Below are 57,671 nucleotides of genomic sequence, written 5' to 3' on the forward strand. Positions count from 1 at the left end.
CCTTGCCGCCCTCGACATATTCAGGCTTCAGAATGTGAATGTTCGAGCCGCCGAACACGACTGCGCGCTTGCCGTCGGGGCCAGTGGGAATCAGGCCGTAGCGCATGTTGTCGATGACGGTCTGCGCCTTATCCTTGTCGGCGCCCGTCGCCTTCTTCTGCAGGTCGAGCATGACGTCGTAGTCGGACGGATGCGAGATCATCATGCCGAGCTGGCCGGCGAGGAACAGGGGCTGGTTATCGGCCTGCTGGTTGGTGAGTGCCGAAACCGGAACCGACTTGTCGCGAACATACATGTCGTACGAGGCTTGCAGCGCGGCCTTGCTCTGCGGGCTATCGAGCTTGACCTGCTCATAGGTCGGGTTCGCGGTGGCTTCGTCGAAGACGCCGCCGCCATAGGCCCACAGCTGCGGCATGAAACGGTACGGCGTATTGCCGGCATTCTTGCGAGCCACGAGGCCGTAACCGGCAATGCCGAGCTTGTCGTGGATCTGCTTGGAATACTTGACGACGTCGTCCCAGGTTGCCGGAGCCTTGTCCGGATCGAGGCCCGCACGCTTGAAGATGTCGGCGTTCCAGATGAACGCCATCGTCTCGTTGTTGGTTGGAATGCCGTAGGTCACCCCCTCCCAGGTCACGGCCTTCATGGCGCCGGGCCAGAAATCCTCGGTGGAATACCCCACATCCTCGGGTTTGAGCGGCTGCAGATAGCCTTTTGAGGCGAACTCGGTACCACCCAGGATTTGCAGGCGGACCGCCATCGGCGCGGCATTGCCCAGGAGCGCCGTGCGGAACTTGTCAAGAAGGTCGTTATAGGTGAGGGCTTGTTCCTCGAGCTGGATGTTCGGATAGGTCTTGCGGAAGGTCTCGAAGAAATCTTTGTAGTACTGGCGCAAAAGGTCGGGGTCGCCCTCGAACACGCCCTGATACCAGAAAGTCAGTCGCCCCTTGTAGTCGAGGGGGGTGACCTTGGCGCAATCGGCCGCCGTGTCAAAATCCTGTGTGCCCGCAATGGAGCGCACATATTCCGGCGACCACTTGCTGAGGTCGACCGGCGGCGCTCCCAGCGCCGAAGTGGACATCAGCGATGCCATCAAAGCAGTGGCGACAGTGCCGCGCAGGACCGCACTGCCGAGTGTAATCCTCGTCATAGGTATCCTCCCTGTTCTGCATGCCGCCCTGCGCCGAGGCAAAGCGGTCTAGCTCGTTCGACCGCGGGACGCCTTTCTGTTCTATGTATCCCTTCGATCATTTTGTACGTTTTCAGATCGTGGATTGCCTGTCAACGCGTTGAATCGTACATTGTTTGCGGAAACCGTGTGTGATATCGGGCAGGGTATGTATTGATTAGGGGAGCCGGCCTTGGCCGAAATGAGCGATTTCAAAGCGATGCCACCTGTGGGCACTGATCCAATCGGGGCATCCAGCGAGGGCGCCTCGCTTTATGAACTCATCAGGGAAGACATCATTGAGGGACGGCTCGCCGCCAATGAACGGCTTGTGGTTACCGATCTCGCCCGGCGTCACGGCACCTCGACCAACCCCGTGCGCGAGGCCCTGCAACTCTTGCGCGGGGAGGGTTTTGTCACCTTTCTCCCCAACCGCGGCGCGCGCGTCCGACCCATAGACCAGGATTTTGTCCGGGATATCTATGAAATCGGTGTTCTGATTGAGCCGGCCCTGACGCGATGGTTTGTGAATATGGCCACCGGCGAGGACATCGCCGAACTCGAACGTCTCCAAGGCCTGATTGAAGAGAACAACTTCGCCGACACCTTCAGGCACAGTGAGCTTGATACCGCTTTCCACACCGTGATGTACCAGCGGCACTATAACCGCCATGCCGCCGAACTTTGGTGGAAGCATCGCGAAGTGCTACGAGCCGTCAGCCGGCGTTTCAATTTCACGCTCGCGCGGCGTGCCGCGATCATTCGCGAGCACCGCGAACTCATCGCGCACGTAAAAGCGGGAGAAGCCGACAAGGCGGCCGAACTCGTTTCCCGCCATGTCGAGGGTTCCGGCCGGCATATTCTCGAACAGATGCGTGCGCGGAACGCCGCTCGGGCCGGATAGGAACGAAGGTCCAGTCTCGAACATCGTTAGCCTGACCATTTCAGATAAAGGAATTGAGATGAAAATCACGAGCATTCGGCCATGGCTGATCAAGTCCGATGCTTCTTATTGGGGAGAGTTCCTGTTCGTCGAAGTGACGACCAACGAGGGGGTGAGTGGCTGGGGAGAGATCACCACCACTACAAAGCTCGCCAACCGCGCTCTCTGCACGATCCTGCGGCAGATCGGTGTCGCCGTGACAGGCGAGGATCCAGCGCGTATCGAGCATCTCTGGCACAAGATTTTTCGCAGCTTCACCTACATGGGCAGCCGCGGCGCCGCCGTCGAATGCGTGAGCGCCATCGATATAGCCCTCTGGGATATCCGGGGCAAAGTCCTCGGTAAGCCGATTTACGAGCTGCTGGGCGGACCAGTACGCGATGAAATCGCGCTCTACACCCATCCCAACCAGGCCAAATTCACCAGCAAGGAGGCTGTGGTCCGCGAAATTCTAGACATCGTCGAGTCCGGACACACCGCGCTCAAGTTCGATCCGTACCCCCACCAGGGCCGCAGCGCCGATGGCCTCCCCCGCGAACAGCGGGACGGCTACCTCGATGGCAGCATGACCCGCAAGGACGAGCGCGAAGCCGCCGAGCTCACGGCCCTGATCCGCGAAACGGCGGGGCCCGATGTAGACATTCTCATCGATGCGCATGGCCGCTTCGACGTTCCCACCGCCATTCGCCTCTGTCGGAGCCTCGAGGAAGCCGGCCAGATCGATTGGTTTGAGGAGCCCTGCCCGCCCGAGAGCCTCAACGCCCTCAAGCAGGTGCGTGAAAAGGTCAGTGCCGCCATCTCGTGGGGCGAGCGCGGCCACACGAAGTGGGATTTCGTGCCGGTACTCGAGAACAGGCTCGCTGACTACATCATGCCGGACGTCACCTGGACTGGGGGCATTACCGAACTCAAGAAGATTTCTGCCCTATGCGAAGCCTACTACGTCCCGGTCTCGCCACATGACGCCGCGGGACCGATCAACGTGGTTGCGGGAGCGCAGGTGATGATGACCGTTCCTAACTTCTACAAGCTCGAAACGTCGGAGTGGAACCTGGGCAAATACGATCACCTCATCGACAGACCACTCGACAATTCGAACGGCAGCCTCAAGCTGACGTCGAAGCCTGGTCTCGGCATTGAGATGGACCGTGACTACCTGCAGGCCCACGAGATTGAGCTGGGCTAGCAACGCGCTATGCCGGCCCGGCGTGCGGGCGACAAGCCCCATCCACCAGAACGAGGATAAGTCATGGCAAAGACGGGTGGCGCCGACGAGGCGCTCAATCGGGTGAACGCGAACTCTAAGCCATCCCAGCTTCGCATCACCGACATGCGGGTAGCCGAAATCATCGGCGCGCCGTTCACCTCAACCCTGCTCAAGATTTACACCAACCAGGGCATCGTCGGCCTTGGCGAGGTGCGCGACGGCGCCAGCGCCACCTACGCGCTGATGCTGAAGAGCCGGCTGCTTGGCGAGAACCCCTGCAACATCGACCGCCTGTTCCGCCGGATCAAACAGTTCGGCGGACACGGCCGGCAAGGCGGCGGCGTCTCGGCGATCGAAATCGCGTTGTGGGATCTCGCCGGCAAGGCCTATGGCGTGCCCATCTACCAGATGCTCGGCGGCAGGTTTCGGGACAAGGTGCGCCTCTATTGCGATACCGACGCTACCGTGCCGAGCGGCACCGAGACCGGCAAGCGCCTCAAGCAGCGCATGGCGCTCGGCTTCACGTTCCTCAAGATGGATCTGGGCCTGATGCAGATCGCGGATGTACCCGGTGCGGTCGTGTCTCCTGCCGGCTCACTTGAAGGGTACCGCGTCCAGCCCGGCCGCGGCCCGGTCAAGACTCTTGAAGAGCGGCGCGCCCGCAACGCCGCCTACGATTTGCACAACGTCCCCCACCCGTTTACCGGCCTCCATTTTTCCGACAAGGGCCTCGACCTGCTTGAGCAGTACATTGCCGAGGTTCGCGACGTTATCGGCATGGATATTCCGCTCGCCATCGACCACGTCGGCCACATCTCGCTGCAGAACGGTATTCGCCTCGCCAGGCGGATTGAAAAATACGTGCCAGCCTGGCTCGAGGATGTGATCCCATGGCAGTACACCGAGCAGTACCGACAACTGCAGGACGCCACCACGGTGCCGATCTGCACCGGCGAGGACATCTACCTCAAGGAGGGCTTCGAACCTTTGCTCAAGAGCGGCGGCCTATCCGTTATCCACCCAGACCTGCTCACCAGCGGGGGCATTCTCGAGACCAAGAAGATCGGCGACATGGCGCAGGACCACGGCGTCGCTATGGCGATCCATATGGCAGAAAGTCCAATCGCCGCAATGGCAGCGGCACATGTCGCGACCGCGACCGAAAACTTCATGGCGCTCGAATACCACTCTGCCGATGTCGACTGGTGGGACGATATCGTCAACGGCGTTGCCAAGCCGCTCGTGAAAGACGGCTTTATCACTGTTCCTGACAAGCCGGGCCTGGGGATTGACGACGTCGTCGACGAGGTGATTTCGCAGCATCTGCAGCCGGGTGTCAGCGGCATCTGGCAGGCCACGGATCACTGGGACTACGAGTATTCCTGGGATCGCACCTGGAGCTGAGGCGAAAGACCCGAAGATGAAGATCACCGATCTCCGCTGTGCCGTCATCGGTAAACATCCCATCGTTCGTGTCGTCACCGACGAGGGCCTCTATGGCCTGGGCGAGGTCGAGTACACCAAGCCCTACCTCAAGCCCTGGGTCCTGCATTTTCGCGAGGCGCTGATCGGCGAGGACCCGACCGACGTCGAGCGCGTGATGCTGAAGATCCGCCAACGCGGCTCTTTCAAGCCCTATGGCGCGGCAGTAAGCGCTATCGAGCATGCGCTGTGGGACATTGCCGGCAAGGCCGCAGGCGTGCCGGCCTACAAACTGCTCGGCGGCAAGGTGCGCGACAAGGTGCGCGTCTACAACGGCTCGATCCGCCAGAAGCGCACAGGCGACCGGCCGGAGGATTACGCCGCTGACGTCAAATGGATGATGGAGCAGCCGCAGAACTTCTTCATGATCAAGCAAGGAATCTCGTTCCATTCCAACATGAAGGACACCATTGAGGGCTTCCATTACGGCGTGACGCAGAAGAAGGCCGGCTATCACGGTGCCATGGATCAAGGCGTGATCAGCGAGCGCGGTTTCAATCGCATGCTCGACTGCGTGATCGCGATGAAGGAAGTGCTGGGCGACAAGGTCAGCCTGGCGCTCGACTGCGGCCCCGGCTGGATGCTGCCCGATGCAATTAAGTTTGCTCGCGCGGTCGAGAAGTACAATTTGATGTGGCTCGAGGATATGCTGACTGGCGACTATGTGCCGTGGGTCAATCCGCAGGCCTATCGGGAGCTGACCACCTCCAGCTCGACGCCAATCCATACCGGCGAGCAGATCTACCTGCGCCATAATTTCAAGGAGCTGATCGAAACGCAGGCGGTCCGTATCATCGGTCCGGACCCGGCCGATATAGGTGGCATCGCCGAGCTGAAATGGGTAGCCGAGCACGCCCATATGCACTCGATCCTGATGGCGCCGCACGGCACGGCGAACGGCCTGCTCGGTCTCGGCGCGTTGATCAATGTCTGCGCCACCTTGCCCGCCAACTACATCGCCTTCGAATACCCGAGCGCCTCCGACCCCTGGTGGGAGGACCTCGTAATCGGCCTGCCGTCGCAGGTCGTGAAGGACAGCATGGTGGACCTGCTGGAAGCGCCGGGGCTGGGCCTCGATATCGACGCCGAAGCAGCCAGGAGGTATCTCAGGGAAGAGGATGCGGGCTTCTTCAATTGAACCATCCTTCTTGCTCCACCCTGCGCCACGTGGACCTCTTCACGCAAATTGGCATCCGGAATGACCGTTTCGGGCCGGTAGCGGACTGACAGCTTCGGGTCTCGAATCTTCAAGAGCGGACCTTCAGGTCGGCGCGAGCATCGTCGTGATCTGACCCGGAGCTGCCATTTGCCCCTCCTCAACGCGCGCCCTCTCTCACTGGCACCTGACGTTGCTATGGGCATAACGGCAAGGACGACTTAGCCTCCTGTTTGCGGTATAATGCTGACCAAACTTCCACCGCCTAGGGAGAAGGGCGTGGATATCGCGGCATGGCTGGCAAGCCTCGGACTGGGGGAATACGCCCCGGCCTTCCGCGACAATGACATCGATTTCGAGCTGCTGCCTAAGCTCACCACCGAGGACTTGACGGCCCTGGGCATTAGGTCCGTGGGGCATCGGCGCAAGCTGCTCAGCGCCATTTCGGCGCTCGCGGAGAATTCCTCCGCTCAGCCAGGGTCGACCCTGTCCACTCGTGAGGTGTTTGCGCAAGACGCCACCGACGACGACGTTGCAGCGCCACGAGCAGAGCGGCGGCAGCTCACCGTCATGTTCGTCGACCTCGTCGGCTCGACCGCGCTGTCGCAGCGACTCGATCCTGAGGACATGCGCGAGGTGATCCTCAGCTACCAGCAGGCCGTGTCGCGCGAGATCGCGCGCTACGAGGGACGGGTCGCCAAGCTCATGGGCGACGGCGTGCTCGCCTATTTCGGCTGGCCGCGGGCGCATGAGGACGACGCCGAGCGCGCCGTGCGCGCGGGTCTCGCGGCCGCGGCCGCGACCGGCCGACTGGGCGGCCCCGGCGGAGTGCCGCTCGCCGCGCGTGTCGGCATCGCCACCGGGCTGGTGATCGTCGGTGACCTGGTCGGCGAAGGCGCGGCGCAAGAGGACGCCGTGGTCGGCGACACGCCCAATCTTGCAGCCCGGCTGCAAGGCGTCGCCGAGCCGGATTCTATAGTGGTCGCGGAGGCTACGCAAAGGTTGGTCGCCGGACTGTTCACAGCGACCGATCTTGGTGAACGGGAGCTCAAAGGCTTCACCGCTCCAGTACGGTGCTGGCGCATCGTCGGCGAGACGGCGGCCGAGAGCCGCTTCGAAGCCCGGCACGCCGTGCTGACGCCTTTGGTCGGCCGGCACGAAGAGCTCGCCTTCCTAGCCGAACGGTGGCATCGCGCAACATCGGGACAAGGCCAGGTTCTCCTACTCACCGGCGAGGCTGGCATCGGCAAGTCTCGCTTGTTGGCCGCACTTGCCGCGCAGGTCGCCGCAGGGCCGCGTTCGGTACTGCGCTATTTCTGCTCGGCCCACTACACCAACAGCGCACTCCATCCGCTGATCTCGCATTTGGAAAGGGCGGCGGGCTTCGTGGGCGACGACAACGCCGACACGCGGTTCGACAAGCTCACGACGCTGCTTACCGGGATCGGCGCGGAGGCTGGCGAGGCCCTACCATTGCTGGCAACGCTGCTCTCGATCGATGCAAGCGGGCGTTATCGTCCGCCGAAGTTGCCGGCGCCGGCGCTCAGGGCGCGCACGCTCGCAGCCTTGACGCGGCTGGTCGAGGCGTCGGCGACGAACGCTCCAGTGCTCGTACTCGTCGAGGACGCCCATTGGATCGACCCCACGACGGCCGAATGGCTGGAAGCGCTCGTTGAGCGGCTCTCGGACCTGCCGGTCCTGCTGGTGGTCACGGCGCGGCCGGAATTCGAGCCGCGCTGGAGGGCGCTGTCGTGTGTCGACACGCTGCAACTGGGGCGGCTCGAACCATGCGATGGCACGGCGATCATGGAGCGGGTGGCGGGCGGCAAGAAGCTGCCGCGCCACATCGCGGACCGCATCCTTGCTAACACGGAGGGGGTGCCGCTGTTCGTCGAGGAGCTGACGAAGACCGTGCTCGATTCCGACCTATTGGTCGAGGCGGGCGATCGCTATTTGGCGATCGGGCCGCTGCCGGCGATCGCGATCCCGTCGACATTGCAGGACTCGCTGATGGCAAGACTCGACCGGCTGTCACCGGTGAAGGAGACGGCGCAGATCGCCGCCTGCATCGGCCGCGTTTTCCGGCACCGGCTGCTCGCCGCAGTGAGTGGCGCCGGCCGAGGCCGGCTCGACGATGCGCTCAGCCAGTTGGAACAGGCGGAGCTGCTGTTCCGCAGCGGCGCGGCGCCGGAGGCGACCTACACATTCAAGCACGCGCTGGTCTGCGACACGGCTTACCAGAGCCTGTTGAGAAGCCGGCGCCAGCAGATCCATGCGAAGATTGCCTCCGCGCTGGAAGCTGAGTTTGCCGACGTCGCCGAGACCGAACCTGAGACCGTGGCGCAGCACTATACGATCGCCGGACTGGTGGCTGAGGCCGCGTCGTGGTGGCTGAAAGCCGGGCAGCGGGCGATGACAAAATCTGCCAACCGCGAAGCCGCGGCGCACTTCGGCAAAGGACTCGAGCTCGTTGTGACTTTGCCCGCTTCCGAGGCCCGTCTCAGACAGGAGCTGTCACTCTGGACGGCAATGGGCTCGGCGCTCATCTCCACCAAGGGTTGGGGCGATCCCGAGGTCCTGCACTCTTTCTCGAAGGCACGGGAACTTGCCGAAAGGCTTGGCGATAAGACACAGCTGTTCGCCGCGGTCCGGGGCGAGAGCGCCTGCCGCACCATTTCGGGTCACCTGCGCGCCGCAAATGCGCTCGCCAACCAGTGCCTCACGCTCGGCATGGAACTCGCGCATGCTTCAGGCGATTCCGGCTACATGCTGGAAGCGCACCACCAGCTCTGGGGTGTCAACTTTTATCTCGGCAACTACAAGACCAGCGGGGTGCACGCCAGCCAGGGTATGGCCATCTACGACTACGAGAAGCATCGCCACCTAGCCTGGGGCTATACCGGGCATGATCCAGGCGTTTGCTGCCGGTCGTTCTCCGCACAGATGCTCTGCATTTGCGGCAAGCCGGATAGGGCGGTTCAGCAGTCAAGAGAAGCAGTCGCCCTCGCCGAGCGCGATTCGCACCCTGTTAGCCTGGCCCAAGCGCAGATGGCGCTCAGCGTCGTCCATCTCATGCGACGGGAGCCGCATGACGGGCGACTCTGGGCCGAAAAGGCGATCGCCGTATGCACCGAGTTCGCCATGCCCCTGCTGCTTGGGCAGGCTCGCGTGTTCTTCGGCTGGGCGCTCGGTGGTTTGGGGCAGTTGGACGAGGGCATTCGCCAGATGCGCGACGGGATCGCGGCGATCGCCGCGACCGGCGCCGACATGGGGATGGCTTACTACCTTTGCGCGCTCGCCCGCGCTTGCGGCGAGCGGGGCGAGGCAAGCGAAGGGCTTGCGCTGCTGGAGCAAGCGTTCGACACGCTCGCCAAGTCTGGCTCCAGCTACCAGCTGCCCGAACTGTTGAGCGCCAAAGGAGAGCTCCTATCGCGCCTGGACCAAGGCGACGATGCTATCGAAGGCTCGTTCCGGCAGTCGCTGGCCGCCGCCCGCGACCAAGGTGCGAGACTGGCCGAACTGAGGGCCGCGCTTCAGCTTGCCCGACTTTGGTCCGATCGCGGACACGAGAGCGAGGCGCGAGACCTGCTCGCACCCACATATGCGGCGTTCAACGAGGGTTTCGGCACTCCCGATCTGGTTGAGGCAAAGAGCCTGCTGCAGAAGTTTTCACATCATCCGGCGGCGCAGCCATAGGCAGCAACACCCAGGGAGGACAACCATGCTCAAACAAACGTGCTTTGGCCTGCTGGCCGGCGTAGTGCTAACGCTGGCCGGCACACCGGCTTCTGCCACCGAGCTCACGATCTTCTGGGCAGAATGGGATCCTGCCAATTATCTGCAAGAACTCGTTACCGAATATGAGAGGCAGACGGGCGTCAAGGTAACAGTCGAAACAACGGTTTGGCCTGGCTTTCAGACCAAAGCCTTCGCCGAATTCAATGCCAGGGGCGATGCGTATGATATGGTCGTTGGCGATTCGCAGTGGCTCGGCGCAGGCTCGACTGGCGGCCACTATGTCGACCTCTCCGACTTCTTCGCGAAGCACGATATCGCCGAGTTAATGGCTCCGGCCACGGTGAAGTTTTACTCCGAGTATCCTCGCGACAGCGGCAGATACTGGGCGGTCCCGCTCGAGGGCGACGCTATCGGTTGGGCCTATCGCAAAGACTGGTTCGAGGATCCGAAGGAAATGGCCGACTTCCGAGCGAAGTACGGCTACGATCTCGCCGTGCCGAACACGTTCAAAGAGATGCGCGACATCGCTGAGTTCTTCTACCGGCCTGACAAGAAGAGATATGGCATCGCGATTTACACCGACAACTCATACGATGGGTTGATCGGGGGCTTCGAAAGCGTGCTTTTCTCGTATGGCGGCGAGCTTGGCGACTATGCAACCTACGAGGTCGACGGTTTTATCAATTCCGACAGGGCCGTGGCCGCGCTCGAATTCTATCGGGAGCTGTACAAATTCACGCCTCCGGGCTGGGCCAACGCCAATTTCGGAGAGGAGAATCTGGCGATCACCGAAAGCCTGACCGCGATGAGCATGAACTATTTCGCGTTCTTCCCATCGCTTACCAACGAGGCTAGCAATCGGAATGCCACCAACACCGGCTTCTTCGCCAACCCGGCCGGACCGCAAGGCGATCAGTTCGCCCCCCTCGGGGGGCAGGGCATCTCGATCATCTCTTATTCGCAAAAGCAAGACGAAGCCCTCAAATTCCTCGAGTGGTTCATCAAGGATGAAACCCAGAAGAGGTGGGCGGAGCTCGGCGGCTACACCTGCAGTGCGGCTGTGCTGAAGTCGGATGCATTTCAGAACGCCACGCCGTACAACAGGGCCTTCTATGAGACCATGTTCAAGGTGAAGGACTTCTGGGCGGTCCCGGAGTACGCCGAATTACTGCAGCAGTTTAACCAGCGAGTCTATCCGTACGTGACGGGCGACCAAGGCACGGCCAGGGAGACGCTTGATGCCCTCGCCGCGGACTGGAACGCGACTTTCAAGAAGCACGGGCGCCAGTAGTCAGTGTGGTTATGGATGGGACGCATCGCGTTTCACACCGAACATCGTAGAGATGCCGAACGCCTGCTTTGCGAAGCAGAGCGGACCTTCTCGAGACGGCCGCATAACTTCGGCTTCTGGCGCGACGACGACCTCCAGCGTGGTCGCCCGCCATATCTACTTTCAGGAAGTAGCAAGGCTGATCTCTACGTCCGACATGCGGCGCATTGCGGACTTGGTGTTAGTTCCGGAGATCGGGTCAGCTATCTTCACTCTCCGCGCGCCATCTGTCACCGTGGCGTATCCGCTTGGCTGGATGCCGTGGGAGCTAGCGCTTCGTTGTCCGGGCAGTAAATGAGGGGCAGCTCTATGAACTATGACGATATCGACCTTAATCTGTTGCGAGTTTTCGATGTAATGATGCGTGAAAGAAGCGTAACGCGCGCAGCTGTCGAATTAGGCAGAACACAATCGGCCGTAAGCCACTCCTTATCAAAGCTTCGATATCTTTTGCAGGACGAATTGTTCACGAGAGACGGGGGAGAGATGCGGCCAACGGCTCGGGCAGTGGAGTTGCTGTCAGATATTTCTGCTGCCCTGGCAACGATTCGCGCCTCGATCGACCGGCATCAGGTGTTCAATCCAGCAACGACGCGACGCAACTTCCGCGTTGGACTTACTGATTATCACGCCATGATTTTCATCCCTGGGCTCATTCGAGAGTTTTCGAGGCAAGCACCCGGTGCCACGCTGAATGTCATTCCCGCAAATGGGCCGGAAATCGGTTCATCGGTCTATTTGAGGCAAGTTGACTGTGCACTGACAGGAGCGGCTATACGCGACGATCCGAATCTCTTGAAGGTCGAACTTGGCCAGGATCGGCTATTTTGCGCGGTGTGGAGTGGAAGCAAGATCGCCAGGAACGCCATGACGCTGGAAACTTATTTGGCCAGTTCTCACCTTCAGATTTCTGCAGATGGTCTAGCAGAAGGGCTCGCGGACGCCGCCCTCAACCAGCTTGGTCTACGGCGCAACGTCGTTGCTACCATCTCGAACTATCTAGTGCTTCCTTGGGCTTTGCGTGGCACTGAACTGATTACCCATTGCGGCGATGCCATTCTACAAATGCTGGATGAGAGAAGTGAGGTGAGCCTGGTCCCGCCGCCCCTTCCCATATCGAATGTCAATGCGTGGCTCATTGTTCATCGTCAGATGGCGAATGACCCGGGTACCAAGTGGCTCCGGGAAGTAATCGTCGGCATTTACGACGAGTCGCAGGCCAAGAAGCGCCAAAGACCCATCTTCGACCATCGGAATGCCGGATCAGCCGAAGACTAGCTGGTGAATGCGTTGTCGCCCATGGCGCACAACGGATCATGAATGGGATTCATTTTACTAATGAGAACATTCAATTTGACGAATAGTTCAGCTTAGGAGCACATTTGAGGACAACAAAAACAGGGGAATGCCGAAATGAGATCAATTCTTAAGGGTTTGATTGCCGTTGCCATGGCGTGTACTGCTTCCTCGGCGTGGTCCGCGACCATCGACAATGTCAAGAAAAATGGAATGCTAACGTGTGGCACAAATTCAGCCACCGCTGGCTTCAGCCTTCCAGACAATGAAGGCAAATGGACCGGATTTGTGGTCGATTATTGCCGCGCTGTGGCGGCCGCCGTGCTTGGCGACGCGCAAAAAGTCAAGTTCATCCCGTTGACGCCAAAAGATCGCTTTACCGCCTTGCAGTCGGGAGAGATCGACATCCTGGCGCACAACGCAACCTGGACATCGTCCCGCGACACGTCACTGGGCATACTGTTTGCTGGCACATACTTCTATGACGGCCAGGGGTTTATGGTGCGCCAGGCGGACAACGTGACGTCAGCGAAGGGACTCGATGGTGCCTCGATTTGCGTCACCCAAGGCACTACAACCGAGTTGAACCTTGCCGATTATTTTCGCTCGCAATCGATCAAATACACCACCGTTGGTTTCGCCGACGAGGAAGCTGTCGTGAAGGCATATGAGGAGGGACGTTGCGACGTCTTGTCCGCGGACACTTCCACCTTGAACGCGTCGCGATTGCGCATGGCGAAGCCGGGCGACAGCGTCGTGCTTCCCGAGTTGATCTCTAAGGAGCCGCTTGGCCCGGCGGTTCGGCAGGGTGACGATCAGTGGTTCAATGTGGCGAAGTGGACACTCTACGTCATGGTTGCGGCGGAAGAATTGGGGGTTACCTCGAAGAATATCGATGCAATGAAATCCTCGGACAATCCTAACATCCGTCGTCTGCTTGGAGTGGAAGGCGGCATCGGAAAAGACATCGGGCTCGGCGACAACTGGCCGGTTGAGGTGATCAAGCAGGTCGGCAACTACGGGGAAGTGTTTGATCGGAATGTCGGCAAGGACTCGCCGCTGAAAATGGAGCGTGGCATGAATGCGCTCTGGAACAAAGGCGGCATTCAGTACGCTCCGCCAATTCGCTAGATGCAGCATGGTCGCATGGCGCTGGCGCACTGATCGCGAGCGCCGTTGCGCTCATCCCACTAGGAACAGGGCCATGTCCGATTTGTCGCTGCCCGCGCAGTCGCGTAGGAGCCTATCTTTGCACGATAAAAAAGTGCGAGGCATTTTTTACCAGGTCTTGCTCGCTGGTAGCTTGTTGGCCTTGGCCTTAGGCATTGGCATCCAGACCGCATCGAATATGCGGGCGCGGGGGATTCCGCTCTCATTCGATTTTTGGAACGAGTCTGCTGGCTTTGACATCAATCAGACGCTGATACCGTACGATACGCTTTCCACCTACGGTCAGGCCTTCTGGGTGGGCGTGGTCAACACCCTTTACGTGAGCTTTCTCGCAATCCTGTTGGCGACCTTGCTTGGCTTTGTCGTCGGGATTGCCCGCCTATCACAGAACTGGATCGTCTCGAAGGTCGCAACCTCGTATGTCGAGGTTGTACGCAACGTCCCGTTATTGCTGCAGTTGCTCTTCTGGTACAACGCCGTCCTCAAGCCGTTGCCCCCACCGAAATCGTCGATCGCAATCCCCGGCGGCATTTACCTCAACAATCGCGGTCTCATCATTCCGGAGATCCAGTTGCATCCGGGGGCGGGGCTGGTGGGCCTGGCATTCGCGGCGGCTGTTTTCTGCTCTATTGCATTCTGGTTCTATGCGAAGCGTGTCCAGAGAGGTACTGGCAAGCAACTGCCGGTTTTTTTGGTCAGCCTCGCGGCGCTAGCAGGGTTTCCGCTGGTCATGTTTCTGGCGGCCGGCGAGCCGGTGTCGTTCATAACGCCGCACCTGCGTGGTTTCAATTTTCAAGGTGGGCACCAGCTCTATCCAGAGTTCGCCGCTCTTCTGATCGGTCTGTCGGTCTATACCGGATCTTACATCGCCGAGATTGTCCGAAGTGGAATCCAGGCAGTGCCAAAAGGCCAGACCGAGGCTGCGTATGCGCTCGGGCTTGCGCCGGGCAAGACACTTCGCCTGGTCATCGTTCCGCAGGCACTCCGTATCATCATACCGCCTCTAACAAGCCAGTACCTCAATTTGACCAAGAACTCGTCGCTCGCGGTGTTCATCGGATATCCCGACCTCGTTCAAATCTTTGCAGGGACGGTGCTCAACCAGACCGGGGCGGCGGTCCAAGTGATGGCGATCACGCTGTCCGTCTATCTCGCAATTTCCATTGTCACGTCGATGGCCATGAATGCCTTCAACCAACATTCTGCGATCGTCGAGAGGTGATGCATGAGCGATCAGTCTTTGCATACGCCAGTTGTAAACGTCGCGCTTATACCAGCGACGGCACCTCCGGCTGACGTGCGGCCGGGTCCAGTTACCTGGATCAAAGGGAATTTGTTCTCGACGCCTCTTTCAGGTGTGTTGACGATTTGCTTTGTCCTCCTTGCGGGCTGGCTGCTGCATCAGTTTCTGAGCTTTGCAATCTTCTACGCGGTCTGGAGCGGCGGCAGGGAGGCTTGCCGTGCGAACCCCGAAGGCGCTTGCTGGCCCTTCATCGCGGAGAAGTTCGACTATCTGCGATATGGCGCGTACCCGGTTTCCGAGCGATGGCGGGTGAATCTCACGCAGGCCGTTGGCGCCATGCTCATCGTTTGGCTCCTGTGGACGAAGGCTCCGCAGCGCAAAGTGGCGGCAGTTTTGTTTTTCATCGTCTACCCGGTTGCCGCGTTCGTTCTCTTGCGTGGCGCCGCATGGCTTAATTTGCCCGTCATCGATACGACTCTCTGGGGTGGTCTCCTGATCACTCTCCTCATGTCGATCGTTGGCATCGTTTTCTCGCTTCCGATCGGTGTCGTTCTGGCACTCGGACGCAGGTCGGAGCTCCCTATCATCAAGGCGGTTTGCGTCACATTCATCGAGGTCGTTCGGGGGGTGCCGTTTATCACGGTGCTGTTTATGGCTAACTTCATGATGCCGCTGTTCGTGCCGGACTACTTGACGCCTGATCGTCTCCTGCGCCCCCTCATCGCAATAGCGTTGTTCTCGTCAGCTTATATGGCCGAGGTTGTGCGGGCCGGTCTTCAGGCGATCCCGAAGGGTCAATACGAGGCGGCTGAGGCGCTTGGGATCAGCTACTTCAACATGATGCGCTTGATAGTCCTCCCCCAGGCGTTGACCATCGTCATACCGAGCATCGTCTCCACCTTCATCGGTCTGTTCAAAGACACGACTCTGGTCGCGATCGTCGGCATCGCAGACTTCTTGAAGGCCGTCGAAACGGCGCGCGTCGATCCGAACTGGGCAGGGCCGACGATCTCCTCAACCGGCTACCTCTTTGCGGGACTGGTCTACTGGGGTTTTTGCTTCGGCATGTCCCGCTACTCGCAGGCGATGGAGCGCCAGCTGGCGCGCGGCCACAAACGTTAGGAACCGACAATGATGCCAGTAATCCCCGATCGGAGAGGGCGCCGCAGTTTCTGACGCAAATCCTGAAATAACGACGGCCGCAGAAGCAAAGCGGCCGCAGCCGTTGCAACCATTTTCCAAGGTGTTTTAGCAAATGGCATGTGCAGACACGCCTAAATCGACGATTGCGCAAAGACATGTCGCGCGAGTGGACTTCGACCAAATCCACGACCGCCAGCAATTCGGATCCGTCAAATGGGCCAATCAGTGGGATGAGTTCTCCCCCCGGGTCGAGGGCGAAGACCTGCTGTCCCTATGGACAGCGGATATGGATTTTCGTGCCCCGGAAGCTGTGATCGCGCGGCTGCGCGAAGCGGCGGACCATGGCATTTATGGTTACACCCGTCGCGACCCGCGCCACTACGAGATCGTGCAATCGTGGTTCGCGCGCCGACACAACTGGTCGCCGGTGCTGGAAACCCTGCTTCCTGCGCCAGCAATCATGCCGTCAGTAGCTGCAATACTCCGGACCTTCACGAAGCCCGGTGACGGCGTCATTGTGCAGTCGCCCGTGTACTCACCCTATTTCGAAGTGATTCAGGGAAATGGGCGAGTCCTGCTTACGAATCGGCTGAGACTTCAAAACAACGAATATGAGCTTGACCTTGAGGATTTCGAGAGACTGGCCGCCAGCGGCGCCAAGGCATTTCTACTCTGCAATCCTCACAATCCTGCCGGAAGGGCCTGGACGCAGGAAGAATTGGGGGCGCTGAACGATATTTGCGAGCGCTATGGGATTTTGGTTATATCCGACGACATTCACTGCGACATAAGGTTGTCAGATCGACCCCACATCGTCTTCTCCTGCATCTCAGACGATGCGGCGGAGAAGTCGTTCATCTGCACGGCTCCGACGAAGACCTTCAACCTAGCCGGGGTTCCTTCGGCAACGATTTCGGTAGCGAACAAAAAGCGTCGCAACGAGCTCCTTGTCGCAATGCAGGCGTCGTTCATGGTGAATGCGAACTTTTTCGGTCGCCTGGCATTGGAGGTCGCTTACAGCACGGGCGCACCATGGCTCGACCAACTCACGAGCTACATCGCCAGCAACATTGATCTCGTTTGCGAATTCGCTACTGAACACCTTCCCGGCATTACCCCTATAAGGCCCGACGCATCGTTTCTGGTGTGGTTGGATGCCCGCGCGCTCGATCTCAAAGTGGGCGGAATCCAGAAGTTCTTTGTCAATCGTGCCGGGGTTAATTTGTACGACGGCCGCGTATATGGGCCCGGTGGCGAAGGGTTCATTCGCCTCAACGTCGGCTGTCCGCGCTCGCTGTTACTTCAGGGGCTGGAACGCATGTCTGCGGCGCTGACAATAAGCTCTTGAACCGGGCGGCAGCCCGTGGGGATAGCAGGTTCTTGCTCGGGATCAGGTGCAACCCGTTTGCCGCGCCTCATGCGCCACCGTAGCGTCCGCTTTTGGCGCCATGACCTCGACCAGCGGTCGCCCGCGATGTCAGCTTTCAGGAAACTGCAAAGCTGCTCTATACAACCGAGATTGGTCAATACTTCCGGTTGCTGAACGGGAACATTGCGCCAGCAGCTGCCTCACCCGAGAGCTATAAATAGTCGCGGACAAACGTGCCCGCGCTGTGAAGAGCGCGCCAACCGGCACTCAATCCTGCATTCCAAACCGGCCAGGCGTGAATCATATGCGGCCAAATTTCGAGACGTACCTTGACGTCAGCCGCGCCAGCGGCTGCCGCGAGCCGAGTTGCGTCCGACAACAGCGTCTCGGCCGAACCGACTTGTATCAGCATTGGGGGAAATCCGCTCAGATCGGCGAACAACGGCGAGATCCGGGGATCGCGCCGGCCAACGACATGGGAGGCATAGGCGGTCGCCAGTTCCTCCAAATACGCCCGGTGGATGATAGGGTCGATCGCGTCCTTAGTTGATAGTGTCGCGCCGGACATCGAAAGGTCCGTCCAGGGCGAAACCAGCCAAAGACATCGCGGCAACCGCTCCCCTGCCGCGCACAATATACTGACCAAGCACAGGGTGAGGTTGCCGCCCGCACTGTCTCCGCCAACCACGATGCGATCCGGCGCGATCCCTTGCCGGCTCAGAAAGCGCCATGCGGTGAGTGCGTCTTCATGTTGCGCAGGGAAAGGATGTTCCGGTGCGCGTCGATAGTCGATCGCGAGGGTGCGCATTCCCATTGCTCGACCTGCCTCGGTCACCATTCGACGATGACTTTTGAGAGAGCCGGAGCAGTAGCCACCACCGTGGAAAAAGAGCAGAACCTTATCCCTGTCACTCTCAGGCGCTAGGGACCACTCGCCCTCGAGGCCATCGAAAACCACATCCTCGCATAGGATGTCGTCCGCAATCGGCCACACCGAACCAACCTCATCGATCCGTGCCCGGCGTTCGTCCCAGCCCACCGGTCGTGGCTTTGACGTCAACAAGCTGCGGATGGCGTTGATCTCCGTCAGATCGAGGTGTTCATCCACATCGCTCATTTTGCTTTCCTACCCCATCAAGCATAGAAAACCGGCGGACCGCAGCAGCCACATGTCATCCATAAAGCGCAATGCCAGCGCTGGGAGTTTTTCGTTGCAATTGCGGCATGGCGAATACACGGACGACAGGTCGCCCATAAACCCGCTCGTCATCTTTTAGCACTGACCCACCCCCCGCACATGGTCGAATATTCCATCTGCTGTTTGGCCGCTCTACGACCCCTTATCGGACCAAGATCATCCTAGTTACTGGCGCCTGCAGCGGGCTCGGGCGCAACACCGCACTCAGCATCGGACGCTGCGGCGGTGACGTGTTCTCACCTACCATAGCCGGAGCGAGGACGCTTGGGCCGTCGTCGCGGGGACAGGCAACGGGTTGCAGGGCGGAGCGTCTGCTCCTTAGAGCGGACCTGCTGTCTCGGCCAGCGCATCTGCCTGGTGAACATCTGCCTCCGATGATGCATCGAGACCAGGCGCACGGATCAAGCCGACGAATTCTCATTGAGCGGAACGGATAGGGCGCAAGCTTGCGTTGCATGGCGAGGACCCGCGGAGCGTCAGTCCGTTATGCGAATGGCACCGGGTGGAAAGATATCATAGCTCGATGTTCCGGGGCTGATCCGTAGTCCATCCAATGGGCGCGTTGGGTCAGAAATCAGTACACTTGATCGACCGTTTTGGGCAGAGCCTTGCCGCTGCAAAGGCAGGGCAGAGAAGAGTCAAGATAACGCATTGAGGTTCGGGCGCGGCTGGGAATAGCCGAGGCTCCAGTCACCTCAGGACGTCGAGAAGCGCCTTGGCCTCTTGGACGTCTGGTGTCTCAAAGCCCTCGCTGAACCAGGCATGCACGGGCGCGAGCAGATCGCTGGCCTCGGCGTGCTTGCCCTGATGGCGCCAGAGGCGAGCAAGATCGGTGGCAGCACGTAATTCCCAGGACTTCGCGGATTGACGCCGGGCGATTTGGATCGCGCGCTGGAACGCTGCGATCGCCTCGTCTGGTCTGCCGCCGTCGGGAAGAACTGCGACAAGCTGGCCTCGCAATCGATGCAGTTCAGCGTCCGGCCAACACTGCCCCGTCCGTTCGTCCGCCGCCAGAGCCTCGTCCAATGCGCCGAGCCCCCGTCGCACGTCCCCTGAGAGTGCGCAAGCCTCGCCAAGCAGGCCTAGAAAGAAGGGGCGCATCCACTCCGCGCCACTGCTCGTCCACTGCGCGAGCCCACTCTGGATCGCTGCAACGCCGGCTTCTGCCTGGCCTTGGCGGGCAATGGCCCAGCCTTTGACCACCGTCGCACCTGCGGTCCACAGATCAAATTTCTGCTCCCGGGCCAACTCCAGTAATGCTTCCGAGTGTTCCGCGGCTGATCCCGCGGTGCGGCCATAAGCACTCGCCATCGCGCTGTACATCAGCGCAAATCCCAGCGTGTTCTTGTGGCCAACACGGTGCGCCAAGCTCAGTGCGTCGGCTTGCCGGCCAGCTGCCTGATCGGGATAGCCAAGTAGCCACAGCACCCAATTGAGGTGCGATAGCGCTGCAACTCCGAGATCCTGGCCAAAAGTAAAAGCAGTCGAGCCCTGCCGCTCTCGATCGTAAAGCTCGACGGCTTGCTCGCGGTGCTCGCGGGCGACAAGCAATTCGCCCATCATCTCGTTGGTTGCACCGCAAACCCGGTGCGCGACGCACAATCGCTCGGGATCGCGGTGCTGCTCGGCTAATGCTAGAGTCTGTTCGGCCAGCGCGTTTTGCTCGCGTAAAGCCATCCGGACGTATTGGACAGCCCAGTACTCATACAGCACGGGAAATTGTTGCTGGATGTCGCCAACGGCCTCAACCAAGTCCCGGGCACGGGCGAAAGCCGCGGCGGTCTCCGGCGCAGCGTAGCCGTAGCGGGCGATGCATGCTTGGCCGAGCATCGTCTGGAGATGCAGCTCGCGCTCTGCTTGAGCGCCGCTTTCGGGCAAGCTTCGCACGAGGTCGATGCTCTTGGTGAGATGGCCTATGGCCTCCGCAGCGGCCGAGCGCCGGAACGCGTGCTCGCCTGCCAGCTGCCAATATTCCGCGGCACGCTCTGCCAAACCCGCTTGGGTGAAGTGATGGGCGAGCAGTTCGGGTTGGGTCTCGACCGCCTCCGACCACCGCTCTTCCAGCACTGTAGCAATGCTGGCATGCAGCTTCCGTTGTGTGCTACGCAAGAGGCTCGCGTAGGCGGCGTCTTGAACGAGTAAGTGGCTTCGGGCGGCGTGCCGCGGCGGAACGCGAGACCGCAACTTAAGAGTTCGTCCAATCGTTGCGCCAATGCCACGTCGGGAAGTCCCGCCACCGCGGCCAGCAGCTCATGGCCGAACTCTCGGCCGATTACCGCACCGGTCTGCGCAACCTGTTTTGCGACTGGCAGCCGATCCAGCCGCGCCATAAGGGAGCCCTGTAAGGTGCTGGGCACTGGAAGCGCAGAGTCAAGGACACCGCGCTGGCTGGCCCGCTCGAGCACGGCCTTGGTCAATTCTTCGATGAAAAGAGGCACACCGTCGGTCTCCGCCACAATGCGCTCCAGCATCCCGATCGGCAGCGTCTGGCCGAAGACCACCTGGCTTGCGAGCATCGCTGCCTGGCGATCGCTGAGACGGCTCAGCGCAATCAAGATCACGCCGGATTGGCCGACCCAAGGCGCTTGAAACTCTGGCCGGAAAGAGATTACCACCAGCGCCGGCAGCGAGGCTAAGCGCATGATCAACTTGTCAAGCAACTCAAGCGAGCTTGGGTCGGCCCAATGGGCGTCCTCGAACAGCATCAGCAGGGGGGACCGGCGGGCCCTTTCGTCGAGAATCTGCTGCAAGGCTCTGAACGTCTGTTCCTTCTTGCGCTCCGGGCTGAGCGCTAGTGGTGGATACCGCTCTCCACCTGGCACGCCGAGCATCTCGGCAATGAGCGTCAGCTCTTCGGCGGTGGCGCCGAGGGGGAGTAGCAGGGCTTCCAGCTTGTCGAGCCGTACGTCCGCCGGCTCGCCGCGCACAAAGCCTGCCTCATTCCTCCACCGTGCGATGATAGGCTGCAGTGCGCTGTCGTGGTGGTGCGGCGAGCAGAAGTACTTAAGTTTTAGATGCGCCTCCCCGGCCACGCGCTCCTCAAGCGCAGCGATCAGGCGGGACTTGCCGATGCCGGGCTCACCGGAGATGAGCACCACCTGCCCTTCGCCGTCCTTTGCGTGCCGCCAGCGACGCAGCAGCAGGTCGAGTTCGTCATCGCGCCCGACCAGCGGCGCGAGGGAGGCGGTGTGCATTGCCTCGAAGCGGCTCTGAACCGCAGCCTCGCCCAGCACTTGCCAGGCGCCCACGCGGCCAGACAGGCCCTTTAGATTGAGCGCGCCAAGTTCGCGGCACTCGAACAATCCGCCGATGCGCCGCCGTGTTTCTGCGTCAATCACTGCACAGCCGGGAGTAGCGCGCGATTGTAGTCGCGCGGCGATGTTTGGAGTCTCACCTATCACCGTCTGCTCTTGTGCAGCGCCGGCGCCCAGCAAGTCGCCCACTACGGCGAGGCCGGTGGCTATGCCGATGCGCGCGGCCAACCGTTCACCGGCTGGCGCGGCCTGGCCGACCGCCTGTAGCGCAGCCAAGGCGGCACGCACGGCACGCTCGGCATCAGTCTCGTCACCATGTGGCCAGCCGAAATAGACCAGTACCCCGTCACCCATGTACTTCTCGACGAAGCCGCCCAGGCGGCCAACAGCCTCCGCCACGCAGCGGTGGTAGCTCCCGATGACCTCACGCATGTCCTCTGGGTCGAGGCGGCTGGCGAGCGCCGTCGAGCGACGAGGTCGACGAACATCACAGTGAGCTGCCGCCGCTCAGCCTCGGGAAACGGCAGGGCGGTCCCGGAGAAGGCCGTGGGTGCCACCGCGGGAGGGCTGGGCGCCTGAACTAAGCCAGCACGCAGGGCCGCGATGGCGGCGAGCAGCTTACGGCGGTGACCGATTGAGGTGATGCCGAGCCCGCTCAGATCGTCGGCTGTGAGGTCGGCGACGACCTCTGCATCGATGTCGTTCTCGCGGAACGCTTGTTCGTACTGTCCCAGGCCGAGATCACGCAGCCATGCGCTGATGTCCATGGGCTCCCCCGGCTTCGTCGTTTCGGATCGCCAGGTTCTTCAGCCTACCGCAAAACGGCAGGGAATGCGCGCGGAAACCTCACGAGCCGACTGCGGCGAAGGGCAGCTTCTGGGCGTTATCCGGCGTGATCCCCGCCGCTCATCATCATCAATGTTTCTTGGCAGGAACTCCGCACTCGCCCATGCCGCCGCGTCCAGTGGGGCGATCGCGGCACCGTCCGCAGAGCCTGGCGGACGCCCTATTCCATTGCCGACCACTGTCAAAAAAGCCTGTTAACCAAATTTTTTACCCGCCGATGCTTATTCGCGAGACTGAAGGGTGAGGTGATCATGTGTGATTCAAACATAACCCCGTTTCCGCTGCATCGGCGGCGAAAATTGGTTCAAGGTATCGCCCGGGTCCTGGAATCGAAGAACGGGGAGGACGCGAATGCCTTCTGGCGCAGCACCGCCAAGACAATTCTCATTCAACTGTCCGAATCAGGAATTGCACCGGGGCTGGCCAAACAGGAAGTTGGAACGCTTCTTCACGCTGTCTTAGGCGATATAGCCACCCGCAGTGCTGCGAAACTTGCAGAATAGAATCGGCTCAGGACGAGGGATTGCCGCGTGGAGACAGGATGCGCAGCATTCAAAGAATGCGATGGTGAAATTCTGGCTGAGGGAACGGAGCTGGCTTCCAACCTTCTCCATTCCCGCTGACCAGATAGGCAGCATCTCACCCGCGGCATGGCCAAGACGTCTTCGCCGACCGAAGCCGATAAGCCTAGCCCGCCTTCCGAAACGGCTGAGAGCGGCGAGAAAGGATGAGATCGAGTTCGGCTTCGTCCTCGATGCCGGCCTGGAACAATGATATTAGCTCAGATGCTGCGCCATGGGCCATGGTCGATGCCATGCTGCACTGGTTGGCTGTGCAATGCCGGATAAATACCCGTTGCAGCATTTCGAGGTCATTAGGGTAAATGGCGATGTCTGCTGGGTGACGCATAGGCATGCGGTATTCCTCGGAGAGCCAACGCCCTCATTCAGAAGCTCAGGGGTGGCTGCTGACTACCTTCTATCGCACCCCACGGCGTAGCCGTCATTTAACAATGATATACCGGTCGGGGTTGTACCGGCCACGGCTACTAGCCTCGGAAGGGCCGCCGTCACTCGGGCGAGGACGTTCGCCATCCGTCGAGTCTGCAGGTCCGGGTGAGCGGTTTTCCGGCGCTGCTGCGCTAACCATGGCGCGAGTCTATGCGCATAGCGCACATTCGCGAAGCAGGCGCGGCAGACGGACTTTGCGGTTGGAGATGCTCAGTTCAGCCTCGACGGCATCGGGCAGCGGCAATCTGAATGCACGATGATGCGCGTTCATGCAACCACCGCCATGCCTTCGCGTTTAGCCACCTTCAATCCTGGCGAGCGATAGAAATGACGGCGTTTATTCCGATTACAATTTACCTGAATCACAAGCCGGTGGTGGTCGCGTCGATAGCCGACGCTAAGACAGCGCTTCAGCAACCGTGGCCAGTCATGGGCAAGCCATCCCGACTTGAAGCAATCCGAATTGTTGATGAATGCCTGGCCGGACACTGCAGCCAACACGCTGCGATCGCTGCCTTCCAGACGGCCGCAACTGAACAGGGGCTTCTTAAGCGAAAGCCTCCGAGCATAGGCCTGAAGAAATTTGACCGCGTTGCCGAAGACCTGATGTGAGGTCATGCCGCCCTCGCCATCTTGAACAGCTGACATGCCTCGCCCGCCATCCCCTGTGCCGACCGCTTGCGCGGCGTCCAGGCTCGGTAACACTCGGGCCAAGCGTCGCCTTGCCCTCAAGGTCCACCTTATCATCCTGAACTTTAACGCGGATAGCCTGACGCTCCGTTTCGGCATCCCGCTTCAGCGCTGCCTCGTGTGTTTCTTGATGCAGGATACCGAGGGACGCGCCTTTCACCCACCACCTGCTGCAGTCCTGACCGGCCGCGCTATGCACTCAAGCGAAACCGTGTGACGTCGATGGCCGCGGCCATCAGCGTCTGCGTGTAGGTAGCTTGCGGATTGCTGAAGATCGCCTCGGTGGCCCTTCCTCAACGATCTTACCCTGCTTCATGACGATGATGTAGTCTGCCATGGCGCGCACGACAGCGAGGTCGTGGCTTATGAACAGATACGACAGTTCATGGTCGGCCAAGCTTGCGCAGCAGCTCGACGATCTGCTTCTGGACGGAGCGGTCGAGTGCCGAGGTCGGCTCGTCGAGAACGACCACCTTGGGCTTGAGAATCGTCGCCCGCGCGATGGCGATGCGTTGGCGCTGGCCGCCGGAGAATTCGTGCGGGAAGCGATTGCGCGCATTCGGATCGAGCCCGACCTCGCGCAAGGCCTCGACCGCGCGCAGATCGCGTTGCCTGCCCGACAGGGTCGGCTCATGCACCAGAAGTCCTTCGGTAATGACCTGGCCGACGGTCATGCGCGGCGACAGCGAACCGAACGGGTCCTGGAAGACCAGCTGCAATTCGCGCCGCAGCGGCCGCATGGCCTGACGATCGGAGGCGGAAATACTGCCGGGTGGAGTAGCGACGGTCGCTGATACGGGGCCGCCTTCCATCGCGCTGATGGGAGAAGCAGATAGAGCTGCAGCGCCTTCCAGCGCAATCGGCGGTTTTGTCAGAAAGATATCCCTCACAATCAAGGCGTGCGCCGCAACCCAGTTGTGAGCACGCTGCTCAATTGACCTGTCGGGTTGGCGATGGCGAAGGCACAGTCAAGTGGTTCGATCCGCCAAAGGCGGCGTAGGACCAAAATGACGACCGCACGGCTCCTCATACATATCAGGAAACGGCGTTCACGCCCGACTGCAGTTTGCGCCAGGCCATGGGGGGCATATCGAATGCCCGTCTGAAGGCCCGATTGAACGCGGCTTCCGATTCGTAGCCGATCTCAAAAGCGATACGGGCGATGGATTCATGGGAGCCCTTCAATCGCTGGGCGGCGACCTGCATTCGCCAATTCGCCAGATAGCGCATTGGCGGCTCGCCTATGAGGCTCGTGAATCTCTCGGCAAACGCGGAGCGCGATAATCCGATTTCCTGCGCAAGCTCCTCCGTGGTCCAGCGGTGCGTCATACGGCTGTGGAGAAGTGCAAGCGCCCGCCCCACCGCGGGATCGCGAAAGCCGGCGAGCCATCCGTTCGCCTCTGGTGGCAGCGACCTTACGTAACGGCGCACTGCCTCAACGAACAGCAGTTCGGCAAGCTTGGCAAGCACGGCCGGCGACTCGATGCGGCCTTCCGCCAACTGATGCGCGGCAAAGCGGAACGAGCTTTCGATCCAGCTGTCAGAAGCGCCCTCCTCCACGCCAATTTTGAGCATCCTCGGCAAGATACCGCAGATCGCCGTGTTGGGCGTATTCGTGCCGAGGTAACCGCACAGGATTTGCGTGCGCTCGCCACCGCCTCCGTAGACGATGCGCGCCATTCCCCCTGCTCCTGCAGGCTGGATCAGCAAATGGGCGTTGACCGGCCTGAGATTGGCCGCACTGCCGAGAACATGCCCGTCGTTGCGCGGCATCAGAATGATCTCGCCGGCCTGGACCAAAACTGGCGCATGCCCATCCGTCTGCAGGACGAGGCGACCGGCAGTCACGTAATGATAGGCAATCAGCTGGACCGGGGGCGGCATGAAAGGGCTGCAGTCTTCGGGCGCGACCTGCGAGGTCACGCACCAGGGTGCGGTGAACTCGGCCTCCAGAAAGACAGCCCCCGTAAGCTCCATCGTCCTGCAGATATCCAGCAGCGTATCCATGACCACCTCGTGTTCCGGCGGATCGGGCAAGAGAACCGGCGTCCCCGCCATTCTAAAAGGACGCGAGCTGCATCATAACTCATCGCAACAGGACCGTAATCAATATCCGCGCGAAGAGCTCGTGACGGATCCCGCGCGCCGAATGCGTCAGCGGTTAGGGATGCTGTCGCCCATCAGAGGACACATAGATGACCGACTTCAGACATCGTCTGCCGCAGCTCAGTGGCGACACCTTTTTGACCGATGCCGGGATCGAGACGACGCTGATGTTCCTGGAGGGTTTCGACCTCCCCTATTTTGCTGCCTTTCACCTCCTCCAAAGCGAGGGAGGGACTGAAGCCCTGCGCAACTATTATCGCCGGCACGCGGCCATCGCGAAAGAAAATGGCACCGGCTTCATCCTGGAAAGCGCCACCTGGCGGGCGAGCCCCGACTGGGGTGACAAGCTCGGTTATTCCGCGCAGGCGCTCGACGAGGCAAACCGAAAGGCCATCACTCTTCTGCGCGAGTTGAAGGCGGCGTTTGAAACCGAGCGCTCGCCGATGGTGATCAGCGGCTGCATCGGTCCCCGCGGCGACGGCTACGATCCCGGCAAGGTGATGAGCCCGGAGGAGGCCAACGCCTACCACGCTCGGCAGATCGGCGTCTTTGCGGAATCCGGCGTTGATCTGGTCACCGCCATCACCATGACCAGTACCAACGAAGCGATCGGCGTGACCCGCGCCGCGCAGGCCGCCGGGCTGCCCGTTGTCATCTCCTTTACAGTTGAGACGGACGGGCGTCTGCCGACCGGGGAAAGGCTTGGGAACGCCATCGAAACCGTTGACCGCGCGACCGCCAACGGGCCGGTGTACTTCATGATCAACTGCGCCCATCCGACCCACTTCGAGAGTGTGCTCGAAGGCGGCTGGGCGGAACGGCTGCACGGCATCAGGGCGAACGCATCGAAATGCAGTCATGCCGAACTCGACCAGGCCACGGAACTCGATGACGGGAACCCAATCGAGCTTGGCCTCCAATATCGCAACCTCCGCAGTCGTTTCCGCCATCAACGTGCTGGGCGGCTGCTGCGGCACCGATCACCGACACATTGAACAGATCTGCATCCACTGCCTGGAAGCAGGTTGAGAAGGATCACACAGGGCGAGATCGCCCTCAAGGAGGACATCATGAGCGACAATCTGAGATCATACACCATCACACTCGACAACGGCCTTTCGTTGCCATGCGTTGAGCACGGCAATCCCGCCGCGACGCCGCTGCTGCTCTTGCACGGCTATACGGACAGTTGGCGTTCGTTTGAGCCTGTGCTGTCGAAGTTCCCGGCTTCCGTCCGCGCGATCGCGTTCACACAAAGGGGGCACGGCGAAGCGGGGAAATCCGCTGAAGGCTACGCCCCCAGAGATTTCGCTTCAGATGCCGTGGCGCTGCTTGACAAATTGGGCATTGGCCGCGCGGTTATCGCCGGCCACTCGATGGGCAGTTTCGTCGCGCAGCGGATTGCGATTGATCATGCCGACCGCGTTGCGGGGCTCGTCCTCGAGGGTTCGTTTCCGGCGACGATGGGCAATGCTAGCGTGGATGAGCTCTGGCGGGAGGTTGAGCATTTTACAGATCCCGTCGAAAGGGATTTCGCCCTGGCTTTTCAAAGCAGCACGCTCGCGCAACCGATCCCGAGCGCGCTTCTTGAAACCTTCGTCGACGAAAGCCTCAAGACGCCAGCTCGCGTATGGAAGAACGCATTGAGGGGGATGATGGTCGCCGACCATACGGCGGAGCTTACACTCATCCGGGCGCCAACGCTGGTCATGTGGGGCGCGGCCGATGCATTCTTCCCGCGCTCGGATCAGGACGTGCTCCTCGCACGGATTCCAGGCGCCCAGCTGTCGCTCTACGACCGGGCCGGCCACTCGATCCATTGGGAGGAGCCGCTTCGCTTCGCTTCGGATATCGCTGCGTTCGTCGAGGCCAGGACTACGTCCCGACAAGCCGCCTAGGCGCTGACAAGCGCAGCCAACAGGCTCCCGCTGCAGCCGCGGGCACCGGTATTTCTTTCACCAATCATCCTTGCGCGGACGCGCCATCGCTCCAGCGACGGGGAAGCTATGACCGAAAGGAAAAGACCATGCAGTCCAACAGGAAAATCTCATTATGTGCCTTGGCCAGTTCTTTGATGCTTGCCAGCTCGATGCTTGCCGTGACCGCATCGGCGCACGAGCAGACCAAGACTGAGTTGTACAAGCCTGGCGTCAGCTATGCCGCAGGCAGCGGGAATACGAGCGAAGGCGAACGACCACCGCTCTACCAAGGGCTAGGCGACCTCACCATGCCGATCACCACAAAGAGCAGGGAGGCACGGGCCTATTTCGACCAAGGCCTGCGGCTCACCTGGGGCTTCAATCACGCGGAGGCGCGGCGCTCCTTTCAGGAGGCCCAGCGGCTCGATCCGGAATGCGCGATGTGCTTCTGGGGCGAAGCCTTCGTGCTCGGGCCGAATATCAACGATGCCATGCACGAAGAGGCCAAGGCCCCTGCCCGTGAAGCGATCCAGCGGGCCGAAGCGCTGAAGGCCGGCGTTGGCGGCAAGGAACGGGCGCTGATCGAGGCACTGGCCAAACGTTACGGCGCCAACCCCACGGCGAGCCGGCCGCCGCTCGACCGGGCTTGGGCGGAAGCCATGGGCAACTTGGCCAAGGCCTATCCGGACGATGCCAACATTCTCGCGTTTTATGCCGATGGGCTGATGAACCTGCAGCCATGGGACTATTGGGAGGCTGACGGGCTGACGCCCAAAGGACGGGGAGGTGAGATCGTGGCCGCGCTGGAGCGTGCGCTCGAAATCGATCCGAAGCATCCTGCAGCGGCGCATCTCTACATCCATGCCGTCGAGGCCTCTGCCGATCCGTCGCGCGCGCAAGCCGTGGCCGATCGCTTGCGGGGCTCCATGCCCGCGGCAGGTCATCTCGTACACATGCCCGCCCATATTTATGCGCGGGTCGGTCGCCACGCCGACTCGATTGCTGTCAACCGCGATGCCATCGCGGCGGACGAAGCCTTCTTGGCACAGTCGGGTGAAGCGGCGAGTGCACTCTATCGCTTCGGCTATTACCCACACAACGTCCACTATCTGCTGGTTTCGGCCCAAATGGCGGGCGTGCGGGACGACGTTATCGGCTCAGCGGAGAAGCTCGCCACGATTACCTCGGACGACGTCTCGCAGAAACTGGCATGGGTACAGGCAATCAAGGCCGCGCCCTTCAGCGCGCATGCCCAGTTCAGCGATCCGAATACGATTCTGGCACTTCCCAACCCAGGTGACCGCTTCCCCTTCGTCAAAGGCTACTGGCATTATGCGCGCGGTGTGGCTCTCGCCTTCAAGGGCGATCTCGAAGCGGCTTCGTCCGAAGCAGAAGCGATCGAGCAGATCACCGACAAAGCCGATATGAGCGGCCTTGAAGAGCAGTACCTCCCTGCAAAGGACGTGCTCGGGATCGCCAAGTTTGTCGTCGAAGCCCGCATCGCACAAGCCAGGCGCGACTATGTCGAAGCGGAGCGTCACCTGAACGAAGCGATCCGCCTGCAGGACGGGATCTCGTATATGGAGCCGTCCTACTGGTATTATCCGGTGCGACAGACACTCGGTGCCGTGCTCCTCCAGCAGGGTCGCGCAGAAGAGGCGATCGCCGCCTTCGAAAAGGCACTTCAGGAGACGCCGCGCAACGGTTGGGCGTTGTGGGGCCTGCTAAATGCGCAGACAGCAGCAAACCGAGTTACCGCCGACACGAGGGCGGCATTTGCCCGAGCTTGGCTCGGCGATGAGAGGCTGCTTTCTCTCGGCCGGCTCTAGCAGCCGGAACACGTTGCAAACGCAAGCGCAGCGCCATCGCGGAGGGGTCCTTCGCTTTCACGATGGCCGCTTTCACGATGGCGCGGCCCAATCCAGCCGCGCCCATCCGAAACGGCGTTCTCCAACCTTTGCATAACAGAGAGAAGCGCAGTGAATGAGTTTCATCGGAGCCCTGAGCAGGCAGATACGCTTTCCACCATTCACGCGCTATCGGATCGACATTTGAGGGATATCGACCTGAGTAGATCGGGGACCACGTTCGCGGTCTCGGAGGCAACCGACAGCCAAGCGCCTGCGAGCCAGCCGCCGGCAAGCCTCCGTTGGTGGACAAAAGTCGGCAGCGGCGCGCGCAAACTCGCGATGCTGTTCTGTTGGCGGTAACGCTCACGGTTCTGATCGCATTGGCCGCCATGGCGTATTCGGCTAACGTTCCCATAGTTGACATGCGTCTGAAGCTCCATGGATCGACCAGTCGCTGCGACCCGGCCGCGCTATGCGCTCAAGCGAAACCGTGTGACGTCGATGGCCGCGGCCATCAACGTCTGCGTGTAGGTAGCCTGCGGATTGCTGAAGATTGCCTCGGTCGGCCCTTCCTCAACGATCTTACCCTGCTTCATGACGATGATGTAGTCGGCCATGGCGCGCACGACAGCGAGGTCGTGGCTTATGAACAGATACGACAGTTCATGGTCGGCCTGCAGCTTGCGCAGCAGTTCGACGATCTGCTTCTGGACGGAGCGGTCGAGTGCCGAGGTCGGCTCGTCGAGGACGACCACCTTGGGCTTGAGGATCATCGCCCGCGCGATGGCGATGCGTTGGCGCTGGCCGCCGGAGAATTCGTGCGGGTAGCGATTGCGCGCATTTGGATCAAGCCCGACCTCGCGCAAGGCCTCGACTGCGCGCAGATCGCGTTGCCTGCCCGACAGGGTCGGCTCATGCACCAGAAGTCCTTCGGTAATGACCTGGCCGACGGTCATGCGCGGCGACAGCGAACCGAACGGGTCCTGGAAGACCAGCTGCAACTCACGCCGCAGCGGCCGCATGGCCCGGCGGTCGGCGGCGGAAATATCGCGATCGCCAAAGCGGATGAGGCCATCACTTGGCAGGAGCCGCAGCAAGGCTCGGCCGAGCGTCGATTTTCCCGAACCAGATTCGCCGACGATGCCGATGGTCTGATTTCGTTTCAGCCGGATCGAAATGTGATCGACTGCGCGCAGGATCAGCGGCTCTCCAGCAAGAAACCCGCCGCCGATCTTGAAGGTCACTTCGACATTCCTGCCTTCGAGCAGGACCGGCGCATTTGGCGGTGGCGGCGCTTTGGTTCCGGTCGGCTCGGCGGCCAGCAGCATCTTGGTATAGGCATGCTGCGGATTGACGAAGATCGCTTCCGCCTCGCCCTCCTCGACGACTTCGCCGTAGCGCATGACATAGACGCGGTCGGCAAAGCGCCGGACAATACCGAGGTCGTGGGTGATGAAGACGATCGCCATGCCGAGCTTGCGCTGCAGTTCGGCGAGAAGCATGAGGATCTGCGCCTGGATCGTCACGTCGAGCGCCGTCGTCGGTTCGTCTGCTATCAGTATGTCGGGATCGTTGGCCAGCGCCATGGCGATCATGACCCGCTGACGCTGGCCACCCGACAATTCGTGCGGATAGGATTTCATCCGCCGCTCGGGATCGGGAATATGAACCAGCCGCAAGAGCTTGAGCGCCTCTTCGCGTGCTTGCGCCGCGCCAAGTCCGCGATGCCGGCGGATCGGTTCGATCAACTGATTGCCGATCGAATAGAGCGGATCGAGCGAGGTCATCGGCTCCTGGAAGATCATGCTGATCTTGCGGCCGCGGATCTGATTGTGCTCGGACTTGCTTAGGGTCAAAAGGTTGCGGCCGCGATAGTCGACGACGCCTGTCGCCTCGCCGTTCGAGGCCAGCAGGCTCATCGCCGCCATCATCGTCTGGCTCTTGCCGGAACCGGATTCGCCGACCACGGCAACGGTTTCGCCTGCATTGACGTGGATGTTGATGCCTTTGACGGCTTCGACCGCGCCATCGAGCGTGCGAAAGCGGACCCGAAGGTCCTTGACGCTGAGGATCGTTTCGCAAGTGTCCATCTCAACGATCCCTGGGGTCGAGAGCATCGCGCAGGCCGTCGCCGACGAAATTCAGCGCGAACAGCGTCGAGACGAGGAAGAAGGCAGGGAACAAAAGCAGCCAATTGGCGGTGCCGATGTTCTTGGCGCCGGTCGAGATCAGCACGCCCCAACTGGTCATCGGTTCCTGCACGCCAAGCCCGAGGAAGGACAGGAAACTCTCCAGGATGATGACATGCGGCACCAGCAGCGTCATGTAGATGACCACCGGCCCAAGCAGGTTGGGAATGACGTGGCGGATCAGGATGCCGCGTTGCCCGACGCCCATCGCCTCCGCCGCCTGGACGTATTCCTGCCGCCGGATCGACAGCGCTTGGCCGCGCACGATGCGCGCCATGTCGAGCCACAGCACGGCGCCGACCGCCAGGAACATCAGCACGAAGTTCCGGCCGAAGAACACCACCAGCATGATGACGAAGAAGATGAACGGCAGCGAGTAAAGCACATCGACGATGCGCATCATCACCTCATCGACCTTGCCCCCGGCAAGGCCGGCCGTAGCACCGTAGAGCACGCCGATGACGCCCGCGACAACCCCGGCGAGCAGGCCGATGGCCAGCGAGATGCGCCCGGCCATCAGCGTTCGCGACAGCAGATCGCGGCCGGTATTGTCCGTGCCGAACAGGAAATATTGCTGCCTGATCGAAGCGCTCATCACCGCTTCAAGGCCGTCAGGCGATTTACCCTCGATCTTTGTATCATCGAAGGCATCGGAACGGTCGAGATAGCGGACATTGCGGTCGTCGATCGGCTTGGGCGATGTGACGGTGACGAAGATGCGGTTGCCTTCCTGCCGCCACTCCTTGATGTCGACACGCATGCGCTTGATCGCCTCATTCAGCGCGGTTTCTATCATGTCGGCCTTCGGATAGGCCGAGAAGCTCGGTGGCGTGCGCACATGGTCGGCGTAGATGGTGGTGTATCGATGCGGCAGCAAAGACGGCCCGAACACGCTGATTACGGCGATAAAGGCAAGATAATACAGGCTGAACATGGCGGCGCGATTGGCCTTGAGCCGTGCCCAGGCATCGCCCCATAGGGAGCGGCCGACGACGGCCGGAGCGGTGGCTGCGATGTCAGTCATAGCGCACCCTCGGATCGACGAAGGCATACATGACGTCGACGATCAGGTTGAAGACGATGGTGAACAGCGCGATCACCACAACGGTGCCCATGACCAGCGTGTAGTCGCGGTTGAGCGCGGCATCGACGAAATAGCGGCCGATGCCGGGAATAGAAAAGATCGTCTCGACGATGATCGAACCGGTGAGGAGCGCCGCCGCCGCCGGGCCGGTAAAGGAGACGATCGGCAGTATGGCGCCGCGCAGCGCATGCTTGACGATAACCGACCAGTCCGACAGGCCGAGCGCGCGTGCGGTGCGGATATGGTGAGAGCGCAACGATTCAATCATCGAGCCGCGCATCAGGCGAGCGACGATGGCGATCTGCGGCAAGGCGAGCGTCAGCACCGGCCCGACCTTGTTGAGCAAGGCGCCATCGCCCCAGCCGCCGATCGGCAGCAGTTTCCAGGTCAGGCCGAACACGAGCTGGATCACCGGGGCGATGACGAAGGTCGGGATGGTGCTGCCGGCGGCGGCCAGCGCGATCACCGAGTAGTCGGCAAGCTTGTTCTGGTTGAGCGCGGCAATAGTGCCGAGGAGGCCGCCGAGCAGCAGTGCCAGGATCAGGGCCGAGGCGCCGATCTGGATTGAAACGGGCAGGCCCCTGGCAAACAATTCGGTGACGGTGAAATCCGGCATGTTGTAGCTCGGACCGAAATTGCCGCGCAGCAGATTGCCGAGATAGTGGATATATTGCAGCCACAGCGGGTCGTTGAGGCCGAACTGCGCTTCAAGATTGGCCTTGATCTCGGGGCTGAGGCCCCGCTCCTGATTGAACGGGCCGCCAGGCGCGACACGTATCAGGAAGAACGCCATGGTCACGATGACGAACAGCGTCGGGATGGCGGTCAGGAGCCGCCGGAATACGTATCGTAGCATCGGTTCCCCGCTTTGCTAGCAAACCGGAGCTGCCGCCCCTAACGCATGACCCGAACCGAAGGTTCGGAAAGGATCACGCGCAAAATCAAGGCGTTACAGCGCCCTTTGCACGTCCCGAAGGACGCGCGGCGCTGTAAAGTCGGCAGTCCGGCCAAGGAGATCAGTCCTTGGAGATGAAGCGGGATGGATGCACGTCCATAACGTTATCCTCGAAGCCATGAAGCTTCGGAGAAACGATATCCTTGTAGCTATAGTAGAGAAGCGGGATGTTGCCGACCTCGTCGACGAGGATGCGCTCGGCCTCGGCGAGTTCTTTCATGCGCTGTTCGGGTTTGCCGCCGGCGGCCGCCGCCTCGTCCATGGCCTTCTCGAATTCCGGGCTGTTGTAGCCCGAATAGTTGTTGCCGCTTGCCTTGCGGGAGATGCCGAGGAAGGTTTCCGGATCCTTGTAATCGGCAATCCAGCCAGCACGCGCCACGTCGTAGTCGCCCTTCTGCTCAAGGAAGGAGTAGTGGGTCTTGGTGTCGGTGTTGAGCAGCGTGACTTCGACGCCGAGCGGCTTCAACTGCTCCTGGATGGCGACCGCAGTGTTCTTGTGGTTTTCCGACGTGTTGTAGCGGATTTCCATCTTCAGCGGTTTCTCGGGGGTATAGCCAAGCTTCTCGAGTACCTTCTTGGCCTCATCCTCGCGGTCGATCTGCGACATATCCGCGTATTTGGCCATTGCCGGCGTATAGCCCTCAATGCCTGGAGGCACCATCGAATAGCCGGGCAGCATCGAGTTCTGCCAGACCTTTTCGGCAAGGAAATCGCGGTCGACTGCCATGGAGATGGCGTTGCGCAGTTCGACGTTGTCCCACGGTGCCTTGTCGGTCTTGATCGCAAAATAGTAGGTGCCGAGGTAAGGCCCGACGCGAATCTGATCGCCAAACTTGGCCTTGAGGTCGGCGAGCTGCTCGGTCGGGAGGTCGTCGTAGCTGTCGAGTTCGCCGGCCTCAAAGCGCTTCATCGCCGACGAACGATCTTCGGTCGGGATGTAGTTGACGACGTCGAGCTTGACGGTCGCAGCGTCCCAGAATTTCGGATTCTTGACCAGTTTGATGTGGTCGTTGGGAACCCACTCCGCCAGCGTATAGGCGCCGTTGGAGACCAGATTGCCCGGCTTGATCCAATCGGCGCCGAGCTTTTCCATTGAGGCCTTGTTGACCGGATAGGCCGCCTGGTGGGTCAGCATTTCGAGGAAATAGGGCGTGGGCGCCTTCAGCGTCACTTCCAGTGTATTTGCGTCGATTGCCTTGACGCCCATCTCCTCGGGCTTGGCCTTCTTGGTGTTCACCTCCTCGGCATTCTTCACCGGATAGAGCATCGAAGCGTATTCGGCGCCGGTGGCCGGATCTTCCAGCCGTTGGAAAGCGTAGACGAAGTCATCTGCCGTGACCGGAGCACCATCCGACCAGACGGCGCCCTTGCGCAGCTTGAAGGTGTAGACGGTGCCGTCGTCCGATACTGTCCAGCTTTCGGCGGCGCCCGGGATGAGGTTCGCCTTTGCGTCCTGCATGGTCAGCCCCTGGAACAGGTCACGCAAAATATTTGCTTCGTAAATTGTCGAGGTCTTGTGCGGGTCGAGCGACTCCGATTCGGCGGCGGTGCCGCGGTTATAGACGACCTCGGCGAAGGCCGGCGTGTAGAACGTGCCGGCAGCCAAGGCCATGGTTGTGGCGAACACCGTCGCCTTCAGCATATTTTTCAGCATGGAGTTCTCCCTGTCGAGGCGGCCGTTCAGCTGCGCCTCTTGAGTGTTGACGCCCCGAAACCAATTAGATGGCCCCTTTGAGCGCGCCGCCGGTTCCCTTTCCGGCAGCTGGTGGCCAAACAGTAACGTGGCGATTTTTTATTTCAACAGACTCGTTAGGTAACCCTAAGTAAGGCGCAGCGACAGCCACTTCGCGACCGACAGAACAGCGGTCGAAACCATGGGCTCGCTCCGTTTCCCATTTCAAGCCTCCGTTTCCGGCCAGAAACTCGTCGTCGATTCCACTTTGCCGAAATGTCTTAATGCGTCTTTAAACAACCATGGGTTATATTTTTCGTGAACTTCGGTATGTCTGGATGGGCGAAGGACATGAACAGCGAAGAAAGTAAGACAATCACTATAGAGTGTCATAAAACACGCCGGTTAAGACTCAAATTATGCCAGTTTAGAGAACGGTCCGGAACTTCCGCGATTGAGTTCGCGCTGCTTTCGCCGATTTTTATAGTACTGTTGCTCGGAATTGTTGCATATGGTATCTATTTCGGTGCAAGCAACTCCGTACAGCAAATCGCGGCGGACGCCGCCCGCACGGCGATTGCCGGGCTGAACGAAGGCGAGCGCCAGGCGCTGGTGACCAGTTTCGTCAACAACAATGCCGGCGGATATCCCTTCGTCAAATCCGACAAGCTGACCTATCAGGCCAAGGACAGCACAGCCGACGGAAACCAGTTCGTCGTGTCCGTCCAATACGATGCCCGTAACCTGCCGGTCTGGAACCTGTTCCCGGCACTGCCCATGCCTGGAACCACGATCTCACGCCAGTCGACAATCCGGGTTGGAGGCATCTGAATGTCGGAACCCTTGCTGGAGAGGATCGGCCGGGTCGCCCACTCAATGCTTGGCGACCTGAAGGCGAACTTCACCGTCATGACGGCGCTGTGTGCACCGTTCGCGCTGGCGCTGGCCGCCTTCGCCATCGACGAAGGCTCGATCTACACGGAGCGCCGGGAAGCCCAGGCAATGACCGATCTGGCGGCAATCACCGCCGCCTCCAACATCAACAACATTGAGGCCGCGGTGGTGACCACGCTCGGCGACAATGGAATGCCGGGCATCGTGGTTCAGAAGGCAGGACAGACGATCGCCCCAGCCCTCGGAAAAACCGTCGTGTCGGTCACCGCCGGCCGATACTCACCAGAGTCGTCGCTCGGCGTCGACAAGCGCTTCGAGGCCGGCAAGACGCCGTACAATGCTGTCCATGTCGCGCTGAAAAAGATTCCTGCCCGCTATTTCGCAAGTTCGCTTATTCCTACGCCGGTCATCGGCACCGAAGCCCTTGCCAGCGTCACGCCACAGGCGATGTTCTCGGTCGGGTCCAGGCTTCTCAGCGTCAATGGCGGCATCCTCAACGCGCTTCTCAGCGGCCTCCTGGGCACTAACATCTCGCTCAGCGTCATGGACTATAACGCCCTGATCTCGGCCGATGTGAATGTGCTTTCGTTCGTCGACGCTCTTGCCGTCCAGTTGCAACTGACAGGCGTCAGCTATTCAGACGTGCTGGCATCAAAAGCGACAGTGGGCCAGGTAGCCACGGCCCTGGCTAACGTTTCAACAGTTGGCAGCAGCAGCAAGCTCGTTCTGCAGACAATCGCGTCCAGAGCCACCAGCACGGTCAAAATCCCGCTCAATCGTCTTGTCGACCTTGGATCAATTGGCCAGTTGGGCCTCGGACAAAAGCCTGCTGGCCTTTCCGTCGATGCAAGCGCCATGGGCATGCTGACCACCGCCGCTGCACTGGCCAACGGTTCGAACCAGGTCCAGGTCAATCTCGGGGCCACCATTCCGGGGCTTACCTCGACCACGCTTGCCGTAGCCATCGGCGAACCGGCGCAATTCTCGCCATGGCTGACAATCGGCGAGAAGGGCGCCGTGGTGCGTACGGCGCAGACGCGGATCAAGCTGGTGGCATCCGTCGGCATCGGCAATTCGAATCTTGGTGGCGGTATCAGCCTGCTGGCCGTCAAACTGCCGCTGCATGTTGAGGTGGCCTCCGCCGAAGCCAGGCTGACCGACATCAGCTGCCCGACCGGGCACCCCGACAGTTTGAAGGTTACCATTGCCGCACGTCCGGGCCTTGCCTCGCTACACCTTGGCGCCAGCGATGCCGACAACAGCCCCTCCGCCTTCGCCGATTTCAGCAACCCACAGTCGTTTCAAAATGCCGAAATCGCGCAGGTCAGCGTGAAGCTTCTGTTTCTCACCCTGAATCTGGTCGGCGTGAATGGTTCTGCGGCCGTTGAGATCGCCAACAACGATCCGACGATACTGACCTTCAACAGCACCGAAATCGCAAACAAGACGATAAAAACCGCTTCCACGAAAAACCTGACGCAATCTCTCACCACGTCGCTGGTCAGCAATTTGTCGCTTTCGGTCAGTGCGCTGGGCCTCGGGCTTGATGTAACGGCCCTTCTTGGAACGGTGAGGCCGGCAGTGGTGGCGCTGCTGAACGGCGTGACGGCGTCGGTCGACGAATTGGTTTACAACGTGGTTGCGGCACTGGGCGTGCGCGTCGGCGAGGCCGACGTCCGGGTCATGGGCGCGACTTGCGGGCGCTCCGTGCTCGTTCAATGACGACCAAGTAGAGAGATCAGCCGGCTCGTCCGAGAAAGCAGCTTAGCGGCGGCAGTGACAGAGCGCCGTTCCGGAAGGCCCCACCAACCCCAAGATCGATCGTCTCTGCGACATCGACATCCTGCGGCAACCGCCAATTGGCTGGCTCATCGGCGAAATTAAAGGCGCAAAGCAGCTTTTCGCCGCCGCCTTCGCGAATGAAGGCAAGGACATCGCCCTCGGCATCGAGGAACCGGATCGAGCCCCGAACCAGCGCCGCATGCTGCTTGCGCAAGGCGAGCATCATCCGGTAGCTGGCTAGAACCGACTTTTCCTCGGCGTTCTGGACATCGACCGCGCGGGCGCGATGGCTTTCCGGGATCGGGAGCCACGGCTCGCCTATTGAAAACCCGGCATTGTCGGCGCCTTTCTCCCAGACCATCGGCGTGCGGCATCCATCCCTGCCCTTGAATCCCGGCCAGAAGCGGATGCCGTAAGGATCGCGCAGATCCTCGAACGCCAATTCCGCCTCCTCCAGCCCGAGCTCCTCGCCCTGATAGAGGCAGATCGATCCACGCAGGCATGACAGCAGCGCGATCGAGAACTTCGCCGTCCTTTCCAGATCGCCGCCGGGCCTCGTCCAGCGTGTCACATGGCGAACGACATCGTGGTTGGAAAACGCCCAGCAGACCCAACCGTCCAAGACCGTACTCTCGAAAGCCTCGACACATCCGCGTACATGTGCTGCCGAGAATTGCGGACCGAGCAGGTCGAACGTGTAGCACATGTCGAGCTTGTCGCCGCCGCCGGTGTAGGCGGCGAGCGTCTGCAACGAACGGGTTTCGTCGCCGACCTCACCGACAGCGGCGCGGCCCTCATATTCGTCGAGCAGCGCCCGAAAACGCTTGAGGAAAGCGAGGTTTTCGGGCTGCGTTTTGTCAAACAGATGCTCCTGATAGAGGTAGGGATTGGTTTCGGTGTTCGTGCCGGCGACGCTCGACGCCAAGGGCGGGTTGCTGCGCAGCCAGCGGTCATGGACATAGTAGTTGACCGTATCGAGCCGAAAGCCGTCGACGCCGCGCTCCAGCCAAAACCGCACCGTTTCCAGCAAGGCGTCCTGAACCTCCGGATTGTGGAAATTGAGGTCCGGCTGGGAGGCGAGGAAATTATGCATGTAGTATTGTCTGCGGGTCGCGTCCCACTCCCAGGCGGGGCCGCCAAAGACCGACAGCCAGTTATTGGGCGCGGTGCCGTCAGGCCTCGGATTGGCCCAGACATACCAGTCCGCCCTAGGGTTATCGCGGCTCGCGCGGCTTTCGACGAACCATTCGTGCCGGTCGGACGAATGCGACAGGACCTGGTCGATAATGACTTTCAGGCCGAGACGGTGCGCCTCGGCGACCACCGCCTCGAAATCCTCTGATGTGCCGAACATCGGGTCGACGGCTGTATAGTCGGATACGTCGTAGCCCATGTCGGCCATCGGTGACTTGAAGAAGGGCGACAGCCAGACGGCGTCGACGCCAAGCGATGCGACATGAGCCAGCCTTGGGACAATGCCGCGCAGATCGCCACTGCCGTCCCCTGTCGTGTCCTGGAAGGAGCGCGGGTAGATCTGGTAGATGACGCAGCCGCGCCACCACTCGGCGTTGTCACTTGCCACCGCCGTTCTCCTTTATCTGAGCCTGCGCGGCTTTGTGTTCGATCATGAAAATCACCGTTCGCCCCGGCACCGGCCGTGAAATTCCGGCTGCGCCGTCCTGTGTTTCGATGGCTGGCTCCCAGCGAAATCCGTCGCGCTCCGGCAGCGTGAACATACACGCCCGGCGATCGCCATTGATGACCACGGCAAGGCGGCAATCATCGCCGCCGAGCATCATGATCAGGCGGTACCGCCCGAAATCGTGCCAGCCTGCCTCATCGAGCGGCATGCCGGTTTCAGTCAGCCAGACGACGTCCGGTATTTCTGACCCGGGCCGCGGCTCTCCGGTCAGGAAGCGCGTGTCGGAAAGCGCCGGCACGGAACGACGCATCGCGGCGAGCAAAACGGCGCATTGTTCCAACGCCTGGTTACGCCCGGTCCAGTCGAGCCAGGTGATCTCGTTGTCCTGCGCATAGGCATTGTTGTTGCCCTTCTGGGTGCGGCCGAATTCGTCGCCGGCGGTCAGCATGACCGTGCCGCGCGAGGCAAACAGTGTCGCGAGCAGCGCACACTGGTCATCGAAACGGGCCGTAACGATCCCCCGGTCGCCGGTCTCACCCTCGGCGCCATTGTTCCAAGACAAGTTGTCGTCGTGGCCATCGCGATTTTGCTCGCCATTGGCCTCATTGTGCTTGTGCTCGTAGGCAACAATGTCGGCCAGCGTCATGCCGTCATGCGCGGCGATGAAATTGACGCTGCGGCTTGTCTGGTGGCCTGGCTTGGCAAACACGTCGGACGAGCCGGCAAGCCGGGTCGCCAGCGCGCCGACCATGCCGCTATCGCCGCGCCAGAACCGGCGGATGTCGTCGCGATATTTGTCGTTCCATTCGAGGAAGGGCGGCGGAAAATTGCCAAGCTGATAGCCGTCCGGGCCGATATCCCAAGGCTCGGCGATCAGCACCCTGTCACTAAGGACCGGGTCGTTCCGAATAGCCATAAGCAACGGTGCCGCCGCGTCGAATACGCCATCGACCCGACCCAAAATGGGCGCCAGATCGAAGCGGAAACCGTCGACGCCAGCATGGCGGACAAAGTGACGAAGCGTGTCGAGTATCATTTCCCGGCCGATCGGATGATCACAGGCGACCGTGTTGCCGGTGCCGGTGTCGTTAGCCAAGCTGCCGTCCGGCCAATGTCGGAAGTAGGCGCGGCTGTCGAGGCCGCGCAGCGACAGCGTCGGCCCAAGCCTGTCGCTTTCGCCGGTGTGGTTGAAGACGAGGTCGAGGATGACGCCGATGCCGGCCTCACGCAGCGTGGCGACGGTCTGCCGCAATTCCGCGAGACCGCCGGGCGCCAGGCGCGGATCGAGCGCCATGAAGGTCACGGGGTTGTAGCCCCAGGCATTACGCAGTCCGAGCGGCGGCAGATGCCGCTCATCGATCGCTGCCGTCACCGGCATCAGTTCGACCGCCCCGACCCCGAGTTTTTTCAGGTGCTCGACGAGGGCCGGATGGGCAAGAGCTGCAATCGTTCCGCGCTGGGGCTTCGGGATGTCCGGATGCAGCATTGTGAAGGCGCGCACCGGCACTTCGTAGATCAGGCCACCGGGCTGGAATAGCGGCGGCAAGGCAGGCACCGGTTGCGGCAGGGTGGCGGCAATCGCTTTCGGCAGCAGCGGCGCGGTATCGGTGCCCTCGCCCCGTCGTGCGGCGAGCCTGATGTCATAGACATAAGGCCTGTCGATCTCGACGGCATATGGGTCGACCAGCAGCTTGTCGGGATCGAACCAGAGCCCTTTCTCGGGCGCAAAGTCGCCATCGGCGCGAAACCCGTATCGGGTGCCGGCAGCGAGGCCGGCAACGAAAAACGCGTGAACGCCCTCGCCTTCCGGCTGGAGTTCGAGCCGGTCGATCTCCCTCTCCCCCTGCTCGTCGAAGATCGAGACCCAGAGCCGGCTGGCCGCAGACGACCATGCGGCAAAGCGAATGCCTTCGCGGGTGACGGTCGCGCCGAGCGAGGTCACGTGCACTCACAGCAACAGATCATAGACAGATTGAGGCGTTGCCAGGTTGGCTCCCCCTTCTTCCCTTGTGGGAGAAGGTGTCGCCAAAGGCGACGGATGAGGGGTGCTCCAGCTAGGCACCGACAGCACTCCGTCCAACACCCCTCATCCGGCTCGGCGCTACGCGCCAATCCACCTTCTCCCACAAGGGGAGAAGGAAAGGCGCGCCGCGCCAGCTTCACGTAATCACGCTCGGCTTGGCGCGGCCGGTATGGCTGCGAATTCCGGCGATATCATCGGCTGCCGCAATCAAATCGGCAAGCGCCTCCTGCGTGTCGAGATCATGCCTGGACTTGTCCGGCTCGTAGCGCTCGATATAGACGCGCAGCGTCGCGCCCGAGGTGCCGGTGCCGGAAAGTCGGAAGACGACGCGCGATCCGCCTTCGAACAGCACCCTGATGCCCTGGTTCTTGGCTATCGAGCCGTCGACCGGGTCGTGGTAGGCGAAATCATCGGCGCCGGCGATCTTCATGCCACGCACGCTGGTGCCGGGCAGTGATGCGAGTTTCGCCCGCAACTCGTCGACCAGCGCGTTGGCGCGGTCGGTCTCGACCTCCTCATAGTCGTGGCGCGAGTAGTAATTGCGGCCATAGGCGGCCCAGTGCTCAGTGACGATCTGCTTGGCGCTTTCGCCGCGGGCAGCAAGGATATTGAGCCACAGAAGCACGGCCCACAGCCCGTCCTTTTCGCGGACATGGTTGGAGCCGGTTCCCGCACTTTCCTCGCCGCAGATCGTTGCCATGTCGGCATCGAGCAGGTTGCCGAAGAATTTCCAGCCGGTCGGCGTTTCATAGATGCCGATGCCGAGCTTTTCGGCGACGCGATCGGCCGCGCCGCTGGTCGGCATCGAGCGCGCGATGCCTTTCAGGCCGGCCTTGTAGCCCGGCGCCAGATGGGCGTTGGCGGCGAGCATGGCCACCGAATCCGACGGAGTGACGAAAATGCCCTTGCCGATGATCAGGTTACGATCGCCGTCGCCGTCGGAAGCAGCGCCGAAATCCGGCGCATCCGGTCCCATCATCTCGTCATAGAGGTGTTTGGCATGGACCAGGTTGGGATCGGGATGGTGGCCGCCGAAATCCGGCAGGGGAATGAAGTTGCGGGCGGTCCCCTTCGGTGCGCCGAGCCGGTTCTCCAGGATATCCTTGGCGTAGGGACCGGTCACGGCATGCATGGCGTCGAAACGCATGCGGAAACCCGATTTGAACAGTGCGCGCAAGGCATCAAAATCGAACAGGCCTTCCATCAGCTCGGCATAGTCGGCGACAGGGTCGATCACCTCGACCGTCATGCCGCCCGCCTCGACCGTGCCGATCGTGTCGAGATCGACCGTGCCGATGTCGGCGATTTTGAAACTGGAGATTACCTTGGTTTTGGCGAAGATCGCGTCGGTCACCTTTTCCGGCGCCGGCCCGCCATTACCGGCATTGTATTTGATGCCGAAATCCTCGTGCGGGCCGCCCGGATTGTGGCTGGCCGACAGTATGATGCCGCCGAAGGTCTTGTATTTGCGAATGATGTTGGAAGCGGCCGGCGTCGACAGGATGCCCCCCTGTCCGACCATCACCTTGCCGAAGCCGTTTGCCGCCGCCATGGCGATGGCCTTCTGGATAACTTCGCGGTTGTAGAAGCGGCCGTCGCCGCCGATCACCAGGGTCTTGCCCTCGAACCCGTCCAACGCATCGAAGATCGACTGGATGAAGTTCTCGGCATAGTGCTCCTGCTGGAACACCGGTACTTTCTTGCGCAGCCCGGAAGTGCCGGGCTTCTGGTCGGAGTAGGGTTTGGTGGCGACGGTGCGTATCATGCGTCAGACGGCCCTTTTCGAAAGCAGCAAGCGATAGAGTTCGAGGTATTTTTCTGCGCTTTTATCCCACGACACATCGGCCTTCATGCCTTGCCGCTGCATCGACGCCCAGATCGTGGGGCTGGCATGCGCTTCCACCAACCGGCGGATGGCGTGCAGCAAGGCGCCAGCATCGGCGGGCGCGAACTGGAAGCCGGTCGCCACACCTGCCGAAACGGCCGCTTCATTGGCGTCGATGACCGTGTCGGCAAGGCCGCCGGTGCGGGCGACGACCGGCACGCAGCCGTAGCGCAGGCCGTAAAGCTGCGTCAGCCCGCAAGGCTCGAAACGCGACGGGATGACGATGGCGTCACAGCCGCCCTGCATGGTGTGGGACAGCCCCTCGTCGTAACCGACAACGACGCCGATGCGACCGCGATGGCGGGCGACGGCGGCCAACAGCGCGCCTTCGAGGCCGGCGTCGCCGGACCCCAGGATCGCCAAGCGTGCGCCCCTCGCAATGATCCCGTCGATCACCGTCGCCAGTATGTCCATGCCCTTCTGCCAGGTGAGCCGGCTGATGACGCAGACGATCGGACTGTCGTCGCGGTCGAGGTTGAAACGATCTTCGACCGCGGTCCGGTTGGGATGCCGCGCCTTCAATGTCTTGGCCGTGTAGTTGGAGACCAGATGCTTGTCGGTTTCAGGGTTCCATATCTCGGTATCGATGCCATTGACGATGCCATAGAGATCGACGGATCGCATGTTGACGAGCCCATCGAGCCCCATGCCGAATTCCGGCGAGCGGATCTCCTGCGCATAGGTCGGGCTGACTGTGGTGATGGCCCAGGCGGCCTGCAGGCCGGCCTTGAGAAACCCGACGCCGCCATAATATTCGACGCCGTCGAGCGCCATGGCCGCCGCCGGCAAGCCAAGCTCGCCAAAAATGCCGGCGCCGAACTGACCCTGGAAAGCGAGGTTATGGACGGTGATCATCGACGGCGTGCCCACCGCCTTGCCGTAGCGCATATAGGCCAGCGTCATCGCCGATTGCCAGTCATGGGCATGGACGATGTCCGGCTGGTAGCCCGAGATGGCGCCGCCGGCGATGTCGCCGCCAACCTGGCTCAAGGCCGCGAAACGACGCCAATTGTCCGGCCAGTCGGCGCCGGTGGCATTGCCATAGGGACCGCCGGGGCGATCGAACAGATGCGGCGCGTCGAGCACGAACAGGTCGAGCCCGGCAATCTGGACGGCATGGACCGACGCCTTGCCGCCCTGCAGCAGCGGATATTGGTGAACGGGTTTTTTCTTCTTGAAGGTGTCCATCACATGAGGATAGCCGGGAACAAGCGTGCGCATCGTCACGCCCTTGCCGGCGAGCGCGACGGGCAACGCGCCGGTCACGTCGGCAAGCCCGCCAGTCTTGATCAGAGGGAATATTTCGGGCGTGACCGACAGAACCTGCATTCATTGCAATCCCAGTTTGTCGATCATCGCCTGCGTGACGAGGCAGATGCCCTTTTCGGAAACGCGGAAGCGCTTGGCGTCGAGAACGGGATCCTCGCCGACCACCAGCCCCTCCGGTATCCTCACGCCATGGTCGATCACCACGCGCTTCAATCTTGCGTTCCGGCCGACCTGGCAGTCTGGCAGCATGACGACTTCCTCGAGCGTCGAATAGGAGTTGATGCGCGCGCCGGTGAAGATCAGGCTTCGCTTCAGCGAAGCACCAGAGACGATGCAATCACCTGAGACGAGCGACGACACAGCCGAGCCGCGGCGGCCATCCTCGTCATGCACGAACTTTGCCGGCGGCTTCAGCTCCGCATAGGTCCAGATCGGCCAGTCGCGGTCGTAGAGGTCGAGCTCCGGCGTGATGTCGGTGAGGTCGATATTGGCTTCCCAATAGGCGTCGACCGTCCCAACATCGCGCCAGTAGGCTTCGTTCTCGGCCGTCGAGCGCACGCAGGATTTGGCGAAGCGATGGGCGATCGCCTTCCCGTGCTCGACGACATAGGGGATGATGTCCTTGCCAAAGTCGCGGCTTGAGCCCGGCTCGGCCGCGTCGCGGCGCAGTTGCTCCATCAGGAACTTGGTCTTGAACACGTAGATGCCCATTGAAGCCAGGGCAAAATCCGGTTTGTCTGGAATGCCGGGCGGATCGGCCGGTTTCTCGATGAAGGAGATGATGGTGTCCTTGGCATCGACATGCATGACGCCGAAGCCGGTCGCCTCCATGCGTGGCACTTCGAGGCAGCCGACGGTGACGTCGGCGCCGGCGTCGACATGTTGGCGAAGCATCAGCTCGTAGTCCATCTTGTAGACGTGGTCGCCGGCCAGGATGACCATGTATTCGGGCCCGTAGGCCTCGATGATGTCGATGTTCTGGTAGACGGCGTCGGCCGTGCCCTCATACCATTGCGTTTCCGACACGCGCTGGCTGGCCGGCAGGATATCGAAGCTTTCGTTGCGCTCGGGCCGCAGGAAGTTCCAGCCGCGCTGCAGGTGGCGGATCAGCGAGTGTGCCTTGTACTGAGTGGCGACGCCGAGGCGGCGAATACCGGAATTGAGCGCATTGGAGAGCGCAAAATCGATGATGCGCGTCTTGCCGCCGAAATAGACTGCGGGCTTGGCGCGCCGGTCGGTCAATTCCTTGAGGCGGCTGCCACGGCCGCCGGCCAGAACATAGGCCATGGCATCGCGCGCCAGCGGCTGGGTCCGTTTTATCTCTGCCATTTTTATCCTCCCAAGTTACGCGAGACATCGCTTAGTCCGGAGCAAATTCGAGCATGATCGTCGACAGTGGCGGCAACAGGATCGTCGCCGAGATGCCTCCTCCTTCCGCCCGAGCCTCGACGGCACCGCCATTGCCCTTGCCGGAACCGCCATAGTCGGTGGCGTCCGTGTTGATGATCTCGCGCCATGTTCCAGCCGTCGGCAACGGCACGCGATATTCGTCACGGGGCACCGGTGTAAAATTGGAGATGACGGCGACCGGGTTTCCGCCCGGCGCGCTGCGCAGCCAAGCAAAGACAGAGTTCGCGCTATCGTCGACGATCAGCCAGGAAAAGCCTTCCGGCTCACAATCGCGAGCATGCAACGCCGGGCGTGAGCGGTAGAGATAGTTGAGATCGCGCACCGTCTGCCAGACGCCGCGATGGGCCTGGAAATCGAGCAGGTTCCAGTCGAGCGCGCGCGCCTCGCTCCACTCGCGGCGCTGGGCGAATTCCTGCCCCATGAACAACAGCTTTTTGCCGGGGTAGCCCCACATGAAGGCGTAGTATGCGCGCAGCGTCGCGAATTTCTGCCAGTCGTCGCCGGCCATCTTGCCGAGCAGCGTCCCCTTGCCGTGCACGACCTCGTCATGGGAGAGCGGCAGCACGAAATTCTCGCTGAAGGCGTAGACCAGGCCGAAGGTGATGTCGCTGTGATGATGCTTCCGAAAAATTGGCTCCTTGGAGAAATACTCCAGCGTGTCGTGCATGAATCCCATGTTCCACTTGAAGCCAAAACCCAGCCCGCCCTCATGCACCGGCTGCGAAACTCTTGGCCATGAGGTCGATTCCTCGGCAATCGTCATCACGCCAGGGTGATGGCCGTAGACCTCCTTGTTCATCCTCTGGAGGAAGCTGACCGCCTCAAGGTTCTCGCGCCCACCCTTTTCGTTGGGAATCCATTCGCCGGCCTTGCGCGAATAGTCGAGGTAGAGCATCGAGGCGACGGCATCGACCCGCAAGCCATCGACGTGGTACTTCTCGGCCCAAAACAGCGCGTTGTTGACGAGGAACGAGACGACCTCGCGCCGGCCGAAATTGTAGATGGCGGTGTTCCAGTCGGGATGGAAGCCCTTGCGCGGGTCGGCATGCTCATAGAGCGCGGTGCCGTCGAAATTGGCCAGGCCATGCGCGTCCACCGGAAAATGTGCCGGCACCCAGTCGAGGATGACGCCGAGGCCGGCGCGGTGGGCGCCGTCGACGAACCGGGCAAAACCGTCCGGATCGCCGAAGCGGGCCGACGGCGCGTAGAGGCCGGTCGTCTGGTAACCCCAGGACGGATCATAGGGATGTTCGGAGATCGGCATGAATTCGATGTGGGTGAAACCCGTGTCTACGACGTAGGGGATCAGCCGGCCGGCCAGTTCGTCCCATGACAGGAAGCTGCCGTCGTCGTGAAGCTGCCAGGAGCCGGCATGGACCTCATAGATCGACACCGCCTCGCGCCTGGGATCGGCGTTGCGCCAGAAATTGCGGTGCGCCTCGTCACCCCATTGATGCGCCGGCGGAAGCGCGGTCACCGAAGCGGTGGCCGGGCGCAGTTCGGACTTGAAAGCGAACGGATCGGCCTTCAGCGGCAGCCTCACGCCATCGGGCCCGATGATCTCGTATTTGTAGGGCCGGCCGGCGCCGATGTCGGGAATGAACAACTCCCAGATGCCAGTGTCGCGGCGGACGCGCATCGTATGCCGGCGGCCATCCCATTCATTGAAATCGCCGACCACCGAGACGCGCCTTGCATTGGGCGCCCAGACGGCGAAATGCACGCCGGATGCACCCTCGTGATCGATGAGATGCGCACCAAGCTTGTCGAACAGCCTGAGGTGCGAACCTTCGGCGATGTAATAGTCGTCCAGCGGACCGAGCACCGGACCGAACGAATAGGGATCGGTCAGCCACCAGTCACCACCGGCATTGCGCGCGTGATAGCGCAGCGGCTGACGCTTTCTGAGCGACAGGCGGCCCTCGAAGAAGCCGCCTTCGTCGCGCCTGGAGAGTTCGCCGGCTTTCTTGCCGGTCAGCGTATAGGCAGTGACGAACTCGGCATGAGGGACGAAGCAGCGGGCGACAAAGCTGTTGTCAACCTCGTGCACACCGAGGACAGCGAAAGGATCACTATGCGTGCCGGCGACAATTGCCGCGACATCACCGGCTGAAGCCAGTCCATCCGGCCCGCTTGTCGCAGCGGTCGCGCGTGGCTTCCTCATCAGGCAGTGACCCTCCCCGGCACCCGGACCACGTTGTTCGTGGCCTCATGCAATCATATCAGACCGGCACGTTCCAGATTTCTTTCGCATATTGGCGGATCGTACGGTCGGACGAGAACCAGCCGACGCGGGCAACATTGCGGATTGCCTTGGCGTACCAATCCGGGCTGTTGCGCCAGACGGCGTCAACTTCGCGCTGGGTGGCGGCGTAGGCATCGAAATCGGCGGCGACCATGAACCAGTCGCTCTGATAGAGGCCGTTCATCAGGTCGCGATAGCGTTCCGGATCGTCAGGCGAAAAGACGCCCGACGAAACGGCAGCCACGGCCTGCGCCAGTTCGGAAGAGGCTCCGATCACCGATCGCGGATCGTAGCCGTTGCTGCGCCGCTCGGCGACCTCTTCGGTGGTCAGGCCGAAAATGAAGATGTTGTCGTCGCCGACGCATTCCTTGATCTCGACATTGGCGCCGTCAAGCGTGCCGATGGTCAGCGCACCGTTCAGCGCGAACTTCATGTTGCCGGTGCCGGAGGCTTCCATGCCGGCGGTCGATATCTGCTCTGAAAGATCGGCGGCCGGCATCATGATCTCGGCCAGGCTGACATTGTAGTTCGGCACGAACACCACTTTGAGCAAGCCGCGAACGGCCGGGTCGCGGTTGATGACCTTGGCGACGTCGTTGGCGAGTTTGATGATCAGCTTGGCGTTGTGATAGCTGGGCGCTGCCTTGCCGCCAAAGAACTTGACGCGCGGCATCCAGTTGCGCTCCGGATGGGAGCGGATCTGGTCGTAGAGGGCGACTGTTTCGAGGATATTCAGGAGCTGGCGCTTGTATTCGTGGATGCGCTTGATCTGGATGTCGAACAGCGCCGAGGGATCGACCTTGATGCCGAGGCGGTCGGCGACGAGATTGGCAAGCTTGGCCTTGTTCGCCCGCTTGACTGCCGCGAACTTGTCGCGGAAGGCGGCGTCGTCGGCAAAACCATCGAGCTCCTTGATTGCGTCTATATCGTCGAGGAAGCGGTCGCCGATCGCCTCGCGGGTGAGCGCGGTGAGACCGGGATTGCACTGGATCAGCCAGCGCCGCGGCGTGATGCCGTTGGTCTTGTTGTTGATGCGGTCGGGGTAGAGCCTGTGGAGCTCGGCAAACACCGTTTCCTTCATCAGCTCGGTGTGAAGGGCAGAGACGCCGTTAATCGAGTGCGAGCCGACAAAGGCCAGATTGCCCATGCGCACCCGGCGCTCGCCATTTTCCTGTATCAGCGAGATCTGGCTGATCTGCTCGTCAGAAAACTGGTCGGAGGCGCGCGCCTCCAGCAGCACTTCGGCGTTAATGGCGTAGACGATCTGCATATGGCGCGGCAACAGCCGCTCGAACAGCGGCACCGGCCAGCTTTCGAGCGCTTCGGGAAGCAGCGTGTGGTTGGTGTAGCCGAAAGTGCGCTTGGTGATACTCCAGGCCTGATCGAAATCGATGCCGTGGACGTCCATCAACAGGCGCATCAGCTCGGCCACCGCGATGGCCGGATGCGTGTCGTTCAGATGGATCGCCGCCTTGTCGGGCAGCGACTGCAGGTCGCCATACTGGCTGAGATGACGCTGGATAATGTCCTGCAACGATGCGGTGGAAAAGAAATACTCTTGCCTAAGCCGCAGCTCCTGACCGGCCTTGTGGGAATCAGCAGGGTAAAGGACGCGCGACAAGGCGTCGGCCTTGTTGCTTTCGGCGAGCGCACCGATGTGGTCGCCGGCGTTGAACTTGTCGAGCAGGATCGGATCGATCGGCATGCCGGACCAGAGCCGCAGCGTGTTGACGCGGTTGGCCCGCCAGCCAACCACCGGCGTATCGTAGGCAACCGCCAGAACATGTTCGATCGGCTTCCAGACGTGGCGCTCAAGCCTGCCGTCCTTCGATGTGATCGATTCGACCGAGCCGCCGAAACCGACCTCGAAAGAACGTTCGCGCCGCTCGAACTCCCAAGGGTTGCCGTGATCGAGCCAGGTCTCGGGCAGCTCAACCTGCCAGCCGCCATGGATTTCCTGCCGAAACATGCCGTTGGCGTAGCGAATGCCATAGCCATGCGCGGGAATGTCGACGGTTGCCATGCTTTCCATGAAGCAGGCGGCGAGCCGGCCAAGACCGCCATTGCCAAGCGCTGCATCTGGCTCGAGGGCCGCGATGAGGTCGAGGTCGACGCCGAGAGACCGCAGCGCTTGGCGCATATTATCCATCAGGCCAAGATTGGAGAAGGCGTCGCGCATCAGGCGGCCGATGAGGAATTCCAGTGACAAGTAATAGACGCGCTTTTCCTGATGGGCGTAGGCCTCTTGCGTCGCCTGCATCCAATGATCGACGATATGGTCGCGCACGACCTTGATCGAGGCGGTGAGCCAGTCGTATTGCGTCGCGACGCTGGTACCCTTGCCGAGCCTGTATTTGAGGGCCTTCAAGACTTCATCGGCAAGCGCCTTGGGATCGGAGTTTTCGAGAACGGGAGCTTTGGATGTCATCGCGCGCGTCATGCTGCCTCTCGTGCGGTTGCCTGATCATACCGGCTTTCACCATTCCTCCCAGCCTATGCTAGCGCATATTGTTGTGCGTTCAATCGAGTTAGATTGCCGCGGGGAAGCTTACCTGCGGCAACCTAGCAACTTATAGCGCGTCGCGTTTGGGGCCTCTGCGACGCGCCTCAAGTTCTTACTTATGTGCATGTCGTTGTCCCAAAACCGCTGCGCTCGGTTCGCGCCCGAGGGCATGCTTTTGGGCGACATGCATCAGGCCGCCAGCGCCGCCTCCGGCGGAAGCTTCGCTCCGGTCATGAAGGCGACGGCGTCGGACATCGTATATTGCTTGGGATCGATGACACAGAGGCGACGGCCCAGCCGATGGATGTGAATGCGGTCGGCCACCTCGAAGACATGCGGCATGTTGTGCGAGATCAGCACGATCGGCAGGCCGCGCTTCTTCACGTCGAGGATCAGTTCGAGCACGCGGCGGCTCTCCTTGACGCCTAACGCCGCCGTCGGCTCATCCATGATGACCATCTTCGAGCCGAAGGCGGCGGCGCGCGCCACCGCCACGCCCTGGCGTTGGCCGCCCGACAGCGTTTCCACGGCCTGGCTGATGTTCTGGATGGTCATCAGGCCAAGTTCGGTGAGCTTGTCGCGGGCGCGCTTTTCCATTGCCGGGCGGTCGAGCATGCGCAGCCAGTCGCCCAGAAAACCCGGTTTGCGGATCTCGCGACCGAGGAACATATTGTCGGCGATCGACAGCGCCGGCGACAGCGCCAGGTTCTGGTAGACGGTTTCGATGCCGGCTTCACGGGCCTCGATGGGCGACTTGAAGAGCACCTGCTTGCCGTCTAACTCGATGATCCCCTCGTCCGGAATCACGGCGCCCGAGATCGCCTTGATCAGCGTCGACTTGCCGGCGCCGTTGTCGCCGATCACCGCCAGGATTTCTCCCGGATAGAGATCGAAGTCGCAGCTGTTCAGTGCGGTAACGCGGCCGTAGCGCTTGACGAGGCCACGCGCGGTGAGGATGGGCTCCTGGGTCATGGTTACACCGAAACCTTTCTGATCCACTGGTCGATCGCCACGGCGCCGATGATCAGCACACCGGTGAGCAGCACTTTCCATTGCGGATCGGCGCCCAGCATGTTGAGGCCCATCGAGACGACGCCGACGATCATCGCACCGAACAATGTGCCTAGAATCGAGCCGCGTCCGCCGAAGAGGGAAATACCGCCGATCACCGTCGCGGTGATCGCCTGCAGATTGTAGTCGGTGACGGCGGCAGACGGCGAGATCGAACCGTTGCGACCGATGGAGACCCAGGCAGCGAAAGCGGCGATCAGCCCGGCAAGCGTGTAGACCGAGATCAGCACCTTCTTGGTCTGGATGCCCGACAGCTTGGCCGCCTCCGGATCGTCGCCGACGGCGTAGACATGGCGGCCCCACGCCGTGTGATTGAGCACGTACCACAGGATCAGCACCAGCACGACCATGGCAATCACGCCGAACGTCAGCACCGCCGTGCCGATCTTGAAGTTCAGGCCAAACAAATGCAGCAGCGGCGCCTGGACATCGACGTCGGCATCGCGGATCGTCTCATTGGCCGAATAGATGAAGTTGGTGGCCATGACGATGTTCCAGGTGCCGAGCGTGACGATGAAGGGCGGCAGCTTCATGTACGCGACCAGCAGCCCGTTGAGCAGCCCGCAGGCCCCGCCGGCGGCAAGCCCAATCACCACGGCAAGCAAGGTCGGCAGACCATAGGTGACCGCGCAATTGCCCATGATCACGGCCGAAATCACCATGATCACGCCAATTGACAGGTCGATGCCGGCTGTAAGGATGACCAGCGTCTGCGCGGCTCCTAGAATACCAACGATGGCGATCTGCTGCAGGATCAGCGTCAGCGTGTAGGACGAAAAAAACCGTCCTCCGATCGTGACGCCGAAGACAGCGATCGACAGGACCAGCACGATCAGCGGAACCGCAGCCGGAGTGGAATGCAGGAAGTGCTGGATGCGCTTGACAATCGACGTGCCGTGCTCGTCAAAAGCAGCGACGCTTGTCTCGCTGTTCGAGAGAGCCTTTTCGAATTCCTGAACCTGAGCCATGTTTCCTCCCATGCGGCTTCAGCCACGCGCCGACGCCCGTCCACTGTTTCCGATCTGCCGCCGGAATTATTCGCGCTCGCGATAGCGCATCGTCCACCCGAAGCGGCCGGGGATCAAGTCCCCGGCCGATCGGTTCTGTTGCCTGTCAGACCGGCATCAGCCCCAGCACTTGGCGAGGCCTTCCTTGGTGTCGATGGACTTCACGCCCTCAGCGGGCTTGTCGGTCACGAGGTTGACGCCGGTGTCGAAGAAATCCTTGCCTTCGGTCGGCTTGGGCTTCGTACCGTCCTTGGCGAAAGCGGCAATCGCTTCGATGCCGAGTGCCGCCATCTGCAGCGGATATTGCTGTGAGGTCGCACCGATCACGCCCTCGGCGACCGACTTCACGCCGGGGCAGCCGCCATCGACCGACACGATCAGCACATTGCCTTCGAGACCCACGGCCTTGAGCGCCTGGTAGGCGCCGACGGCTGCCGGCTCGTTGATGGTGTGGATGACGTTGATGCCGGGGTCCTTCTGGAGAAGGTTCTCCATCGCCTTGCGGCCGCCTTCTTCGTTGCCGTTGGTGACGTCGTGGCCGACGATACGCGGATCGTCCTCGTCGCCGATCTTGTTGGGGTCTTTCACGTCGATGCCGTAGCCCATCATGAAGCCTTGATCGCGCAAGACGTCGACCGTCGGCTGCGAGGGCGTCAGGTCGAGGAAGCCGATCTTGGCATCCTTCGCCTTGTCGCCGAGCGTCGCGGCGGCCCACGCGCCGATCAGCTTGCCGGCCTCCAGATTGTCCGTCGCAAAGGTCGCGTCGGCAGCGTCGAGCGGATCAAGCGGCGTGTCGAGCGCGATCACGAGCAGACCGGCGTCACGCGCCTTCTTCACCGCCGGGACAATGCCCTTGGTGTCCGACGCGGTGATCAGGATGCCCTTGGCGCCGTCGGCGATACAGCTTTCGATCGCCGCCACCTGGCTCTCGCTGTCGCCGTCGATCTTGCCGGCGTAAGCCTTAAGATCGACGCCGAGTTCTTTGGCTTTCGCGGTCGCACCTTCCTTCATCTTGACGAAGAACGGGTTGGTGTCGGTCTTGGTGATCAGGCAGGCGCCGACATCGGCGGCGGACGCAGCCGAGGTGAACGCCATCAGACCCAGTCCGGCCGCGGCGAACACAGTGGACTTCAATAGTGCTGTCTTGGTCACGATTTTCCTCCCAGTGGAACCATTTCGGATGCCGGCCAACCGGCACCTGCACAAAGCATCCAGCGACTTCTCCCAGCGTGGACGCCTGCCCCAACAGAATACCAGACCGAGGTGTCTGTCAATAATTAAATCACTCTTATTTATTATTGACAGCGCTGCGTCGTTCACCCATTCTGGCCCAAAAGCGTTGAGGGAAACGACGGAGGAACAGGGGTGGAGACCGGCACTACAAGGCACGGTTCGCCCGAGGCAGCCGAAAGCCGCATTCACCGCGGCACCAACCAGAGCGGCATGCGGGACCACAATGAGCGGCTGGTGCTGTCGCTGGTGCGTCAGCACGGCAGCCTGGCCAAGTCCGACATTGCGCGCATGACCGGACTTTCCGCCCAGACGGTTTCGGTCATTATGCGTGAGCTCGAGGAGGACAACCTCCTTGTCCGTCAGGCGCCGTTGCGCGGCAAGATCGGCCAACCTTCCATTCCAATGGCGCTCAATCCCGATGGTGCCTATTTCATCGGCTTGAAGATCGGCCGTCGCAGCGCCGAACTCGTGCTGATCGATTTTCTCGGGAACGTGCGCTCGATGCTGCAGCATTCCTACCGCTATCCGGCACCGCGCGAGACGGTCGAATTCGTCACCTCCGGCATGAAGACGATGCGCGGCGATCTCACCCCGGCGCAGGACAAGCGCATTGCCGGACTTGGCATCGCCATGCCGTTCGAATTGTGGAACTGGGCCGATACGGCAGGTGCGCCGCGCGACGTCATGGACGAATGGCGCCACCGCGACATCCGCGCCGACATCCAGGCGCAGTGCGAATTCCCGGTCTACCTGCAGAATGACGCCACCTCGGCTTGCGGCGCCGAACTGGTGTTCGGCCGGGCGGGTGCGGCGCGGGACTTCGTCTATTTCTATATTGGTGCCTTCGCCGGCGGCGGCATCGTGCTGAACGGTCACCTTTTCGGCGGGCCGACCGGCAATGCCGGCGCGCTGGGTTCGATGCCGGTGCCCGGACCGGACGGCAAGCCGGCCCAATTGATCGACGTGGCGTCGATAGCCATGCTGGAAAAGGCGCTTAACGCACGCGGTATCGAGGCCTCGCACCTGTGGACGTCACCGGAGGATTGGGGCGAGATCGGCGTCGAGCTCGACGACTGGATCGCCTGCGCTTCGCAGGCGCTCGCCTATGCCATTGTGGCGGCGTCATCGGTTATCGATTTCGAGGCAGCGGTGATCGACGGATGGATGCCGAAGGCCGTGCGGCGCCGGCTCGTCGATGCCGTTGTCGAAGCTATCGGCAAGATCGATGGTGAAGGCCTGAAGCTTCCGGCCATTCGCGAGGGGACTGTCGGCATTCATGCACGTGCCCTGGGCGGCGCCAGCCTGCCGCTTTCCGAGCGCTTCCTTATCGGCTCGACTATGATTTCCAGGAGTGCCTGAGCGTGCTGATCGGAATCCCGGTGCTGCTCGGTCCGGAGCTTCTGGCGACGCTGCGTGCCATGGGTCATGGCGACGAGATCGCCCTTGTAGACGGAAACTACCCGGCGAAAGAGCAGGCACACCGGCTCATCCGCGCCGACGGTCATCATCTTGTTCCGATGCTCGACGCCGTCCTCAGCGTGTTGCCTGTCGATGACGCAGTGCCGGAGGCGCTGTTTCGCGCGTCGGTCAAAGGTAATCCCCTGCTCGCCGACCCCGTTCATCACGAGATGGAGGCGATCTGCGCCAAGCGTGCTCCGGGCCGCAAGGTGGTTGCGCTTGCCGGCGCCGACTTCTATCAACGGGTTAGGTCCGCGCACGCGATCGTCGCGACAAGCGAGCCGCGGCTCTACGCCAACATCATCATCCGCAAGGGTGTGATCTATCCGCCGGAGACCAGGAAACCATGATCCTCTGTTGCGGCGAAGCCCTGATCGACATGCTGCCACGCACCACGACGGAGGGCGAGCCGGCCTTTGCCCCCTATGTCGGCGGCGCCGTGTTCAATACCGCTATTGCGCTCGGCCGGCTGGGAGCACCCGCCGGCTTCTTTTCCGGCCTGTCGTCGGATCTGTTCGGCGGCCAGTTCAGGGACGCGCTCGGAGCAAGCAAGGTCAGTTCCACCTATGCGCACACATCGCCCCGGCCGACCACGCTTGCTTTCGTGCGGCTGGACAACGGCCAGGCGACCTACACGTTCTACGATGAAAACACAGCCGGACGCATGCTGACCATCGACGATCTGCCGAAACTCGGCAGCGAGATCGAAGCCATGCTGTTCGGCGCCATCAGCCTGATCTCGGAGCCGGCCGGATCAGCCTACGAGGAATTCATGCGGCGCGAGCACAGCCACCGCGTCATGATGCTCGACCCCAACATTCGGCCGAATTTCATACCGGACAAGGCCAAGCATCTCAGGCGCATCCGCTCGATGATGGCGATGGCCGACATCGTGAAGCTGTCGGACGAGGACCTCAACTGGTTCGGCGAAGCCGGCTCGCACGAGGACGTCGTCCGCAACTGGCTGGATCGCGGCCCGACGCTGATCGTCGTGACCCATGGCAGCGAAGGCGCCGTCGGCTACACCAGGGATCACAAGGTCACGATCGTGCCTGACAAGGTCGAGGTGGTCGATACTGTCGGCGCCGGCGACACGTTCAACGCCGGCATCCTGGCCTCGCTGCACGAGCAAGGCCTGCTGTCGAAGGAGGCGATCGCCAATCTGGCGGAAGACGCCATCCACAAGGCGCTGGCGCTTGGCGCCAAGGCTGCGGCGGTAACCGTGTCGCGG

At 61.4% G+C, this 57,671-nt stretch carries 41 protein-coding genes and 3 pseudogenes (2 of these 44 cut by a window edge); 22 read left to right on the forward strand and 22 right to left on the reverse strand.

Features of this window, described 5'->3' with window-relative positions; translation table 11 throughout:
* On the reverse strand, window positions 1-1,150 hold the 5' portion of the coding sequence (locus ACWTU8_RS18820; protein WP_095491407.1) for an ABC transporter substrate-binding protein. It extends 329 nt beyond the left edge of the window; the window shows 1,150 of its 1,479 coding nt (coding positions 1-1,150); it begins with the start codon at window positions 1,148-1,150; the stop codon falls past the left edge of the window.
* A gap of 211 nt (window positions 1,151-1,361) precedes the next feature.
* Between ACWTU8_RS18820 and ACWTU8_RS18825 the strand changes: the two genes are divergently transcribed.
* The 11 genes from ACWTU8_RS18825 to ACWTU8_RS18875 all read left to right on the forward strand — a co-directional run bounded on the left by ACWTU8_RS18825 (window position 1,362) and on the right by ACWTU8_RS18875 (window position 17,224).
* Window positions 1,362-2,072: a GntR family transcriptional regulator gene (locus ACWTU8_RS18825; RefSeq protein ID WP_455849356.1), complete on the forward strand. Its 711-nt coding sequence runs from the start codon at window positions 1,362-1,364 to the stop codon at window positions 2,070-2,072.
* A gap of 58 nt (window positions 2,073-2,130) precedes the next feature.
* On the forward strand, window positions 2,131-3,297 hold the full coding sequence (locus ACWTU8_RS18830; RefSeq protein WP_287091694.1) for a mandelate racemase/muconate lactonizing enzyme family protein: 1,167 nt from the start codon (window positions 2,131-2,133) through the stop codon (window positions 3,295-3,297).
* Between the two features lie 63 nt (window positions 3,298-3,360).
* Entirely contained in the window at window positions 3,361-4,722 is a 1,362-nt protein-coding gene (locus tag ACWTU8_RS18835) for a mandelate racemase/muconate lactonizing enzyme family protein (protein ID WP_455849357.1), read from the forward strand.
* A 16-nt stretch (window positions 4,723-4,738) separates the two neighbouring features.
* A complete protein-coding gene (locus tag ACWTU8_RS18840; protein WP_455849358.1) occupies window positions 4,739-5,938 on the forward strand; it encodes a mandelate racemase/muconate lactonizing enzyme family protein in 1,200 nt (399 codons plus the stop codon).
* A 297-nt stretch (window positions 5,939-6,235) separates the two neighbouring features.
* Window positions 6,236-9,652 (forward strand): AAA family ATPase, encoded by a 3,417-nt coding sequence (locus tag ACWTU8_RS18845; protein WP_455849359.1) that lies wholly within the window; start codon window positions 6,236-6,238, stop codon window positions 9,650-9,652.
* 25 nt (window positions 9,653-9,677) lie between these two features.
* Window positions 9,678-10,985, forward strand: a complete 1,308-nt coding sequence (locus ACWTU8_RS18850; RefSeq protein WP_455849360.1) for an ABC transporter substrate-binding protein — start codon at window positions 9,678-9,680, stop codon at window positions 10,983-10,985.
* A 348-nt stretch (window positions 10,986-11,333) separates the two neighbouring features.
* Window positions 11,334-12,302: a LysR family transcriptional regulator gene (locus ACWTU8_RS18855; RefSeq protein ID WP_455849361.1), complete on the forward strand. Its 969-nt coding sequence runs from the start codon at window positions 11,334-11,336 to the stop codon at window positions 12,300-12,302.
* A 135-nt stretch (window positions 12,303-12,437) separates the two neighbouring features.
* Window positions 12,438-13,451, forward strand: a complete 1,014-nt coding sequence (locus tag ACWTU8_RS18860) for an amino acid ABC transporter substrate-binding protein (protein WP_455849362.1) — start codon at window positions 12,438-12,440, stop codon at window positions 13,449-13,451.
* A gap of 73 nt (window positions 13,452-13,524) precedes the next feature.
* Window positions 13,525-14,712: an amino acid ABC transporter permease gene (locus tag ACWTU8_RS18865; RefSeq protein ID WP_455849363.1), complete on the forward strand. Its 1,188-nt coding sequence runs from the start codon at window positions 13,525-13,527 to the stop codon at window positions 14,710-14,712.
* Window positions 14,713-14,715: 3 nt separating this feature from the next.
* Complete coding sequence (locus ACWTU8_RS18870; RefSeq protein ID WP_455849364.1) at window positions 14,716-15,855, forward strand: amino acid ABC transporter permease; 1,140 nt, start codon at window positions 14,716-14,718, stop codon at window positions 15,853-15,855.
* A gap of 187 nt (window positions 15,856-16,042) precedes the next feature.
* The gene (locus ACWTU8_RS18875; RefSeq protein ID WP_455849365.1) at window positions 16,043-17,224 is read left to right on the forward strand and encodes a MalY/PatB family protein; all 1,182 of its coding nucleotides are present in this window, start codon (window positions 16,043-16,045) and stop codon (window positions 17,222-17,224) included.
* Between the two features lie 232 nt (window positions 17,225-17,456).
* On the opposite strand, the gene ACWTU8_RS18880 is transcribed toward ACWTU8_RS18875, so the two are convergent.
* The 4 genes and pseudogenes from ACWTU8_RS18880 to ACWTU8_RS18895 all read right to left on the reverse strand — a co-directional run.
* Complete coding sequence (locus tag ACWTU8_RS18880; protein ID WP_455849366.1) at window positions 17,457-18,362, reverse strand: alpha/beta hydrolase; 906 nt, start codon at window positions 18,360-18,362, stop codon at window positions 17,457-17,459.
* A 771-nt stretch (window positions 18,363-19,133) separates the two neighbouring features.
* Window positions 19,134-20,435, reverse strand: coding sequence for a tetratricopeptide repeat protein (locus tag ACWTU8_RS18885; protein ID WP_455849367.1), 1,302 nt, complete (start codon window positions 20,433-20,435; stop codon window positions 19,134-19,136).
* Complete coding sequence (locus ACWTU8_RS18890) at window positions 20,357-22,129, reverse strand: AAA family ATPase (RefSeq protein ID WP_455849368.1); 1,773 nt, start codon at window positions 22,127-22,129, stop codon at window positions 20,357-20,359. Before ACWTU8_RS18890 ends, ACWTU8_RS18885 begins: the two co-directional genes overlap by 79 nt.
* Window positions 22,130-22,347: 218 nt before the next feature.
* Window positions 22,348-22,464 (reverse strand): annotated as a pseudogene (locus ACWTU8_RS18895) (SAM domain-containing protein); the annotation flags it as partial.
* Between the two features lie 330 nt (window positions 22,465-22,794).
* Here ACWTU8_RS18895 and ACWTU8_RS18900 point away from each other — a divergent pair.
* Window positions 22,795-23,046, forward strand: a complete 252-nt coding sequence (locus ACWTU8_RS18900; RefSeq protein WP_455849369.1) for a DUF6074 family protein — start codon at window positions 22,795-22,797, stop codon at window positions 23,044-23,046.
* 184 nt (window positions 23,047-23,230) lie between these two features.
* On the opposite strand, the gene ACWTU8_RS18905 is transcribed toward ACWTU8_RS18900, so the two are convergent.
* The gene (locus ACWTU8_RS18905) at window positions 23,231-23,458 is read right to left on the reverse strand and encodes a hypothetical protein (protein WP_029355825.1); all 228 of its coding nucleotides are present in this window, start codon (window positions 23,456-23,458) and stop codon (window positions 23,231-23,233) included.
* A gap of 422 nt (window positions 23,459-23,880) precedes the next feature.
* On the opposite strand from ACWTU8_RS18905, the gene ACWTU8_RS18910 reads away from it, so the two are divergent.
* A complete protein-coding gene (locus ACWTU8_RS18910) occupies window positions 23,881-24,165 on the forward strand; it encodes a DUF982 domain-containing protein (RefSeq protein ID WP_455849620.1) in 285 nt (94 codons plus the stop codon).
* 269 nt (window positions 24,166-24,434) lie between these two features.
* Here ACWTU8_RS18910 and ACWTU8_RS18915 read toward each other — a convergent pair.
* Together ACWTU8_RS18915 and ACWTU8_RS18920 are read right to left on the reverse strand one after the other, a co-directional pair.
* Window positions 24,435-24,995: pseudogene (locus ACWTU8_RS18915) on the reverse strand (ATP-binding cassette domain-containing protein); the annotation flags it as partial.
* 283 nt (window positions 24,996-25,278) lie between these two features.
* Entirely contained in the window at window positions 25,279-26,250 is a 972-nt protein-coding gene (locus tag ACWTU8_RS18920; RefSeq protein ID WP_455849370.1) for an AraC family transcriptional regulator, read from the reverse strand.
* A 266-nt stretch (window positions 26,251-26,516) separates the two neighbouring features.
* Between ACWTU8_RS18920 and ACWTU8_RS18925 the strand changes: the two are divergent.
* From ACWTU8_RS18925 to ACWTU8_RS18940, 4 genes and pseudogenes are all read left to right on the forward strand, one after another.
* A pseudogene (locus ACWTU8_RS18925) lies at window positions 26,517-27,116 on the forward strand (homocysteine S-methyltransferase family protein); the annotation flags it as partial.
* Between the two features lie 121 nt (window positions 27,117-27,237).
* Entirely contained in the window at window positions 27,238-27,378 is a 141-nt protein-coding gene (locus ACWTU8_RS18930; protein ID WP_455849371.1) for a homocysteine S-methyltransferase family protein, read from the forward strand.
* 41 nt (window positions 27,379-27,419) lie between these two features.
* Window positions 27,420-28,247 carry an alpha/beta fold hydrolase gene (locus ACWTU8_RS18935; RefSeq protein ID WP_455849372.1) on the forward strand — a complete coding sequence of 276 codons (828 nt, stop codon included), beginning with the start codon at window positions 27,420-27,422 and terminating at the stop codon, window positions 28,245-28,247.
* A 176-nt stretch (window positions 28,248-28,423) separates the two neighbouring features.
* Window positions 28,424-30,097, forward strand: coding sequence for a tetratricopeptide repeat protein (locus tag ACWTU8_RS18940; RefSeq protein WP_455849373.1), 1,674 nt, complete (start codon window positions 28,424-28,426; stop codon window positions 30,095-30,097).
* 491 nt (window positions 30,098-30,588) lie between these two features.
* Here the strand turns inward: ACWTU8_RS18940 and ACWTU8_RS18945 are convergent, their stop codons facing one another.
* The 4 genes from ACWTU8_RS18945 to ACWTU8_RS18960 form a co-directional block, all read right to left on the reverse strand.
* On the reverse strand, window positions 30,589-32,208 hold the full coding sequence (locus tag ACWTU8_RS18945) for an ABC transporter ATP-binding protein (RefSeq protein WP_455849374.1): 1,620 nt from the start codon (window positions 32,206-32,208) through the stop codon (window positions 30,589-30,591).
* Between the two features lies 1 nt (window position 32,209).
* The gene (locus tag ACWTU8_RS18950) at window positions 32,210-33,331 is read right to left on the reverse strand and encodes an ABC transporter permease (protein WP_127211105.1); all 1,122 of its coding nucleotides are present in this window, start codon (window positions 33,329-33,331) and stop codon (window positions 32,210-32,212) included.
* Window positions 33,324-34,247: an ABC transporter permease subunit gene (locus tag ACWTU8_RS18955; protein ID WP_455841049.1), complete on the reverse strand. Its 924-nt coding sequence runs from the start codon at window positions 34,245-34,247 to the stop codon at window positions 33,324-33,326. The genes ACWTU8_RS18950 and ACWTU8_RS18955 overlap by 8 nt, the downstream gene beginning before the upstream one ends.
* 160 nt (window positions 34,248-34,407) lie before the next feature.
* Window positions 34,408-36,000, reverse strand: a complete 1,593-nt coding sequence (locus ACWTU8_RS18960) for a peptide ABC transporter substrate-binding protein (RefSeq protein ID WP_095518371.1) — start codon at window positions 35,998-36,000, stop codon at window positions 34,408-34,410.
* A gap of 369 nt (window positions 36,001-36,369) precedes the next feature.
* Here ACWTU8_RS18960 and ACWTU8_RS18965 point away from each other — a divergent pair, with 369 nt between their 5' ends.
* Window positions 36,370-36,849: a TadE/TadG family type IV pilus assembly protein gene (locus ACWTU8_RS18965; RefSeq protein WP_455849375.1), complete on the forward strand. Its 480-nt coding sequence runs from the start codon at window positions 36,370-36,372 to the stop codon at window positions 36,847-36,849.
* On the forward strand, window positions 36,850-38,634 hold the full coding sequence (locus ACWTU8_RS18970; protein ID WP_455849376.1) for a pilus assembly protein TadG-related protein: 1,785 nt from the start codon (window positions 36,850-36,852) through the stop codon (window positions 38,632-38,634).
* 16 nt (window positions 38,635-38,650) lie between these two features.
* On the opposite strand, the gene bglA is transcribed toward ACWTU8_RS18970, so the two are convergent.
* The 10 genes from bglA to ACWTU8_RS19020 form a co-directional block, all read right to left on the reverse strand.
* Window positions 38,651-40,276 carry a beta-galactosidase BglA gene (bglA, locus tag ACWTU8_RS18975; protein ID WP_455849377.1) on the reverse strand — a complete coding sequence of 542 codons (1,626 nt, stop codon included), beginning with the start codon at window positions 40,274-40,276 and terminating at the stop codon, window positions 38,651-38,653.
* Window positions 40,266-42,278, reverse strand: a complete 2,013-nt coding sequence (glgX, locus tag ACWTU8_RS18980; protein ID WP_455849378.1) for a glycogen debranching protein GlgX — start codon at window positions 42,276-42,278, stop codon at window positions 40,266-40,268. Before glgX ends, bglA begins: the two co-directional genes overlap by 11 nt.
* 217 nt (window positions 42,279-42,495) lie before the next feature.
* On the reverse strand, window positions 42,496-44,124 hold the full coding sequence (locus ACWTU8_RS18985) for an alpha-D-glucose phosphate-specific phosphoglucomutase (RefSeq protein ID WP_455849379.1): 1,629 nt from the start codon (window positions 44,122-44,124) through the stop codon (window positions 42,496-42,498).
* A gap of 3 nt (window positions 44,125-44,127) precedes the next feature.
* Window positions 44,128-45,573, reverse strand: a complete 1,446-nt coding sequence (glgA, locus tag ACWTU8_RS18990; protein WP_455849380.1) for a glycogen synthase GlgA — start codon at window positions 45,571-45,573, stop codon at window positions 44,128-44,130.
* Window positions 45,574-46,842, reverse strand: a complete 1,269-nt coding sequence (gene glgC / locus ACWTU8_RS18995; RefSeq protein WP_029355800.1) for a glucose-1-phosphate adenylyltransferase — start codon at window positions 46,840-46,842, stop codon at window positions 45,574-45,576.
* A gap of 31 nt (window positions 46,843-46,873) precedes the next feature.
* Window positions 46,874-49,087, reverse strand: a complete 2,214-nt coding sequence (gene glgB, locus ACWTU8_RS19000; protein ID WP_455849381.1) for a 1,4-alpha-glucan branching protein GlgB — start codon at window positions 49,085-49,087, stop codon at window positions 46,874-46,876.
* 58 nt (window positions 49,088-49,145) lie between these two features.
* Window positions 49,146-51,608 carry a glycogen/starch/alpha-glucan phosphorylase gene (locus ACWTU8_RS19005; RefSeq protein ID WP_455849382.1) on the reverse strand — a complete coding sequence of 821 codons (2,463 nt, stop codon included), beginning with the start codon at window positions 51,606-51,608 and terminating at the stop codon, window positions 49,146-49,148.
* A 252-nt stretch (window positions 51,609-51,860) separates the two neighbouring features.
* A complete protein-coding gene (locus ACWTU8_RS19010) occupies window positions 51,861-52,643 on the reverse strand; it encodes an ATP-binding cassette domain-containing protein (RefSeq protein ID WP_029355791.1) in 783 nt (260 codons plus the stop codon).
* A 2-nt stretch (window positions 52,644-52,645) separates the two neighbouring features.
* Window positions 52,646-53,710 (reverse strand): ABC transporter permease, encoded by a 1,065-nt coding sequence (locus ACWTU8_RS19015; protein WP_029355789.1) that lies wholly within the window; start codon window positions 53,708-53,710, stop codon window positions 52,646-52,648.
* 156 nt (window positions 53,711-53,866) lie between these two features.
* Window positions 53,867-54,844, reverse strand: a complete 978-nt coding sequence (locus ACWTU8_RS19020) for a sugar ABC transporter substrate-binding protein (RefSeq protein WP_240992868.1) — start codon at window positions 54,842-54,844, stop codon at window positions 53,867-53,869.
* Between the two features lie 270 nt (window positions 54,845-55,114).
* Here ACWTU8_RS19020 and ACWTU8_RS19025 point away from each other — a divergent pair, with 270 nt between their 5' ends.
* The 3 genes in view from ACWTU8_RS19025 to ACWTU8_RS19035 are tightly spaced (at most 2 nt apart) and all read left to right on the forward strand, a layout consistent with a single transcriptional unit that may run on beyond the window.
* Window positions 55,115-56,341 carry an ROK family transcriptional regulator gene (locus ACWTU8_RS19025; protein ID WP_029355785.1) on the forward strand — a complete coding sequence of 409 codons (1,227 nt, stop codon included), beginning with the start codon at window positions 55,115-55,117 and terminating at the stop codon, window positions 56,339-56,341.
* 2 nt (window positions 56,342-56,343) lie between these two features.
* Window positions 56,344-56,790 carry an RbsD/FucU family protein gene (locus tag ACWTU8_RS19030; RefSeq protein WP_029355783.1) on the forward strand — a complete coding sequence of 149 codons (447 nt, stop codon included), beginning with the start codon at window positions 56,344-56,346 and terminating at the stop codon, window positions 56,788-56,790.
* A protein-coding gene (locus ACWTU8_RS19035; protein ID WP_455849383.1) for a carbohydrate kinase family protein crosses the window boundary here: on the forward strand, window positions 56,787-57,671 show its 5' portion. It continues 39 nt past the right edge of the window; only the first 885 of its 924 coding nucleotides appear in the window; the start codon lies at window positions 56,787-56,789; its stop codon lies beyond the right edge, outside the window. The genes ACWTU8_RS19030 and ACWTU8_RS19035 overlap by 4 nt, the downstream gene beginning before the upstream one ends.

Source organism: Mesorhizobium sp. BHbdii, from assembly GCF_053848045.1.

Excerpts from the sequence above, each read along its gene's own strand:
- ACWTU8_RS18870 (WP_455849364.1), top strand. The coding sequence starts at position 14,716 with ATGAGCGATCAGTCTTTGCATACGCCAGTTGTAAACGTCGCGCTTATA.
- glgC (WP_029355800.1), bottom strand. The coding sequence starts at position 46,842 with ATGGCAGAGATAAAACGGACCCAGCCGCTGGCGCGCGATGCCATGGCC.
- ACWTU8_RS18970 (WP_455849376.1), top strand. The coding sequence starts at position 36,850 with ATGTCGGAACCCTTGCTGGAGAGGATCGGCCGGGTCGCCCACTCAATG.
- ACWTU8_RS18965 (WP_455849375.1), top strand. The coding sequence starts at position 36,370 with ATGAACAGCGAAGAAAGTAAGACAATCACTATAGAGTGTCATAAAACA.
- ACWTU8_RS18985 (WP_455849379.1), bottom strand. The coding sequence starts at position 44,124 with ATGATACGCACCGTCGCCACCAAACCCTACTCCGACCAGAAGCCCGGC.
- glgA (WP_455849380.1), bottom strand. The coding sequence starts at position 45,573 with ATGCAGGTTCTGTCGGTCACGCCCGAAATATTCCCTCTGATCAAGACT.
- ACWTU8_RS18945 (WP_455849374.1), bottom strand. The coding sequence starts at position 32,208 with ATGGACACTTGCGAAACGATCCTCAGCGTCAAGGACCTTCGGGTCCGC.
- ACWTU8_RS19005 (WP_455849382.1), bottom strand. The coding sequence starts at position 51,608 with ATGACGCGCGCGATGACATCCAAAGCTCCCGTTCTCGAAAACTCCGAT.
- ACWTU8_RS18880 (WP_455849366.1), bottom strand. The coding sequence starts at position 18,362 with ATGAGCGATGTGGATGAACACCTCGATCTGACGGAGATCAACGCCATC.
- ACWTU8_RS18850 (WP_455849360.1), top strand. The coding sequence starts at position 9,678 with ATGCTCAAACAAACGTGCTTTGGCCTGCTGGCCGGCGTAGTGCTAACG.
- ACWTU8_RS18930 (WP_455849371.1), top strand. The coding sequence starts at position 27,238 with ATGACGGGAACCCAATCGAGCTTGGCCTCCAATATCGCAACCTCCGCA.
- ACWTU8_RS19015 (WP_029355789.1), bottom strand. The coding sequence starts at position 53,710 with ATGGCTCAGGTTCAGGAATTCGAAAAGGCTCTCTCGAACAGCGAGACA.
- glgB (WP_455849381.1), bottom strand. The coding sequence starts at position 49,087 with ATGAGGAAGCCACGCGCGACCGCTGCGACAAGCGGGCCGGATGGACTG.
- ACWTU8_RS19020 (WP_240992868.1), bottom strand. The coding sequence starts at position 54,844 with ATGGCGTTCACCTCGGCTGCGTCCGCCGCCGATGTCGGCGCCTGCCTG.
- ACWTU8_RS18840 (WP_455849358.1), top strand. The coding sequence starts at position 4,739 with ATGAAGATCACCGATCTCCGCTGTGCCGTCATCGGTAAACATCCCATC.
- ACWTU8_RS18830 (WP_287091694.1), top strand. The coding sequence starts at position 2,131 with ATGAAAATCACGAGCATTCGGCCATGGCTGATCAAGTCCGATGCTTCT.
- ACWTU8_RS18835 (WP_455849357.1), top strand. The coding sequence starts at position 3,361 with ATGGCAAAGACGGGTGGCGCCGACGAGGCGCTCAATCGGGTGAACGCG.
- ACWTU8_RS18920 (WP_455849370.1), bottom strand. The coding sequence starts at position 26,250 with ATGGATACGCTGCTGGATATCTGCAGGACGATGGAGCTTACGGGGGCT.
- ACWTU8_RS18900 (WP_455849369.1), top strand. The coding sequence starts at position 22,795 with ATGTGTGATTCAAACATAACCCCGTTTCCGCTGCATCGGCGGCGAAAA.
- ACWTU8_RS18950 (WP_127211105.1), bottom strand. The coding sequence starts at position 33,331 with ATGACTGACATCGCAGCCACCGCTCCGGCCGTCGTCGGCCGCTCCCTA.
- ACWTU8_RS18865 (WP_455849363.1), top strand. The coding sequence starts at position 13,525 with ATGTCCGATTTGTCGCTGCCCGCGCAGTCGCGTAGGAGCCTATCTTTG.
- ACWTU8_RS18890 (WP_455849368.1), bottom strand. The coding sequence starts at position 22,129 with ATGCGTGAGGTCATCGGGAGCTACCACCGCTGCGTGGCGGAGGCTGTT.
- ACWTU8_RS18960 (WP_095518371.1), bottom strand. The coding sequence starts at position 36,000 with ATGCTGAAAAATATGCTGAAGGCGACGGTGTTCGCCACAACCATGGCC.
- ACWTU8_RS18955 (WP_455841049.1), bottom strand. The coding sequence starts at position 34,247 with ATGCTACGATACGTATTCCGGCGGCTCCTGACCGCCATCCCGACGCTG.
- ACWTU8_RS18860 (WP_455849362.1), top strand. The coding sequence starts at position 12,438 with ATGAGATCAATTCTTAAGGGTTTGATTGCCGTTGCCATGGCGTGTACT.
- ACWTU8_RS18935 (WP_455849372.1), top strand. The coding sequence starts at position 27,420 with ATGAGCGACAATCTGAGATCATACACCATCACACTCGACAACGGCCTT.
- ACWTU8_RS19010 (WP_029355791.1), bottom strand. The coding sequence starts at position 52,643 with ATGACCCAGGAGCCCATCCTCACCGCGCGTGGCCTCGTCAAGCGCTAC.
- ACWTU8_RS18905 (WP_029355825.1), bottom strand. The coding sequence starts at position 23,458 with ATGCCTATGCGTCACCCAGCAGACATCGCCATTTACCCTAATGACCTC.
- ACWTU8_RS18855 (WP_455849361.1), top strand. The coding sequence starts at position 11,334 with ATGAACTATGACGATATCGACCTTAATCTGTTGCGAGTTTTCGATGTA.
- ACWTU8_RS18940 (WP_455849373.1), top strand. The coding sequence starts at position 28,424 with ATGCTTGCCAGCTCGATGCTTGCCGTGACCGCATCGGCGCACGAGCAG.
- ACWTU8_RS18910 (WP_455849620.1), top strand. The coding sequence starts at position 23,881 with ATGACGGCGTTTATTCCGATTACAATTTACCTGAATCACAAGCCGGTG.